Annotated in this window: 52 protein-coding genes and 1 pseudogene (1 of these 53 only partly in view); 33 read left to right on the forward strand and 20 right to left on the reverse strand. The window is 66.6% G+C overall.

Annotation, left to right across the window (positions count from 1 at the left end):
* The coding region (gene mobF / locus NS1_RS25130) for a MobF family relaxase (RefSeq protein ID WP_157125375.1) at window positions 1-1,490 on the reverse strand (1,490 nt) is incomplete at its 3' end.
* A gap of 432 nt (window positions 1,491-1,922) precedes the next feature.
* Between mobF and NS1_RS25135 the strand changes: the two genes are divergently transcribed.
* Entirely contained in the window at window positions 1,923-2,189 is a 267-nt protein-coding gene (locus tag NS1_RS25135; RefSeq protein WP_062988325.1) for a hypothetical protein, read from the forward strand.
* 682 nt (window positions 2,190-2,871) lie between these two features.
* On the forward strand, window positions 2,872-3,342 hold the full coding sequence (locus tag NS1_RS25140) for a hypothetical protein (RefSeq protein ID WP_062988327.1): 471 nt from the start codon (window positions 2,872-2,874) through the stop codon (window positions 3,340-3,342).
* A 484-nt stretch (window positions 3,343-3,826) separates the two neighbouring features.
* Here the strand turns inward: NS1_RS25140 and NS1_RS40235 are convergent, their stop codons facing one another.
* Window positions 3,827-5,296, reverse strand: a complete 1,470-nt coding sequence (locus tag NS1_RS40235; protein ID WP_062988329.1) for a recombinase family protein — start codon at window positions 5,294-5,296, stop codon at window positions 3,827-3,829.
* A gap of 279 nt (window positions 5,297-5,575) precedes the next feature.
* Here NS1_RS40235 and NS1_RS25150 point away from each other — a divergent pair, with 279 nt between their 5' ends.
* On the forward strand, window positions 5,576-6,328 hold the full coding sequence (locus NS1_RS25150; RefSeq protein WP_062988536.1) for an SDR family oxidoreductase: 753 nt from the start codon (window positions 5,576-5,578) through the stop codon (window positions 6,326-6,328).
* Window positions 6,329-6,350: 22 nt separating this feature from the next.
* Here NS1_RS25150 and NS1_RS25155 read toward each other — a convergent pair whose 3' ends face one another.
* Entirely contained in the window at window positions 6,351-7,472 is a 1,122-nt protein-coding gene (locus NS1_RS25155) for an ACT domain-containing protein (protein ID WP_062988331.1), read from the reverse strand.
* 201 nt (window positions 7,473-7,673) lie between these two features.
* Between NS1_RS25155 and NS1_RS25160 the strand changes: the two genes are divergently transcribed.
* Together NS1_RS25160 and NS1_RS25165 are read left to right on the forward strand one after the other, a co-directional pair.
* Window positions 7,674-8,930: an aspartate kinase gene (locus NS1_RS25160; RefSeq protein WP_056822945.1), complete on the forward strand. Its 1,257-nt coding sequence runs from the start codon at window positions 7,674-7,676 to the stop codon at window positions 8,928-8,930.
* A gap of 69 nt (window positions 8,931-8,999) precedes the next feature.
* A complete protein-coding gene (locus NS1_RS25165; protein WP_218019972.1) occupies window positions 9,000-9,845 on the forward strand; it encodes an alpha/beta fold hydrolase in 846 nt (281 codons plus the stop codon).
* A 4-nt stretch (window positions 9,846-9,849) separates the two neighbouring features.
* Here NS1_RS25165 and NS1_RS25170 read toward each other — a convergent pair whose 3' ends face one another.
* Window positions 9,850-10,572, reverse strand: a complete 723-nt coding sequence (locus NS1_RS25170; protein ID WP_056822950.1) for a GNAT family N-acetyltransferase — start codon at window positions 10,570-10,572, stop codon at window positions 9,850-9,852.
* 791 nt (window positions 10,573-11,363) lie between these two features.
* On the opposite strand from NS1_RS25170, the gene NS1_RS25175 reads away from it, so the two are divergent.
* From NS1_RS25175 to NS1_RS25190, 4 genes are all read left to right on the forward strand, one after another.
* Entirely contained in the window at window positions 11,364-11,654 is a 291-nt protein-coding gene (locus NS1_RS25175; protein WP_062988335.1) for a hypothetical protein, read from the forward strand.
* A 317-nt stretch (window positions 11,655-11,971) separates the two neighbouring features.
* Entirely contained in the window at window positions 11,972-13,456 is a 1,485-nt protein-coding gene (locus NS1_RS25180) for a sugar porter family MFS transporter (protein WP_062988538.1), read from the forward strand.
* A gap of 36 nt (window positions 13,457-13,492) precedes the next feature.
* Window positions 13,493-14,635: a N(5)-(carboxyethyl)ornithine synthase gene (locus tag NS1_RS25185; RefSeq protein WP_062988337.1), complete on the forward strand. Its 1,143-nt coding sequence runs from the start codon at window positions 13,493-13,495 to the stop codon at window positions 14,633-14,635.
* Window positions 14,636-14,773: 138 nt separating this feature from the next.
* On the forward strand, window positions 14,774-15,253 hold the full coding sequence (locus tag NS1_RS25190; protein ID WP_062988339.1) for a DUF6328 family protein: 480 nt from the start codon (window positions 14,774-14,776) through the stop codon (window positions 15,251-15,253).
* Here the strand turns inward: NS1_RS25190 and NS1_RS25195 are convergent.
* Window positions 15,180-16,112: a TetR-type transcription factor C-terminal domain-containing protein gene (locus tag NS1_RS25195; protein WP_084504385.1), complete on the reverse strand. Its 933-nt coding sequence runs from the start codon at window positions 16,110-16,112 to the stop codon at window positions 15,180-15,182. The genes NS1_RS25190 and NS1_RS25195 overlap by 74 nt on opposite strands.
* 128 nt (window positions 16,113-16,240) lie before the next feature.
* Here NS1_RS25195 and NS1_RS25200 point away from each other — a divergent pair, with 128 nt between their 5' ends.
* Window positions 16,241-17,449: an acyl-CoA dehydrogenase family protein gene (locus NS1_RS25200; protein ID WP_062988341.1), complete on the forward strand. Its 1,209-nt coding sequence runs from the start codon at window positions 16,241-16,243 to the stop codon at window positions 17,447-17,449.
* A complete protein-coding gene (locus NS1_RS25205; RefSeq protein WP_062988343.1) occupies window positions 17,446-18,468 on the forward strand; it encodes a phosphotransferase family protein in 1,023 nt (340 codons plus the stop codon). Before NS1_RS25200 ends, NS1_RS25205 begins: the two co-directional genes overlap by 4 nt.
* A gap of 35 nt (window positions 18,469-18,503) precedes the next feature.
* Here the strand turns inward: NS1_RS25205 and NS1_RS25210 are convergent, their stop codons facing one another.
* Complete coding sequence (locus tag NS1_RS25210) at window positions 18,504-19,163, reverse strand: TetR/AcrR family transcriptional regulator (RefSeq protein ID WP_056822959.1); 660 nt, start codon at window positions 19,161-19,163, stop codon at window positions 18,504-18,506.
* A 101-nt stretch (window positions 19,164-19,264) separates the two neighbouring features.
* On the opposite strand from NS1_RS25210, the gene NS1_RS25215 reads away from it, so the two are divergent.
* From NS1_RS25215 to NS1_RS25230, 4 genes are read left to right on the forward strand one after another with little or no spacing between them, the layout of a single operon-like run.
* Complete coding sequence (locus tag NS1_RS25215; RefSeq protein WP_062988345.1) at window positions 19,265-20,101, forward strand: SDR family NAD(P)-dependent oxidoreductase; 837 nt, start codon at window positions 19,265-19,267, stop codon at window positions 20,099-20,101.
* Window positions 20,102-20,127: 26 nt separating this feature from the next.
* Window positions 20,128-21,054, forward strand: a complete 927-nt coding sequence (locus NS1_RS25220) for a hypothetical protein (protein WP_056822964.1) — start codon at window positions 20,128-20,130, stop codon at window positions 21,052-21,054.
* On the forward strand, window positions 21,051-21,611 hold the full coding sequence (locus NS1_RS25225; RefSeq protein ID WP_062988347.1) for an NAD(P)/FAD-dependent oxidoreductase: 561 nt from the start codon (window positions 21,051-21,053) through the stop codon (window positions 21,609-21,611). The genes NS1_RS25220 and NS1_RS25225 overlap by 4 nt, the downstream gene beginning before the upstream one ends.
* Window positions 21,608-23,092, forward strand: a complete 1,485-nt coding sequence (locus tag NS1_RS25230) for a flavin-containing monooxygenase (RefSeq protein ID WP_062988349.1) — start codon at window positions 21,608-21,610, stop codon at window positions 23,090-23,092. The genes NS1_RS25225 and NS1_RS25230 overlap by 4 nt, the downstream gene beginning before the upstream one ends.
* A 15-nt stretch (window positions 23,093-23,107) precedes the next feature.
* On the opposite strand, the gene NS1_RS25235 is transcribed toward NS1_RS25230, so the two are convergent.
* Complete coding sequence (locus tag NS1_RS25235; RefSeq protein WP_062988352.1) at window positions 23,108-24,076, reverse strand: helix-turn-helix transcriptional regulator; 969 nt, start codon at window positions 24,074-24,076, stop codon at window positions 23,108-23,110.
* A 62-nt stretch (window positions 24,077-24,138) separates the two neighbouring features.
* On the opposite strand from NS1_RS25235, the gene NS1_RS25240 reads away from it, so the two are divergent.
* Window positions 24,139-25,278 carry an epoxide hydrolase family protein gene (locus NS1_RS25240; protein ID WP_157125376.1) on the forward strand — a complete coding sequence of 380 codons (1,140 nt, stop codon included), beginning with the start codon at window positions 24,139-24,141 and terminating at the stop codon, window positions 25,276-25,278.
* Here NS1_RS25240 and NS1_RS25245 read toward each other — a convergent pair.
* A complete protein-coding gene (locus tag NS1_RS25245; protein WP_255284681.1) occupies window positions 25,275-27,293 on the reverse strand; it encodes an AfsR/SARP family transcriptional regulator in 2,019 nt (672 codons plus the stop codon). The two genes, NS1_RS25240 and NS1_RS25245, sit on opposite strands and share 4 nt — an antisense overlap.
* Window positions 27,294-27,377: 84 nt before the next feature.
* On the opposite strand from NS1_RS25245, the gene NS1_RS25250 reads away from it, so the two are divergent.
* Complete coding sequence (locus tag NS1_RS25250; RefSeq protein WP_062988353.1) at window positions 27,378-28,256, forward strand: alpha/beta fold hydrolase; 879 nt, start codon at window positions 27,378-27,380, stop codon at window positions 28,254-28,256.
* Between the two features lie 17 nt (window positions 28,257-28,273).
* Here NS1_RS25250 and NS1_RS39275 read toward each other — a convergent pair whose 3' ends face one another.
* Entirely contained in the window at window positions 28,274-29,743 is a 1,470-nt protein-coding gene (locus tag NS1_RS39275; RefSeq protein ID WP_084504387.1) for an alpha/beta fold hydrolase, read from the reverse strand.
* Between the two features lie 39 nt (window positions 29,744-29,782).
* On the opposite strand from NS1_RS39275, the gene NS1_RS25260 reads away from it, so the two are divergent.
* Window positions 29,783-30,328: a LysR family transcriptional regulator gene (locus NS1_RS25260; protein ID WP_062988355.1), complete on the forward strand. Its 546-nt coding sequence runs from the start codon at window positions 29,783-29,785 to the stop codon at window positions 30,326-30,328.
* A 34-nt stretch (window positions 30,329-30,362) separates the two neighbouring features.
* Here the strand turns inward: NS1_RS25260 and NS1_RS25265 are convergent, their stop codons facing one another.
* Window positions 30,363-30,917 (reverse strand): TetR/AcrR family transcriptional regulator, encoded by a 555-nt coding sequence (locus tag NS1_RS25265; RefSeq protein WP_062988357.1) that lies wholly within the window; start codon window positions 30,915-30,917, stop codon window positions 30,363-30,365.
* A 74-nt stretch (window positions 30,918-30,991) separates the two neighbouring features.
* On the opposite strand from NS1_RS25265, the gene NS1_RS25270 reads away from it, so the two are divergent.
* On the forward strand, window positions 30,992-32,434 hold the full coding sequence (locus NS1_RS25270) for an MFS transporter (protein WP_062988360.1): 1,443 nt from the start codon (window positions 30,992-30,994) through the stop codon (window positions 32,432-32,434).
* On the opposite strand, the gene NS1_RS25275 is transcribed toward NS1_RS25270, so the two are convergent.
* From NS1_RS25275 to NS1_RS25285, 3 genes are all read right to left on the reverse strand, one after another.
* Window positions 32,386-33,204 (reverse strand): MerR family transcriptional regulator, encoded by an 819-nt coding sequence (locus NS1_RS25275; RefSeq protein ID WP_084504399.1) that lies wholly within the window; start codon window positions 33,202-33,204, stop codon window positions 32,386-32,388. The genes NS1_RS25270 and NS1_RS25275 overlap by 49 nt on opposite strands.
* A 10-nt stretch (window positions 33,205-33,214) precedes the next feature.
* A complete protein-coding gene (locus NS1_RS25280) occupies window positions 33,215-34,117 on the reverse strand; it encodes an alpha/beta fold hydrolase (protein WP_062988362.1) in 903 nt (300 codons plus the stop codon).
* A gap of 64 nt (window positions 34,118-34,181) precedes the next feature.
* The gene (locus NS1_RS25285) at window positions 34,182-35,591 is read right to left on the reverse strand and encodes an aminotransferase-like domain-containing protein (RefSeq protein WP_255284682.1); all 1,410 of its coding nucleotides are present in this window, start codon (window positions 35,589-35,591) and stop codon (window positions 34,182-34,184) included.
* A 79-nt stretch (window positions 35,592-35,670) separates the two neighbouring features.
* Between NS1_RS25285 and NS1_RS25290 the strand changes: the two genes are divergently transcribed.
* Entirely contained in the window at window positions 35,671-36,009 is a 339-nt protein-coding gene (locus NS1_RS25290) for a cupin domain-containing protein (protein ID WP_255284683.1), read from the forward strand.
* A gap of 43 nt (window positions 36,010-36,052) precedes the next feature.
* Here NS1_RS25290 and NS1_RS25295 read toward each other — a convergent pair whose 3' ends face one another.
* The 3 genes from NS1_RS25295 to NS1_RS25305 form a co-directional block, all read right to left on the reverse strand.
* Window positions 36,053-36,898 carry an aldo/keto reductase gene (locus NS1_RS25295; RefSeq protein ID WP_062988367.1) on the reverse strand — a complete coding sequence of 282 codons (846 nt, stop codon included), beginning with the start codon at window positions 36,896-36,898 and terminating at the stop codon, window positions 36,053-36,055.
* Between the two features lie 186 nt (window positions 36,899-37,084).
* Window positions 37,085-37,729, reverse strand: coding sequence for a TRADD-N-associated membrane domain-containing protein (locus NS1_RS25300; RefSeq protein WP_062988369.1), 645 nt, complete (start codon window positions 37,727-37,729; stop codon window positions 37,085-37,087).
* Between the two features lie 104 nt (window positions 37,730-37,833).
* Complete coding sequence (locus tag NS1_RS25305) at window positions 37,834-38,142, reverse strand: nuclear transport factor 2 family protein (protein WP_062988371.1); 309 nt, start codon at window positions 38,140-38,142, stop codon at window positions 37,834-37,836.
* Between the two features lie 182 nt (window positions 38,143-38,324).
* Between NS1_RS25305 and NS1_RS25310 the strand changes: the two genes are divergently transcribed.
* Window positions 38,325-39,626 (forward strand): lipase family protein, encoded by a 1,302-nt coding sequence (locus tag NS1_RS25310; RefSeq protein WP_062988373.1) that lies wholly within the window; start codon window positions 38,325-38,327, stop codon window positions 39,624-39,626.
* 58 nt (window positions 39,627-39,684) lie between these two features.
* On the opposite strand, the gene NS1_RS25315 is transcribed toward NS1_RS25310, so the two are convergent.
* Window positions 39,685-40,035 carry a histone-like nucleoid-structuring protein Lsr2 gene (locus NS1_RS25315; RefSeq protein WP_056822989.1) on the reverse strand — a complete coding sequence of 117 codons (351 nt, stop codon included), beginning with the start codon at window positions 40,033-40,035 and terminating at the stop codon, window positions 39,685-39,687.
* Between the two features lie 124 nt (window positions 40,036-40,159).
* On the reverse strand, window positions 40,160-41,008 hold the full coding sequence (locus NS1_RS25320; protein ID WP_062988375.1) for an SDR family NAD(P)-dependent oxidoreductase: 849 nt from the start codon (window positions 41,006-41,008) through the stop codon (window positions 40,160-40,162).
* Window positions 41,009-41,098: 90 nt separating this feature from the next.
* On the opposite strand from NS1_RS25320, the gene NS1_RS25325 reads away from it, so the two are divergent.
* The 10 genes and pseudogenes from NS1_RS25325 (at window position 41,099) to NS1_RS25360 (ending at window position 49,874) form a co-directional block, all read left to right on the forward strand.
* The gene (locus tag NS1_RS25325) at window positions 41,099-42,040 is read left to right on the forward strand and encodes an alpha/beta fold hydrolase (RefSeq protein WP_062988377.1); all 942 of its coding nucleotides are present in this window, start codon (window positions 41,099-41,101) and stop codon (window positions 42,038-42,040) included.
* 376 nt (window positions 42,041-42,416) lie between these two features.
* Window positions 42,417-44,558: pseudogene (locus NS1_RS25330) on the forward strand (MMPL family transporter); the annotation flags it as partial.
* Window positions 44,559-44,660: 102 nt separating this feature from the next.
* Window positions 44,661-45,122, forward strand: a complete 462-nt coding sequence (locus NS1_RS25335) for a VOC family protein (protein WP_062988545.1) — start codon at window positions 44,661-44,663, stop codon at window positions 45,120-45,122.
* A 15-nt stretch (window positions 45,123-45,137) separates the two neighbouring features.
* Entirely contained in the window at window positions 45,138-45,737 is a 600-nt protein-coding gene (locus NS1_RS25340; protein ID WP_084504401.1) for an anthrone oxygenase family protein, read from the forward strand.
* Complete coding sequence (locus NS1_RS25345) at window positions 45,697-46,527, forward strand: alpha/beta fold hydrolase (RefSeq protein WP_084504403.1); 831 nt, start codon at window positions 45,697-45,699, stop codon at window positions 46,525-46,527. Before NS1_RS25340 ends, NS1_RS25345 begins: the two co-directional genes overlap by 41 nt.
* A 112-nt stretch (window positions 46,528-46,639) precedes the next feature.
* Window positions 46,640-47,302 carry a hypothetical protein gene (locus NS1_RS25350; protein WP_062988385.1) on the forward strand — a complete coding sequence of 221 codons (663 nt, stop codon included), beginning with the start codon at window positions 46,640-46,642 and terminating at the stop codon, window positions 47,300-47,302.
* Between the two features lie 50 nt (window positions 47,303-47,352).
* A complete protein-coding gene (locus tag NS1_RS40950; RefSeq protein ID WP_062988387.1) occupies window positions 47,353-47,796 on the forward strand; it encodes a hypothetical protein in 444 nt (147 codons plus the stop codon).
* Entirely contained in the window at window positions 47,718-48,008 is a 291-nt protein-coding gene (locus NS1_RS42495; protein ID WP_169812831.1) for a GNAT family N-acetyltransferase, read from the forward strand. The genes NS1_RS40950 and NS1_RS42495 overlap by 79 nt, the downstream gene beginning before the upstream one ends.
* 183 nt (window positions 48,009-48,191) lie before the next feature.
* Window positions 48,192-48,359 carry a hypothetical protein gene (locus tag NS1_RS40960; RefSeq protein WP_165610405.1) on the forward strand — a complete coding sequence of 56 codons (168 nt, stop codon included), beginning with the start codon at window positions 48,192-48,194 and terminating at the stop codon, window positions 48,357-48,359.
* A 243-nt stretch (window positions 48,360-48,602) separates the two neighbouring features.
* A complete protein-coding gene (locus tag NS1_RS25360) occupies window positions 48,603-49,874 on the forward strand; it encodes a PucR family transcriptional regulator (protein ID WP_062988389.1) in 1,272 nt (423 codons plus the stop codon).
* Window position 49,875: 1 nt separating this feature from the next.
* Here NS1_RS25360 and NS1_RS25365 read toward each other — a convergent pair whose 3' ends face one another.
* Together NS1_RS25365 and NS1_RS25370 are read right to left on the reverse strand one after the other, a co-directional pair.
* A complete protein-coding gene (locus tag NS1_RS25365) occupies window positions 49,876-51,429 on the reverse strand; it encodes an acyl-CoA carboxylase subunit beta (RefSeq protein ID WP_062988391.1) in 1,554 nt (517 codons plus the stop codon).
* Between the two features lie 139 nt (window positions 51,430-51,568).
* Entirely contained in the window at window positions 51,569-53,314 is a 1,746-nt protein-coding gene (locus NS1_RS25370; protein ID WP_062988547.1) for a GMC oxidoreductase, read from the reverse strand.
* Between the two features lie 226 nt (window positions 53,315-53,540).
* Here NS1_RS25370 and NS1_RS25375 point away from each other — a divergent pair, with 226 nt between their 5' ends.
* Together NS1_RS25375 and NS1_RS25380 are read left to right on the forward strand one after the other, a co-directional pair.
* The gene (locus NS1_RS25375) at window positions 53,541-54,209 is read left to right on the forward strand and encodes a hypothetical protein (RefSeq protein WP_157125377.1); all 669 of its coding nucleotides are present in this window, start codon (window positions 53,541-53,543) and stop codon (window positions 54,207-54,209) included.
* A 358-nt stretch (window positions 54,210-54,567) separates the two neighbouring features.
* Window positions 54,568-57,438, forward strand: the 5' portion of a protein-coding gene (locus NS1_RS25380; protein WP_056823021.1) for an ATP-binding protein. Its footprint extends 2,592 nt past the window's final position; only the first 2,871 of its 5,463 coding nucleotides appear in the window; it begins with the start codon at window positions 54,568-54,570; its stop codon lies beyond the right edge, outside the window.

Here is a 57,438-nt window from a genome sequence, read left to right on the forward strand (position 1 = left end):
GTTTCGGTGGCGTCGGCCCATTCGGTGGGGGCGATGTTCCCGCGGATTTGGCGTTCCACTTCGGCCCGGAGGTTGAACTCGCGCCAGGTCGCGCGCTTGTCCGACACTGCCGCTAACACTTGGTCGGCGAGGTGGGTGATGAACGCGTGATCCGGTGCCGGACGCTGCACGCGCGCAACACCTACGACGCGGGCTTCGATGTTGTCCACCACGTCGATCCCACCGAGCAGTGCGGCGGCCTCGGCGCGCCAGTTGGCGTGTTGTTCGGCGCGGGAGGCGGGGGCGTGTTTGCGTGGGCGGGTTTCCAGGGTCGCGCGTTGGCCGAGGTCGTGGACTTCGCTGGGGGTCGGTTCGCGCCCGAAGGTCGTGTGAAACGCGGCGGTCAGGGTGTCGAGCCGGTCAGTGATCACAGCGGTACGCCGGGACCAATGGTGGATCAACGGCAGTGGGAAGCCGACGATTTCCCGGACTCGGACCTGGTCGGGGGTGCGATCGGTGCGGGTTTCGAACTGCACTTCGAGAGCGGTTTCTAGGTGGTGTTCGAGGCGGGTGTCATAGATTTCTGACACCGTGACCACCGCCTCGTGAATCACGGTGCCGTTGACGGTGCGCCACTTCCCATCCTCGGTTAGCACCCGGTTAGCGACCAGAACATGGGTGTGCAGGTCCGGGTCACCCGCGCGGGATTCGCGGTGATCGAACGTCGCGGCGATCGCGCCTTGCACGTCGACGTGCCGAATTCCGTTGCGACCCAACCGGGTGAATAGCGCGTTGTGCTCCAACCACGACAGTGCGTCGGTGATCGCGGCACGGTGCGCGGTCTCGATCGTGCGCGCCAACTCCGGTGCCGCGATCGCCCACAGTCCCGACACTGACTTGACGGGGCTGAACGTGAAGTCGAAACCGGCGACCGCTGTGCGGTCCGGGCGCGAGTTCTTCGCGACCCACCCGGACAGTTCGCGCGCGTCCAACGGGGCACGCTCGTACTCGGCGGTGAACATTTCGGTCGCGACTTCGGTGCGGATCTGCGCGCGGATCTGGTCGGGAATGTGGGCGGTGACGCACTCGTCCTGGCTGGTGTTGTAGTCGCGGTATGCCTGCGCGGTGGCGGCGGGGAACCCCGATGTAGTCGAATAGACGGCGAACTTGTTGCCGAGTTTGGTTGCTTTGTCGGCCAATCGGGCTGCGTGAGCGGGCCGCACACCCGCGTTGAGGTGGTGGGCGTAGACGCGTTCGCGGACCTGGTCGGCGTTCGGGTGCATCCCCGCACCGAACAAGAACTTCATCTGTTCTTCGGTGACTTCCGCGCCGGGGCTGATCTCGAGGTCGGAAAGTCCGCTGCCGTGCCAGGTTCCGGGGGCTTCGCCGTGCTCGTTGTAGTACTCCGACAGCGAGGCGCGCCCGCGCGCTGTGGTGTCGTTGGCGGCGGTGTTGCGCAGGTAGTACTCGTAGCCGTTGCCTGCGGCGACCTTGTGCATGGTCGCGACCATGCCTCCATGAGACACCCAAAACGCCCGATTTCCGGCGGCCTACCCTGTGAATCTTTGGAGGGGAACACATTTCCCCTGGTCGTTACCAACCCGTTACCCTCAGATGAAAGATGTCTGGATGTGAAGGAGGGAGAAATAGGGGTAGGGGGTATCTGGGAATAGGGGTGAGTTTAGTTGTGGGGGTGAGGCATTGATGGAGTGGGGTGAGATGTTTTGCGGGGGTATGGGTGTGACTGGGATGTGTTGGGTACCGGTGGGATGGGGCCGGTAGGGGCTGAGGTGATGAATCCGGCGCGCCGGTGGGACCGCGCGCCGCGCAGCGGGTCTGTCTCGCGCGCCGGACACGACACGCGGGCCGGGGCACTGTTGATCAACTGGCACACTTGGAATGGGAAGAGCCGCTGATCGGGGCAATCGATAAAGGAAATCGAAATGTCCCACAACAGAAAAGATCGACCGCGCACCGCTGAGTTCGGTGACGCACAGTTACGCCATGACGCGCAGCCACAGCAGGCAAGCGCGCCCGACCAGCCACCGCCGCGCACTGCGTTCGAAGACTGGATTGCCTACTGGCAGCCGATCACTCGGGAGTGGCCGCCATTGGATGCCGAAGGGATCGCGGCCGTTGCTGCGATCGTGGCCCGCATCGACCGACGCCGTGCCGATACCGCTGACGATGACGACAGTCGAAATGGCTAGGGCACGCCGTCTATCGGTTGAATTTGTCATCGGGCGGCGACGGTGAGTTCGCTGGTCTCGGCGAAATCTGACGCCACTTACGGGCGTGTCTCGCGGACTAGGGCGTGTCGACTGAACATCCGCTCATGCCGATGAGCGAGCGTCTGCTCCGGAAGCAGACTCGGGTCGATTTTCGTGGTGTTCGATCGGTCGTGGCCGTCCGGCGACCTCAGCGTTCGGTCTGGCTGTGTCCGCCGATGTTCGGCTCAGTTTGCGGGACTTGTGTAGGTCAGGCAGGCGATCGCGGGGTTGGGGCGGAACTCGTACTGGTAGATGCGGGCTGCGGTGGTAGTCATGATCGGTTCCTCTCCGGTCGGTCTGGTCTGGCGGAGGGTGTCTCGATCACGGGTCCGGCGGGTTCCAGGGTGGATGAATGTCCATCGCTTGTGACGGGCAGCGCCCTGAGTTCCTGCCGGAGTTGTGATAGCCCTCGATTTCGTCAGACCTGGCCGACCAGAGAGGAACCGTGACCGGTGCTGATCTCGCTACTGGTGCGTCAGCTGCCCGGAGGTCTTGGCGGGCACAGCGTTCGGAGTCGAGGGACTGGAGCCGCGGCCAGGCCGGGTTTTGGTTGATGCGGAACTGGGGGATGCCCGAGGCTCGCGACAGTGCTGTGTCACCCCAATCGTCTAGGTTTGCCGCCATGGATGAGCAACACCGTTGGAGCGAACACGCCTTGCTGGCATCGCGCGCGTATGAGGCGGCGGAGCAGGCGCTGCGGACGGCGGAGCACACGTTTGCGGCGGCGATTGGTGCGGCATGGCCAGACCTGGATCCGGATCATGTGATTGCGGTGTGGAAGGAGCTGCGGAGGTCGGCGCAGCACACGAATGTTGGGCAGGCCGCATTCCTCGCAGGGTTGGATCGGCGGGTGACCGCGGACCAGGCGGGGGAGGTGTTGCAGGCGGTGTGGGCAGCGTTTCCGGGCTACACGTTTCATGACGCGCAGCGCGCGCCGGGTGTTGTCGTGGATACGAGGCATCCGGGGACCTGGTTGTTGCACTGGCTGGATGGCCCGGATGGGTGGGCCGCATCGTTTGTTGATCGCGGGCAGCCGGTGCCGGGTGTGACCGTGCGGGCGACGCGAGACGGCCTGCTTATCTCTCCCGAGTAGTGGAGAAAGCCTCTGCACTTGACTGTCCGGGTGGCCGAGGGTGAGCGAAGTGGATGAGTGCGGGGTTCGGCCGTACGGGCCGTTGCCGTCGCGCCGACGCTCCGGTTGGGCGGAGCGCAGCGGAACCCCATTGCCGTGGTGCGTTCGTAGCGCGGCGGCGGCCCGTCGGGCCGGCTACCGCTCTTGATCTGTAGGGTGCAACTCGGCAACAGCCAGCCGCATATCCGGTAATGGCACCCCTTTAGGTCAAGACCCCGCTAGGGGTTTCGGGGTTAGCCTGTTGAGTGGGTCCGGGTTGTGCAGCAGTCCCCACGCAAATGCCGCAAAGCGCGCGGCGCACGGCCTTTGAGGCTCGGCCCGACGCACGCTTCTGCCGAGAGCGCGCATCGCGGCCAGTCGGCTGTCGGAGAATCGGCGCACCGCCGTCGCTGACGACAGCGGCGACGGCCGTGACGGCTTGCCGATCGGCGCGGGTCCTGATTCCTCAGGCGGTGATTGGATCTACCACGATACGGTCTCGGTCGAACTTCGGGCCGCGCTTGGTGGCGGGCATGACGCGAACTCGGCGGCCTCGTAACGCGCGTTTGATCATCACCCGCTTTTCGGTGGTGTTCGCGTCTTCCCACCGCTGGGTCCATTCCTGTACCGACTCCGCGTGTGCACGGCTGCGGGAAGGTTCGTCGAACTGGGGTGCGACGTCCAGTTCTGCCAACTGCTGACGTAGCCCGGCGATACGCCGGTCCAACGGCGCGGTTGCCTTGTCGTAGCGCGCCAAGGTGATTTCCCCGCGCCCCAACCGGCCGGACAGTTCCTCGGCCAGTTCCTCACACTCGGCTAGGTTCTCGGCCACCGGTCGGCGCGCATCCTGGGCTGCTGTCGCAGCAGCGGCCACGGCTTCGCTGTGGGCTGGATCGGACAGGATCGATACCACCAGCGCGCCGATGGCGGTATCGAGTTGGCGCATGTCCACCGAAACCTTGCTGCATCCGCCACCGGTGAGGCGTTTCTGGCACCAGTACCGCCGCCGCGCCGACCCATCGGCATATGGATTGCGGTCTTTTTGCGGGCGACCTGTCAACCCCCGACCACACCCGCCACAAGCGACCGCACCCGAGCACACATAGACCTCGCTGGTGGGCCGTCCTCGCCCCTGGGAGTTGAACAGCCCGGTCAGTTGGTCCCACTCGGCTTCGCTGATCAGCGGTGTTCCCGCCATCCTCGCCACGATTTCGCCGTCATAGACCACGTGACCGGCGTTGCGCGGGTTCGACACAACCCGTTTGAGATTTTCCCCGGACCATGTCGCACCGGCAGAGGTAGTGATTCCACGGTTGTTCAGATCGATCGCGATCGGGCGGCATTTCTCCCCGGCCAACAGACGCGCAGCCACTTCCCGCAACACGGGGGCTTCGGTTTCGTGCGGTGTGATCCCGTCGATGAGGAACCCGAACGGACGATGAGTATGGTTGGACTCTCCGCGCGCAGCTTTCAACCGCTTGCCGCGCTTCACGCGAGTCGACAGGCGGTCTGATTCGTAGGCGGCAGCGGTGAGCTGGTCACGAAAAGACTTACGCCCGTTCGCAGTCGACAAATCGTATTCGCCTTCACTGTCCAACACCGTAAGTCCGCGTTCGGCGGCCAGGATCAACCGTTCGCCCTCGATCGGTCGGCGGGAGAACCGCGCCATATCGAAGACGACCACGCCGCCGGTCGTCCCGGACTCGAGGCGTTCCATCAACCGTTCCCACTCACGACGGCGTACGCGCGGGTTCCACGCCGACCGGCCGGAATCGATGTGGACTTGCCCGACCTGGCCACCGTGGTCGGCAACGCGCGCCGTGCAGTCTTCGACCTGCCCGGTGGTCGACCGTTGGCGCTCGTCGCCGAGTCGAGATACGCGCGCGTAGATGTCGAGAGTTGTGCTACCGGCAGTGACTTGGTTGTTTGGCATCATGCTGCTCCCTTGGCAAAGGGGCCACTAAATCCATGCTAGCCCCGGCCAGCATGGCCACCTCCTCGCGCCGCAGTCCGGCGACTCGGCGCTGACCGCCACCGGCCATCCCGAACTCTTCGGGGCTGACCTGCTGGCGTCGGGCCCGCAGGAACGCACCGAGACGATTGCCGGAATCCATGCTTCGAGGGTATGCCGACCCCGCGGTTGCTGGGTGGCCCTCCCACTACCAGGAAGTTTCCGACCTGGCACGCCCCGGGGACCGAGACGAACGTGGTGGCCATGACAAATAACAACATCGAAGGCCGGGTCGCCGTCGTGACCGGAGCATCCAGTGGCATCGGCGCCGCGACCGCACGGCGGCTGGCGGCCGACGGCGTGAAGGTCGCGCTGCTCGGGCGGCGCAAGGAGCGGCTGGAGGAGCTCGCCCACAGTATCGGCGCGAACACGCTCGCGGTGACCGTCGACGTGAGCGCGCGGCAGTCGGTCCTCGACGCCGCGGCTGAGGTGCGGGCCGCGTTCGGTCCCGTCGATCTGGTCGTCGCGAACGCGGGCGTCATGCTCGGCGCGCCGTTCGAGCACGCCGAGATCGACGAGTGGGACCAGATGGTGGGGACGAATATCAACGGATTGCTCTACACCGGAAGAGCTTTCATCGATGACCTACTCGCCGCCGCGGACGCCGGTCGGCGCGCTGACCTGGTGCTGGTCGGTTCCATCGGCGGCCACGTCGCGTTTCCGAACTACGGCGTCTACTGCGCGACCAAGGCGGCGGTGGCCCATCTGACCCGCACGTTGCGAACCGAGTTCGGCCCACGCGGAGTTCGGGTCAAGAACGTCGAACCCGGATTCGTGAGCACCGAACTCGGTGCCGGAATGCGCGACGACAACCGGCGCGCTGAGCTCGATGCATGGCGGAACGACTTGGAAGTCCTTCTCCCCGAGGACATCGCCGACGCTGTCGCTTTCGCCGTCTCGGCGCCACGACGGGTGAATGTGGCCGAACTCGTCGTCGTCCCCACCGAGCAGGGATGACCTGGACTCCGCTGGTGGAGGTTCACGGCTGATCGGGAGCCCCCTCCACCCGCCACCGCGTCAGCACCGCGCGCACGCAGGATGCGTCGGTGAGCGCGTCGACCGTGTCGGTGAGGGCGGATTCCCTGGCGCGGTGGGTGAGCACGATCAGGTGGGCGGCGTCGTTGTGGTGCTCCTGAAGGACCCGCTCGATGCTCACCCCGTGGTCGGCGAAGATCGAGGCGACCTGGGCCAGGGCGCCGGCATGGTCGGTGACGCGCAGGTTCAGGTAGTAGCGGGTCGGGGTGTCGCCGAGGGGGCTCACGGGGAGTTCGGCGTAGTAGGAGGCGCGGGGTGCTCGGCCGCCGTTGACGCGATTGCGCGCGGCGGTGACCAGGTCGCCGAGCAGAGCTGACGCGGTGGCGGTCGGGGAGTCGCGGCCGGTGAACATCAGCCGTCCGGCGCTGTCGGCTTCGACGGTCACCGCGCTGAACGGTGCGTCCACCTGGGCGAGCGGGTGGGCCTCCGGGAGCAGCGCGGGGTGCACGCGTACCGAAATGCTTTCCTTGCCACCGGCTTCGGGGCCGGGTCGCTCACTGATCCTGGTGCAGACGGTGAGTGCCCGCAGCCGCAGGGACAGCGCTGCCGCGGCGGCGAGGTCGTGCGGGTCGGCCGTGCCGAACTCCTCGAAATGAACGTCGGTGACGTCCACGCGGGTGTGGAAGGCGAGCGTCGCCAGGATCGCCGCCTGCGCCACCGCGTTGGTCCCGTCGGTGGGGAAGACCGCGAGCACCTGCCGCACCCGATCACCCGACAGCGATTGAGTCAGCGGCCGGACCACGGGGACGCCGCCGGTCACCGCCGCCTCGAAGAACAGATCGGCCCTGAATTCCTCAGCGGCCGAGGCCAACCGGGGCCCGTGCTCGGCGACCAGCGCCGTGTTCGCGGTGATCACCGACCGTCCCGCCCGCAGCGCGTCGAGCACGGCAGGCGCCGAGGCGACAGTCTCGGTCGCGTCGATGACGAGCTCGGCATCGGACATCGCACCGAGCACCAGTCGCGTTCCGGCCCGCTCGCTCAGATCGTCGACGGTGTCGCGAATGATCCGCACCGCCTCCGTGGCGAGTGGGCCGGTACCGAGAACAGCGATGTGCTGATGGGTCATAGGAATTCGCCTAACGCCGAGACTGCCGAACCGGGAGCCGACACAGCGCGCGCCACCCCCTGCCCGCCAGTATCGCGGCCGAAACCATTCGGCCGCAGCCATTTTCGTTTCCGAATTGGTACGACCGTGCCCGGATTGCCTGGATACTCGAAGGGTCACCCGCGGATCGCACGCGGGCGAGCAGGGGAGAGGACTTCGTAGATGGCCCTGGTTGTGCAGAAATTCGGCGGTTCGTCGGTAGCCACCGCGGAGCGGATCCGGCGGGTTGCCGAGCGGATCGTGGAGACGAAGAAGCAGGGGCACGATGTCGTGGTGGTCTGCTCGGCGATGGGCGACACCACCGACGAGCTCCTCGAATTGGCGGGGCAGATCGCCTCGGCGCCGGAACCACGTGAGCTGGACATGCTGCTCACCGCCGGGGAGCGGATCTCGAATGCCCTGGTAGCCATGGCTATTCATGCACTGGGGGCGGACGCCAGATCGTTGACCGGCTCCCAAGCCGGCGTGATCACCACCGGCGCGCACGGTCGCGCCAAGATCATCGATGTCGATCCGGGGCGGGTGCGCCGCGCCCTCGACGACGGTGAAGTGGTGTTGGTCGCCGGGTTCCAGGGCGTGAGCCAGGACAACCACGATGTGACCACCCTCGGGCGCGGCGGCTCCGACACCACCGCTGTCGCGCTGGCCGCGGCGCTGCATGCTGATGTGTGCGAGATCTACACCGATGTCGACGGGGTCTTCACCGCCGACCCGCGCATCGTGGCCGACGCCCAGAAACTCGACCAGATCTCCTACGAGGAGATGCTGGAAATGGCGGCCTGCGGTTCGAAGGTTCTCATGCTGCGTTGCGTCGAATACGCGCGCCGCTACCAGGTGCCCGTGCACGTGCGCTCGTCCTACACCGACACGATCGGCACCACCGTCTTCGGTTCGATGGCCGACATCCCCGCCGACCAGGCCGTGCTCACCGGCGTCGCGCACGACCGTAACGAGGCCAAGGTCACCGTCGTCGGCCTGCCCGACGAACCCGGCTACGCGGCGAAGGTGTTCCGCGCGGTCGCCGACGCCGAGATCGGCATCGACATGGTCGTTCAGAACACCGGTACCGGTCGCACCGACATCACCTTCACCCTGCCCGCCGCCGACGGCGCGCGTGCGGTCGCTCTGCTGCGCGAGCGCCGCGCCGAGATCGGCTTCGCAGATGTCCGCTACGACGACCGCGTCGGCAAGGTCTCGCTGATCGGCGCGGGTATGCGCAACAATCCGGGCGTCACCGCCTCCTTCTGCGAGGCGCTGGCCGAGGCGAACATCAATCTCGACCTGATCGCCACCTCGGAGATCCGCATCTCCGTGCTGGTCCGCGACACCGACCTCGACGACGCCGTGCGCATCCTGCACCGGGCCTTCGACCTCGGCGGTGCGGAAGTCGCCGTGGTGCACGGTGGAACGGGCAGATGAGCCTGGTTGACGTCACGCCCGAGCCGGTAGTAATTTACCAATGAGTAAATTACCGAATCGGAGGGTTCGTTGAGTACCCAGTTGACCACCTTCACCAGGGCGGGACTCGAGTTCGACGTCGTCGACTCCGGCCCACCCGACGGCCCCGTCATCGTTGCGCTGCACGGCTTTCCGCAAACCGCCACCTCCCTGCGGCCGCTCACCGACTTGCTCAACACCCGCGGCTACCGCACCATCGCCCCGAACCAGCGCGGCTATTCGCCGGGCGCCCGCCCGGCGGGCCGCATGGCCTACCGTGTGCACGAACTCGTCGACGACGTGGTCGCGTTGATCGACGACATCGACCGTGGTCCGGTGCATCTGGTCGGACACGACTGGGGCGCGATGGTCGCCTGGTCGGTGGCCGCGGCCCGCCCCGAACTCGTCCGCACGCTGGTCACCGTGTCGGTGCCGCATCCTGGCGCCTTCACCCGCTCGATGATCAGCAGCGATCAGCTGCTTCGCTCGTACTACATGGCGCTGTTCCAGCTGCCGGTGCTCCCGGAGCGCTTCATCCGCGCCCGGCCTGCCGTCTTCGACCAGATCTTGGCCAGATCCGGCATGTCCGCCGACGCGATCGCCCGCGTGCATACCGAGATCATCGATTCGGGCGCGCTCACCACCGCGTTGAACTGGTATCGGGCACTGGCGATCACCACGCCGCGCGCCGTGACGGCGCGCGTCAGCGTGCCGGTGACGCATGTGTGGAGCACCGGCGACGTGGGGCTGACCCGCCGCGGCGCCGAGCTGACCGGCGGATTCGTCACCGGTGACTACCGCCTTGCCGTGCTCGACGGCTCGCACTGGCTGCCGGAGGAGCACCCGGACGAACTCGCCGCGCTGGTCATCGACCGGATCGAGTCGCTGCGGGGCTGAGGTCTCAACCGATCGGCGAAGAAGCCAACGGCCGCAACGCTTCCACGGTCGCCGGGATCAACGGCGCGCGCCGCAAGGCCGCGCGGGCGGCCAGTTGCTCGATGATCCGCCCGCGCACCCCCGGCCACTCGTCGTGCAGGATCGAATAGAACGCGGTGTCACGCACTTCGCCGTCGAGCCCACGCGAATGTGCCCGTCGCACACCGTCACTCACCGCACCCAGGCGTTCGATCGCCGCCCGGGAGCGCAGGTTCCGGGCGTCGGCGCGCAGGGTCACCCGCCGCACGCCCCAGCTGTCGAAGGCGTGGGCCAACAGCATCAGCTTGGAGTCGAGATTGACCTGACCGCCCCGCACCGCCGGGGTGAGCCAGGTGTTGCCGATCTCCACCGCGTCGGGGATCGCCCCGCCCGGCAACGCGGTGACCGGTTCGGCCGACAGCGGCCAGGTCAGCGGCCCCTGCCAGTAGTCGATCCGGGTGAATCGGGTCGCCCCGACTACACACTCGTCGGCGACGGTGACGATCGCGAAGGCCAGCGCCGTGCCTGCCAGCTGCGCCGCCTCGGCCTGGAAGACATAGGTGCGTGCCTCCTGTTCGCCGTGCGGGACGACAGTGAACCCGGCCGGTCCGTCGAGCGCGGCGGCCGCGGCGATCAGTCCGGGTACGTGGTGGGGTGCGAGAGGTTCCAGCCGTGCGATGCGGCCGTGGAGGATAACGGGTGCGGGCATGGTGACCGGCGTCCCTTCGTCTGAGAGGGTCGCCGACAGCGCGAGGCGTGGATCTCACGCGGCACGCGATTTCGGCGAAGCGACACGAACGATCCAGCAGCATCGAAAAAACTAGATGCAAGATAGCCGACGCGAAGCGTTCGCCAGTTCGAACCCACGCGGATGTCGCGGCCGGAAAGTTTCGGGTCGCGATGATCGGTCCTACCGCGGGTCGATGCCCCCTTTCGCGGTGCTGAGGGCGCGCCGTGGCCCAGGGGGGAGATGTTCCGTGTCACGGCCCGGTTTCTGCGCGACATAGCGACCGAAGCGGTTCGGGGCGTGCGGGTTCGGGGTGGGTGTCGCACTCGTCGATCGGTCTTCGTCACGGTGCCGTGTCGAAGGGCTCGTGGACGTACCAACTGTATCGCGGTGCGAGTCGGGGCTCGTTTTCCCACGTCAGGGCCGTAACGGTTCGATAAATGACACGCATGTCGGCTTCTTGAGCGAATGTCCAGTTCAATGGGAGTTTCGCCAGTTCCAGCCCGTGTTCTTCAGATATGTAACGCGCGTTATCCCCTTGTGTCGCACAATTGTTCGATGTGATGCAGATCACACCTCCTATTCTCTGACCTGCCCAGCTGGCAAGCTCGTAATTGCTGAACGTTAACCGTTCGTGATCACCAACCGGATCGACGCCGATTCTCGGTCACGAACGGCCCGCAGTCCGCCGCGGCGCGACGGTCATCGAAAGATCCGATACGGATCGTCTGTCGGCCGTATCGGGACGGCTGACCGGAAGGGGCCTAGTTGAAATGAGCAGCTTCTACTTCGACTCGAACAGCAATCTTTCAGTTACCGAACGAAGTCGCCGCCTCGCCGCGACCTCGGCCGTCGAATCGTCCATCGCCCCGCTGGCGACGCCCGGGCTGATCCTCGGCCTGATCCTGCTCGGTCTCGGCGTGGCCGGCCTGCTGCGGCTCGGTGACTGGGTGGGCAATTACGGTTCCGTCCTGGTCGTGTTGGCCTATCTCCTCTATATGACCGCGGCTGTGAGCCTGGCGCTCTGGGGTGCGGTCAGCGTCTGGTCGCTGCATCGGCGATAGTCCAGCGGTCGGCCGTGCGCGAGAGCCGGGCAAAAGCGACACTCGCTGGTTACGGTTCGACCGATGGATGGTGTCGGATGGCTACACGGTGCGTATTGTGGAATCTGGCAAATGTCGAGCATTTCGGTCGCCGGCGATTCCGATAAAAGCGTGTTGATCGGGGAATGTTATCCACCGCAGGGGGTGGGATAACATTCCCCGATCGTCACTTACCTCTCGTCGCCGACGAAATGTGCGTGGATTTCGAGCTGTTGCCGAGCTTCCGAGCTCGATTAAGGTGCAGGAATCGACCTACTCCATCCGGCGGAGGTGTGGACATGCCCGATTCCCCTCGTGGATCCACCGATAAGGAGCCGGAGCGGCTCGGCGCCATCATGAATCGGTCCGAGAAGGTGGTCGTTTCCCCGGTCGCCGTACCGCCGGTCGATTCCACGCCCGACTCGCCCGAACGGGTCGCGATGCGGGCCGAGATCAAGAAGTTCGTGCTCACCGTCGTCGTCATCGCCGCGCTCGGCGGCGCGCTGTTCGGCTACGACACCGGCGTCATCTCCGGCGTGCTGGTCTACCTCACGCCCGACTTCGCGCTCAGTCAGACCCAGGTCGGCGTCATCACGAGTTCGCTGCTCATCGGCGCCGCGATCGGCTCGATCACCGGCGGCTGGATGGCCGACCGGTGGGGCAGACGGATGACGCTGCTGTTCGCAGGCGCCCTGTTCTTCGTCGGTGCGCTCGCCCAGGCGCTCGCACCCGATGCCACGGTCATGATCATCACCCGCCTGGTCCTCGGCGTCGCCGTCGGTACCGCCTCGCTGGTGGTGCCCATGTACGTCTCCGAGATCTCCCCGCCGACCTATCGCGGGCGCCTGGTTTCGATGAACTCGCTGATGATCGCCAGCGGGCAGTTGCTGGCCTACATCGTCAACGCACTGCTCGCCCCGACCGGGAACTGGCGGCTCATGCTCGCGATGGCGGCCATTCCCGCCGCGGCGCTCGTGATCGGCATGTATTTCATGCCGGATTCGCCGCGGTGGTACTTGAAGCAGGGCCGCACCGCTGATGCGAAGAAGGTGCTCGAGCGGTCCTACTACCCCGAGAACGTCGAGCCGACGATCGCCGAGATCGAACAGTCCGAAGCCGCTGACGAGGCGGTCAGGGACAGTTTGAGCGACCAGTTGCGCAAACCGAAGGTGCGCGCGCTGTTCTACACCGGCGTCGGATTGGCCTTGATTCAGCAATTCGTCGGCGTCAATACCGTCATCTACTACGCGCCGTCCACTCTCGCCCAAGCGGGCATGGGTGACAACGCGGCGATCACTTCCTCGATCGGGATCGGTGTCGGCGCGGTGATCGGCGTGATGCTCGGCATGAGCCTGGTCGACAAGATCGGCAGGCGCCCGCCGATGTTCATCGGGCTGGGAATCATGGTCGTCGCGTTGGGCGGAATGGGTCTGATGGAAGGACTCACGCAGAGCACCGCCACCGGCTACGTGTTGGTGACATTGATGATCGTCTACGTCTGCGCGTTCCAGCTCGGCGTCGGTGTCCCTACCTGGTTGCTGATCTCGGAGATCTTCCCCGCCCCGATCCGCGCCACCGCGATGAGTATCTGCACCTTCCTCATCTGGATGGGAAACTTCACCGTCTCCCTGATTTTCCCGCCGCTGGGCGAACTGTGGGGCGCCTCGACGATGTTCTTCCTCTTCGCGGTCGTCTCCGCGATCTCGCTGGTGTTCTGCTATCGCCGGGTGCCCGAGACCATGGGCCAGTCGCTCGACGACATCACCAACGAAGCGGAGAGCTGAAAGAGCCTACGGGTAGGCTGACCAGGTGAAGCAACTGTGAAAAACCTGACGGTCGGCGTCGTCGCGACCTCTCGCAAGGAAAACGAACATCGGCTGGCCATCCACCCGGCCCACTTCGACCGCATCAGTCCCGAACTGCGCGGTCAGATCTACCTGGAACACGGTTACGGTAATCGATTCGGTTACCGCGACGATGTCCTCGCCCCACTGGTAGCGGGCCATCGCACGCGAGAAGAGCTCTTCGCCGAATGTGATGTGCTGCTCCTGGCCAAGCCGTTGGCCGAAGATCTCGCGCAGATGCGCCCCGGCACGATCGTGTGGGGCTGGCCGCACTGTGTGCAGGACGCGAGCATGACCCAATTGGCTGTCGACCGCGACCTGACCCTGATCGCCTGGGAGGCGATGAACCACTGGACCAAGTCGGGTGCGTTCAGCGTCCACGTGTTCCACAAGAACAACGAACTGGCCGGTTACTGCTCGGTCATGCACGCTCTCCAATTACGCGGCGTGAGTGGCGATTACGGTCGCCGGATGCGCGCGGCGGTGATCAGCTTCGGCGCCACCGCGCGTGGCGCGGTGCGGGCGCTGTCGGCGCTGGGGATCAGCGATGTGACGGTGCTGACCCAGCGCAGTGTGTCGGCGGTGGCCTCGCCGTTCGCCTCGGTGCGGATGCAGCATTTCAAGCGTGATCCAGCACTGCCGGGCCGGACACTCGCGCTGAAGGCACCGGAGCCGGGGCCGCTGGCGGAGATGCTGGCCAACTACGACGTGATCGTGAACTGCATGTTCCAGGACACCGAGGACCCGTTGACGTTCGTCATGAACGACGACCTCGAATTGTTCACGCGCGGAACACTTTTCGTCGACGTCTCGTGCGACGAGGGAATGGGCTTCGAGTTCTCGCGCCCCACCTCGTTCGCCGATCCGATGTTCACCGTCGGTGACGGACTGCACTACTACGGTGTCGACCACAGCCCCTCGTTCCTCTGGGACTCGGCGACGTGGGAGAACTCCGAAGCCCTGCTCGAGTACCTGCCCGTCGTGCTCGGCGGCCCCGAAGCGTGGGATGGCAGCGAAACGATTCGCCGGGCGATCGAGATTCGCGGCGGTCGGGTGCAGAACCCGCGGATCCTGTCGTTCCAGGGTCGCTCCGACACCTATCCGTACGCGGTGAACTGACCTTCGACCATCAGCGGCGCACGGGGTATTTCCCGTGCGCCGCTGGTCTGTCTGGTCGAAATCGGTTGGCCGGTTCCTGGCATATGCGCAGTAAGATGGCAGGAAATCGAGAGTTATTCGCAATGGCGAGGAGCGGCGATGGATGGACACGACGCCGCGTGGAACGAGCGAGTGCGCGGTGAGAACACCACCCAGCGCCTCGATCGGAACTGGTCCTCGCTCCTGCAGGAATTGCGCGTCTTGCAGACCGGCGTCCAGGTGCTGACCGGCTTCCTGCTGACCTTGCCGTTCCAATCCAGGTTCGACACCCTGAACACCCCGTTGCGTGTTGTCTACCTCGTGGTGGTTTCCGCCGCCGTCGCGGCGACCGCGCTGCTGGTCGCCCCGGTGGCTATGCACCGGGTGCTGTTCCGCCGACATCGTCTCGATGTGCTCGTGATCGGCGCCCACCGCCTGGCACTCGTCGGAATCGCGCTGCTCGGCGTCGCGTTGAGCGGCATGGCGGTGCTGATCTTCGATATGGTCATCGGCACGGCCGCGGGCGTCATCGCGGGAATTGTCGCGGCTGTGCTGTTTCTCGGTCTCTGGGTGATCCAGCCGTTGCTTTATCGGCGCTAGTCAAGCCGAGCAGGCCGAGGGCGAAATCCGCGTAGGCGGTGGCGATCTGTTCGGGGGAGGACGGGCCGTCGAGTCGGAACCATTGGGGGAGCGCGGTGCACATCGTCGCGATGGCTCGCCCCGCGTCGCGGGCACGGTCGGTCGATCTGTCCGCTTCGGCGAGCGCGGTGTCGATGTCGGCATCGAGAAGGTACTGGATCTCGTTGCGGGAGGCCGTGATTCGATTGCGATCGGCCGGGTTCAGGCTGCGCATCTCGCTGGCGCCGATGAAGGCGAGTTCGCGGTGGTGGGTGTGGAACAGCGCGAGTGCCTCGACGACACGGATCACCCGTTCGCGGCCGTTCGCGCCGTCGAGACGTGCCGCGCGCACCCGCCGGTGCAATTCGTCCATGGTGAGGTCGAGTGCGCGGACCAGCAGGTCCTGTTTGTCGCGGTAGTGGTGGTAGACGCCGGGCACGCTCATGCCGGCGCGCGCCGCGATCGAGCGCATCGTGGCGCCGTGGTAGCCGGTCTCGACGAAGGAGTCGATGGCGGCGGCGAGCACCGGGTCGATATCCAGCGGCGGGAACTCGCGCCAGGAATCCGCTGTGGCGCCGGTGTGCGGGCTGGGTTCGTCGGGGCGGGCATCGTGCGCGCGGCGCGGCTGGTCGCCGATCAGCCAGGCCACCGTCGTGCCCAACTCGACAGCAAGGGATCGCAGACGTGCGACCGATGCGCCGGTCTTGCCGGTCTCGACGGCGCTCAGGGTGGCCGGACTGACGCCGATCCGCTGGGCGACCGCCCGCAGTGACAGCCCCGCCGCTGTCCTCGCCTGGCGCACCCGCGCGCCCACTGCGTGTTCGGTTGCCGTCGACTCCATGTTGTTCAGAATACCTGAACATTGGGGCCCAGCGACCACGCCTGTTGACAGCAGTAATAAGCGCATGTCACTGTCATTGCAGTCTATTGCCGAGCGATCGTTCGGCAACCGAGCCGAGGAGCGGACCCGTGCCGATCGACCTGTCCCATCCGTCCGAGGTGCAGAGCCTGGCCGAGCGCACCCGCGCCTTCATCCGCGACCATGTGCTCTCGGTCGAAGACGCGCACGACGGCGACATCGCCGCGGCAGGCGGCGAGAAGCTGCGCATCGAACTCCAGCAGGCCGCCCGCGACGCGGGTGTCTTCGCCCCGCACGCGCCGATCGAATACGGCGGCCACGGTCTCGACATGTCGAGTCGTGCTCCGGTGTTCGAGGAGGCGGGCTACTCGCTGTTCGGCCCGACGGCCCTCAATATCGCCGCCCCCGACGAGGGCAACGTCCACATGCTCGCCCACATCGCCGACCCGGAGCAGAAACAGCAGTTCCTCGCCCCGCTCGCTCGCGGTGACGTACGCTCGGCCTTCGCCATGACCGAACCGGCCCCCGGCGCGGGCTCTGACCCGTCCGCGCTGAGCACCCGCGCGGTCCGCGCCGACGGCGGCTGGCGCATCACCGGCCACAAATGGTTCATCACCGGCGCCGACGGCGCGGGATTCTTCATCATCATGGCCCGCACCTCGGGCGAGCCGGGCCAGCGCGGCGGCGCCACCATGTTCCTCGCCCCCGCCGACAGTCCTGGCATCCGCGTCGGCCGGCACCTCGACACCCTCGACAAGTCGATGATCGGTGGACATTGCGAGGTCTTCTTCGACGACCTGCTCGTTCCGGAATCGGCGGTACTCGGCGAGGTCGACCGCGGCTTCGAATACGCCCAGGTGCGTCTCGGCCCCGCCCGCATGACCCACGTGATGCGCTGGCTCGGCGCCGCCCGCCGCGGCCATGACGTCGCGGTCGCGCACGTGGCCCAGCGTGAGGGCTTCGGCTCCCGGCTCGGCGACCTCGGCATGGTCCAGAAGATGATCGCCGACAACGAGATCGATATCGCCGCCACGCGCGCGCTGCTGACTCGCGCCTGCTGGGAACTCGACCGTGGTGAACCCGCCGCGAACGCGACCTCCATCGCTAAAACCTATGCCGCCGAGGCGATCTTCCGCATCGTCGATCGCAGTATGCAGATGTGTGGCGGTCTCGGTGTCTCCGCCGACCTTCCGCTCGCGCGGCTCTCGCGCGAAGTGCGTCCGTTCCGTATCTACGACGGCCCGTCCGAGGTGCACCGCTGGGCCATCGCCAAACGCGCGGTGAGCGCGGCCAAGCGCGCGAAGCGAGAATCCGAATGACACTGCCGGGCATGGACATCGCCGCGCTGGAGCAGTTCCTGCGCGGGCAGGGCGTCGAGGTGCGCGGCGAGCTGCGCGTCGAACTGATCAGTGGCGGCCGGTCCAATCTGACGTTCGCCGCCGCCGATGACGTCTCGCGCTGGGTGGTGCGCCGCCCGCCGGTCGCCGGACTCACCCCGTCCGCGCACGACATGGCCCGCGAATACACCGTCACCAGCGCGCTGCAGAAATCCGCGGTGCCCGTGGCGAAGACGACCGCCTTCGACGCGACCGGATCCGCGCTCGGTGCGCCGATGACCGTCGTCGAGTTCGTGGACGGGACGGTGTTCCGCGACCAGGACGAGCTGGCGACGCTCACCGACGAGCAGGTGAATTCCAGTGCGCGCGAACTGGTCCGCGTCCTGGCCGAGCTGCACGCGGTCGACCCGGCAGCGGTCGGGCTCGAATCATTCGGTCGGCCGAACGGTTTCGTCACCCGGCAGGTCAAGCTCTGGGCATCCCAGTGGGAGCGCGTCAAAACCCGAGAGCTCCCCGACGTGGCAACCCTGCACGCGGCGCTGTCCGCCGCGATCCCGCGGGAGTCGGCGTCCTCGATCGTGCACGGGGATTTCCGGATCGACAACACGATCCTCGACAGCGCGGACCCGAATATCGTGCGTGCCGTGGTCGATTGGGAGCTCTCCACCCTGGGCGACCCGCTCACCGACGTTGCCCTGATGTGCGTGTACCGGGCTCCGATTTTCGACCTGATCCTCGGCACCCGCGCCGCGTGGACCAGCTCTCGCCTGCCGTCTCCCGACGATCTCGCCCAGACCTACGCCGCCGCGTCCGGGCGCGAGCTGGACAACTGGGGCTTCTATCTCGCCCTGGCCAACTTCAAACTCGGCATCATCGGCGAGGGCATCACCCACCGCGCCCACCAGGGCTCCGATACCGGTTCTGCCGCCGACCGGGCCGCCGATGCCACGCCGGAATTCATGGCCGCCGGTTTGCGCGCGCTGAAGGGGTCCGCGCAGTAATCAGCGGAGCGCTGTGGGTCAACCCCTCACTGCCGTCAGGAATCCTGGTCGCCGATGATCTCCGTCGGCAGGAACGTCGCGCCGAGCTGCATCGCGATCGCACTGCTGTGTTCGACGATGCGCTCGGCGTCCACGTCGAGCACGCCCGTGCGCCAGGCCGACACCAGTTCCATGAAACCGCCGATACCGGCCAGCGTGCTCATGCGCATGGCGGTTTCGTCGATATCGGGGCGTAGATAGGGCCAGGCGATAGCGATCAGCCCATCGGTCGCATCGGTGAGCATGGCTTTGCGTCGCTGTTCGAGCACAGCACTGCCCGCGTGATCGGCCAGCAGGATCCTGGCCCGCCCGCGTAGATCGGTCTGTAGCGCGACGGCGCGGGCGATGGTCGCGCGGGTGATCTCGAGTGGTGTCCGGTCGGCCTGTTCGACCACGACGTTCACCAGCTCGGCGAACACCTCGGTGCGCACCTCGTCCCAGACCGCAGCGAGCAGTTCGTCGCGATCGGCGAAGTGCTCGTAGAAGTAGCGGTCGTTGAGCGAGGCCCGTTGACAGACCCCGCGCATGGTGACCGCGGCCCATCCGTTGTCGAGCCAGATATCGAGGGCGGCCTCGACCAGGCCGACCCGTCGCTGCGCCCTGCGCTCCTCGGCGGTCCGCCCGCCCCACGTCCGTGCCGGTGCGCGCACATCCATGGTTGACAAAGTACACCTCCGCGCGCCTAATTGGTGTCAGGTGCGGCCATTGGTGGCAGATGCCACCAATTAGAGTCTCGCCGGTAGAACCGGGAGTTGCCATGCGATTGTTCCCCTTCGGCGGTCACCGCCGGACCACGAACGCCGATGCGGTGGTGACCGGCGCGGGCAGTGGGATCGGACGCGCGTTCGCCGTCGAATTGGGTCGCCGTGGCGGTCGCGTCCTGTGCTCCGACATCGATCGAGACCGCGCGAACGAGACCGCCGAACTCGTCGAAGCGGCGGGCGGCAAGGCGATCGGAACCCGCTGCGATGTCACCGTGATCGATGAGGTGACGCAATTGGCCGCCACCGCGCAGGACTGGTTCGGCGGCCCGCCCACCGTGGTGGTCAACAACGCGGGCATCGGCGCGGGCGGGCCGGTGGTCGGCGAGTTCGCCCTCGACGATTGGCAGCGCACGCTCGGCGTCAATCTCTGGGGCGTCATCCACGGTTGTCACGTCTTCGCGCCGATCCTGCGCGCGGCCGGGCGCGGATCGCTGGTGAACGTCGCCTCGGCGGCCGCGTTCGGCGCGGCACCGAGGATGGCCGCCTACAACGTCAGCAAGGCCGGCGTGCTCGCGCTGTCGGAGACTATGTCGGCCGAGCTGTCAGGCACCGGTGTCGGCGTCACGGTGCTGTGCCCGACCGGCGTGAAAACCAATATCATGCAGGCGGATTCACCCATGGACGACACCGCCGAACGGCTGGGCGGACTGCTCCTGCGCTGGACCGGACGCGCACCGGCGGCCATCGTCCGCACCACCCTCGACGCGGTCGACCACGGCGACCTCTATGTGGTGCCGCAGCTCGAGGCCAAGATGCTCTGGCAGGCCAAACGATGGCTGCCCACCACCTACACCCGTTCGGCAGGCCTGCTGGAGCGGGTCGTGCGCTGATCCACCCCACCGAAGGAGATCGAACAATGACGTTCGCCTATCCCGAGATGCTCGCCACCATTCGCGCCAAGCAGTGGGCGCTGGCCGATATCGATTGGGACGCACCGGGTGCCGACACCATCACCGACGAACAGCGCCCACGGCTTGCCACCTTCATGGCCGATCTGGTGTGGATCGAACACGTCGGCGCCCGGGGCTTCGCCGCGCTGACCCACCAGGCGCCGCCCGGCCCGCTGCGCGAGATCTACCGGTACTTCCACGCCGAGGAACAGAAGCACGCCAACGCCGAACTCGCGCTGATGCGCCGCTGGGGAATGCTCCCCGACGGTGACGCGATGCCGTTGCCCAACAAGAACATTCGCCTGGTCATCAGCTGGCTCGACCGCTATGCCGACCAGCTGACCCTGCCCGTGCTCGGCACCGTGATCCCCTCGCTGGAGACCGCGCTCGACGGCGCGCTGGTGAAATTCCTGCTCGACGAGGTCGAGGACCCGGTGTGCCACGAGGTGTTCCGGCACATCAACAGCGACGAGTCCCGGCACCTGGCAGTCGGATTCCAGGTTCTCGAACAGCTCGGCGCGGGCCCGCTGCGCCGGATCGCCATCGAGACGGCCGGTTTCGCGGTGCGCCCGTCGTTCGTGCTCGGCGCGTTGCTGTACGCGCCACTGCTGTCGCGGATGTCGACCAACATCATCGCGCTCGGCCTCGACGAGGAGAAGCTGTGGCAGGCAGTGCGCCGCTACGAGAACGTGGGGGAGCGCAGCCCGGCCATCCGCCGGGTCCCGCTCTACCACGTGGTGAAGATGCACGGAAAAGCCACCATTCACCGTCGCCAGCCGTTCCAGCTGCTGGCCGATGTGTCCAACGCCTGCATCGACCGCTTCCCGATTCGTGTCCTCGGCCGTCGGCCGTCCTGGTCGGACGAGCTCACCTACGAACCGGTGGCGAAATGACGACGCCGCGTTACGCCGATACCTTCACCGGTCCGCAGGTTCACCGCACGGCCTTCGCGCCCCGGCACGAATTCACCGGTCAGCGCGTCGCGATCATCGGCAGCGGGGCGGCGGCCGCGCGACTGCTGCCCGGCATCGCCGCCGAGGCCGCGCGGGTGACGGTGTTCCAGACCGAGGCGGTGTGGGTCCTCCCGCGCCTACCGCTGCCCGCGGCGACGACGCTGCGCGGCGCACCGCAAGGACTGCTTCGGCTCGCCGCTCGCGTCAATCTCCGGGTCCAGGTGCGCGATTCGTGGCTGCGCCACCGCCTGACCCCGGACGACACCGCGGGCGTCGCGGTGCACAACAGCTACTACCGTGCCCTGCGGCAACCGCACTGCACCCTGGTGACCTGGCCGATCGCACGACTGGTGCCGCTGGGCGTGCGTACCGTCGACGGCATAGAGCACCGGGTGGACGCCATTGTCTACGCCGACGACGCGGGCCATGTAGTGCGCACGGTCGCACGGCCCGGCCGCCTGCATCCGTCGGCGGAACTGATGAAGGAGATCGCATGACCACCACCGGAATCGAGCACGAGATCGTCATCGTGGGAGCCGGGTTCTCCGGGATCGGCGTGGCGATCGAGTTGCGCAAGGCCGGGTTCGACGACTTCGTGATCATCGACGAGGCCGACGGTGTCGGTGGCACCTGGCACTGGAACACCTATCCCGGTGTCGCCGTGGATATTCCGTCGTTCAGCTACCAGTTCTCCTTCGAGCAGCGCACCGACTGGTCGCGGGTCTACGCGCCCGGCCGCGAGCTCAAGGCCTACGCGGAGTCGTGCGTGGACAAATACGAGCTGCGCTCGCGCATTCGCTTCGGCACCACCGTGACCGGCGCGGACTTCGACGAGGACGCCGACCGGTGGGTCTTGCACACCGCCGACGGCAGCGATTTGACCGCGCGTTTCGTGATCAGCGCGACCGGCGTGCTCACCAGACCCAAACTCCCTGATATCCCCGGCATCGAGTCTTTCGCGGGGACCGTCATGCACACCTCACGCTGGGATCACCGCCAGGACCTGCGGGGAAAGCGTGTGGCGATCATCGGCACCGGCGCCTCCGCGGTCCAGGTGATCCCGGAGATCGCCTCGCAGGTCGAGCACCTGACGGTGTTCCAGCGCACGCCGATCTGGTGCCTGCCCCGCCCCGACCTGCCGTTGCCCCTCGCCGCCCGGCTGGCGCTGAAGGTCCCCGGCGGACGAACGCTGACCCGACTGGTGAGCCAGACCTACGTCGAGTTCACCTTCCCGCTGGCCGCCCACTATCACAACTCGCTGCCCACCGCCGCGATCGGCGAACGTGCGGGCCTTGCCCATCTGCGGCGCCAGGTGAAGGACCCCGCCGTGCGGGCCGCGCTGACCCCGAAATACGCCCTCGGGTGCAAACGGCCCAGCTTCTCCAACGACTATCTGTCGACGTTCAATCGTTCGAACGTGACGCTGGAAACCGACCCGATCAGCGAGATCACCGCCACCGGCGTCCGCACCGCCGAAGGCGCCGAACACCCCGCCGACGTGCTGATCCTCGCCACCGGCTTCAAGGTCATGGAATCGGGCAATATGCCGACCTATGACCTGCGCGGCGTCGACGGCCGCGATCTGGAGACCTGGTGGGACAAGAACCGGCTGCAAGCCTACGAGGGCGTCAGCGTCCCCGGCTTCCCGAACTTCTTCTCCATCATCGGCCCCTACGGCTACAACGGCGCGTCCTACTTCACCCTGATCGAGAACCAGACCCGCCACATCCTGCGCTGCCTGCGCCACGCCCAAACGCACGACGCGGACCGCATCGAGGTCAGCGAGGAAGCCAACGATCGCTTCTTCCGTGAGATGCTCGCCCGCCGCGGCGGCCAGGTGTTCTGGGACGAAAGCTGCGCCACCGCCAACAGCTACTACTTCGACAAACACGGTGACGTGCCCCTGCGCCCCAGCTCCACCGTCGAAGCTGCTTGGCGCAGTACGCATTTCCCACTCACCGACTATGTCTTCACGTAGCCGTGTGCTTCGGGGCTACTCGGTGTCGGTACCCGAGGCCACCGCTTCGGTGACGCGAGCCGCCAGTGCGCGCAGATGATCGATGAGTTCCGGTGGTTCGTGGACCCGGAAGCCGAAGCCGAAAAGGCCGACGTAGACGGCGATCTCGTCGAGCGAGTTCGACCCTGTGTGCAGCAGGCAGGAGCCGGCGTCGATGGCTTCGATGACACCGACTGTCGCCGGGATCCGGTCGGCGGCTTCGACAGCCGACACCAGCAGGGTGATGCGAGCCTGGTACCGATAGGGGGCAGTGCTCACGCTGCGTGAGACGAATCCGGCGAGATCGATGTCGGGCGCTGGACGTGGGTCGTAGCGCGGTCCGGTCGGGATGCGGGGTTGTAATCGGTCGACACGGTAGGTGCGCCAGTCGGCGCGGTCGACGTCCCAGCCGACCAGATACCAGCGTCGTCCGGTGTGGACGAGCCGATGTGGTTCGGCGGTGCGGCGGGTGGTGCCGCCGTCATGGGTGCGGTAGTCGAATCGGAGTAGGTGTCGATCGCGAATCGCACCGGCGATGGCGGTGAGAGTCTCGGGGTCGACCGGTGTGGTGCCGCTGGGCACGGTCACCGTCGCGGCCTGCAACGCGGCGATGCGATGGCGCAGCCGCGACGGGAGCACCTGTTCGAGTTTGGCGAGCGCCCGCAGCGACGACTCTTCGATGCCTGCGACGGTGCCTGCGACGGCCGTCCCCAGTCCCACCGCGATCGCGATCGCCTCCTCGTCGTCCAGCAGCAGGGGAGGCAGCGCGGCCCCGGCCCGCAGCCGGTACCCGGCCGAGCCCGCGACGGCGTGTACGGGGTAGCCCAGCGTGCGCAGCTTGTCGACGTCGCGACGCACTGTCCGGATATCGACATTGAGGCGTTCGGCGAGGTCACGACCGGTCCAATCGCGGGGGGTCTGCAGCAGGGAGAGCAATCGGAGCAGTCGCGCTGAGGATTCGAGCATGAATTCATTCTTCCGGAAAGCTAGGGCCGAAGCTGTCCTAGGTGCTGCTTAGCGTAGTTCTCATGAGTACCGAGATCACCCCCTTCCGAATCGACATCCCCCAGGCGAACCTCGACGATTTGCACCGCCGACTGGACGACACCCGCTGGCCCGACGGGGTTACCGGCGTCGGCTGGTCACAGGGCATCCCGCTCGACTACACCAGGGAACTGGCCGGCCACTGGCGCAACACCTACGACTGGCGAGCGCAGGAGGCCCGGCTCAACTCCTTTCCACAGTTCCGCACCGAAATCGACGGACACGACGTGCATTTCGTCCACGTGCGATCGGCGGAACCCGAGGCATTGCCGTTGGTGCTCACCCATGGCTGGCCCGGCTCGATCGTGGAGTTCCTCGATGTGATCGGACCGCTGACCGATCCGGTGGCGCACGGCGGCAGCGCCGACGACGCTTTTCATGTCGTGGTGCCGACCATCCCCGGTTACGGGTTCTCCGGCCCCGCGGTCGGCTGGTCGACCACCCGAGCCGCGCACGCCTGGGCTCAGTTGATGGCCCGGCTCGGCTACGACCGCTACGTCGCGCACGGCGAAGACACCGGTGCGGCCATCTCCCGCGAGCTGGCGGTGATCGACGCCGAACATCTGCTGGCACTCCACGTGACGATGATCGCCTCGGCCACGGTCACTCCCGAGACCGCCGACCTCGACGACCCCGCCGAGAAGCGCGCGCTGGAGCTTGCCCAACGCGCCGACTACGAACTCGGCGCGTACGCGTTGCTGCAAGCCAGTCGCCCGCAAACTCTGTCCTACGCACTCGCCGACTCACCGGTGGGCCAAATGGCGTGGATCGTCGAACGATTCAAGGACTGGACGGATTCCACCGACGCGCCGGAGGACGCCGTCGACCGCGACGCGATGCTCACGAACGTGATGATCTACTGGCTCAACGGCACCGCGGGCTCGTCGGCGCGCTACTACTACGAGGGCGCCGCGACCTGGGGCCGACCCGAACCTGCCACCGATGTTCCGGTCGCCGTGGCCGTCATGCCTTTCGACCTGGGTGTCCCCGTGCGCCGCATGGCCGAACGCAATCACAACATCGTGCGCTGGACCGAGTTCGAACGCGGCGGCCACTTCGCCGCCATGGAAGAACCCGACCTGATCATCGACGACCTGCGCGCCGCCTTCGGTGACTACCGCTAGTCATGCTCGCGGTGTGACGACAACGCCGATTCGATGTCGGCGAGGTAGGTCCGAACCGGGCCCACGCTGAGAAGTCCGCTCTGCGCGGTGGTTTCGGCCGCAGCGGGGGCCAGCTGAGTCCGGGCTCGGCGCATGACCTCGACGTCGTCGACGGTGACGGCCGCATGTGCCACGATCGCCCATAGGGCTTCGAACAACAGGTCACGCGGCGGTGAGGTGATGTCGTGCAAGGCATTTCGCGCGTCGTCGAGCTGTCCTCGGGCGACGAGCAGGGTCGGCTCGACCCAGGATCTGTAGGGTCCCCAGTCGGTATCGGGGGCGATCGCCGCGATCCGCGCGGTCTGCTGGTGTCGCAGATACAGGCTCAGCTCGGCCAGCGGCAACAGGCCGTGCTCGAGCCCTGGCATACCGGCACCGGCGAGGGTGGTAGCGGCTGCCGTATACGCCGCCGCTCCGGTCTCGAGATCTGTTGTCGCACTGGTGCGTAGGGCTCGGAACCAGGTGGTGAACACCTCGACCAGCGGCAGTTCGTAGCGCTGCGCGAGTGCGTCGGCGGCATCGGCGTGGCGGTCGGCGCCGGTGTGATCGGCCAGGGCGCAGCGCGTTTGCACGAGGATCAAGTGGCCGAGTACCTCGTAGGTGGCGAGCTTGTTCTTCGCCGCTACCGCGACGATCTCGGCGCCGACGGCTTCGCGCCGCTGCGCGAGTCCGGCCCGCTGGAAGCTCTGCATGAACACTCCGTTGAGCGCGAATGTCAGGAGTGCGGGGTCGTGCAGTCGGCGCGCGATGTCCTCGGCCTGGCGGGCGGCCCGCAACGGGCGCAGACCGGCTTCCGTCGGATCGTTCACCGGCAGGCCACCGCGCGATTCGACGGCGATAGTCGCGAGCAGCCTGGTCCGGTCGGCGTCGTCGTCGGCGGGCAGTTGTAGCAGGGTCTTCTCGGCGATGTCGACGAGTCGTCGGTCCTGCGCCGGGTCGTCCGAGCGGGTCCAGATCGCGGGCACGTCGTAGATGCCGATCACCCGTGCGGTCAATTCGGGGTCGCCGAGTTCGTCGGCCGCGAGGACTGCGGAAATCCGGTGTGCACGTGCCGCTGCCAACCCGCCGCCGCCCGTCACCGCGAGGTCGCGCATCAGTCCGGCGGTCGATTCCAGGCGCGTCCTCGTGCGTGGCGGGACGGCGCTGTCGTAGGCGGCGCGCGCCTGTTCCCAGACCTGCGCGGTGGGGTCGGTCGCGACCGGGTCGAGGTGCGCAGCCTGGCGCCGCAGGTCGTGTTCGAGGCGGCGCAATGCCGGCCCCGGGTCGATGCCCAGATCCTCGGCCAGCAGCCGCCGGGCCCTGGTGAGGACGGCGAGCGCGTCGGCTTGACGGCCCGAGCGATACAGGGCGGTGGCCAGCAGCCCCCACGCGTCTTCGCGCCACGGATGCTCGGTGACGTGCGCGTCGAGGTCGGGAACCGCTGCCGCGGCGGCACCGAGCGCCACTTGGGCTTCGGCACGGCGTTCGACCGCCAACAGTCGCTGCTCGGTGAGCCGCGATCGTTCGGCCTGTGCCCACCCCGCATCGGCGAAGTCGGTGTAGGCAGGTCCGCGCCACCAGCCCAGTGCCTCGGTGAGTACCGAGAAGGCTTGTCCCGCAGGCAGAGTCGATGCCATCCGGACCGCATCGTCGAACCGCCAGGCGTCGACGGCATCGGGTTCGGCCCGCAGCGCGTAACCGAGCCCTTCGGTGACCAGCAGGCGCGCCGGTGCGCGAGGCGGGCGGTCGGGCTCGAGCGCGCGCCGCAGTCCGGCCACGAAGGTGCGCACCGCGCCCACCGCGTCCGCGGGCGGCTCGTCCCACAGATCGTCGACCAGTCGACTGACCGGAACCACGCGCCGGTCGGCGAGGATCAGCCGCGCGAGCACCTCGCGATAGCGCGGTCCGCGCAGCGCGACCGGTCTGCCCAGGTCGTCATGCGCGGTGACGGGACCGAGCACCTGAAACCGCATCAGGCCAATGTAGTGCGCGTTCATCGGGTGCTCATCGCGACACCGCACGCTCGAACTCGATCCGCTCAGACCTCCGCGGACCAGCCTTCGAACGAAAGAGTCAACGCGATGACCCGCACCATTCCCGTATTCGACTACCACCGCGTCCCTGTCGCCGACGAGGTCGCGCTCAATGTCGCCGTCGCCGGTTCGGGTGCTCCGATCGTGCTGCTGCACGGCTTCCCGCAGACCCACCTGATGTGGCGTCACGTCGCCGCCGACCTGGCCGCCGACCACACGGTGATAGTGCCGGACCTACGCGGCTACGGAGACAGCGACAAACCCGCCGACACCGCACCCGATACCTACTCCAAGCGGCGCATGGCAGCCGACATCGTCTCCGTAGCAGCGGCTTTCGGTCATGAACGCTTCGCGCTCGCCGGGCACGACCGTGGAGCACTGGTCGCCTTCCGCGCAGGACTCGACCACGCCGCGACGATCACCCACCTCGCCTGCCTGGACGTGCTACCCACCCTCGACATGTGGGAAGTGCTGCACGGTGTCGACGCCGCCGTCGGGTTCCACCTGTACCTGATGGCCCAGCCGCCGGGTCTGCCCGAACAGATGATCGCGGCCGGCGCCGACGCGTTCTTCGCCTACTTCCTCGACCTGTGGACCAAGGATCCCGCCGCGATCCCCGCACCCGTGCGCGCCGCGTATCTGGAGGCCAGTCGCGAAGCCGTCCCTTCGATCGTGGCCGATTATCGCGCCTCGGCGACCATCGATGTCGACCACGATCGTGCCGACCGCGCGGCAGGCGCGCGGCTGTCCATGCCCGTGACGGTCCTGCAGCAGGACTGGGGCGCGGCGCTCGGATTCGAAGCGGCGGCGCTGTGGTCGAGTTGGGCACCCGATCTCGACCACCGCACCGTCGACGTGGGTCACTTCATGGCCGAAGAGGACCCCGAAACTGTGGCCGCGGCCCTTCGTGAGCTGGTCCTGCGCTGAGCCAGGCGTGCGTAGGCTCAGTACGAGACGGTGAAGCGCTGTCCGGCGAAGGAGCCGTCCTGTAGTGCGTCGACGATGGCGCTGGCGTAATCGCCGACGCTGATGCGACTTTCACCGTCGGCATCCGTGATCGGGGTATCGCGAGCCTCGGCCCGGTAGGAGCCGGTCGCCTCGCCGGGGACCAGGTGCACGGGCGGCGGGCTGACGTAGGACCACCGGACCGGCGAGTCGGACGCCCGCAAGATCTCGAGCGCTTCGGTCTGGTCGCGAGCCGTTTCCAGGTACTGGGCCGGGAAATTCGGCGCATCGACGAAGCGCTGTCCCGGTGCGTACTCCAGGCTGCCGCCCCCACCGAGGAACACCAGGCGATCGACCCCGGCGAGAGGAAGGGCTTCGAGCAGGGTCGCGGCGCCGCGCGGCACCAGTCGGTCTTCGCCCTTGATGGCCGCGACGACGGCGTCGTGACCCGCGACGGCATTCTTGACCGAGGCCGCGTCGGTGACATCCATCGTGTCCCGGCCGAGCGCGGTGACCTGCCAGCCGCGCGCGACGGCCTCCCTGGCCACCGCACCGCCGAGGTTGCCGCCGGCACCGATGACCGCGATCTTCATGGGCCCGCGGTGATACAGGCGATCGACGAAATCATCGATGAGCGGCGCGATGTCGGGCAGATTCTCTTCGAGCGCGAAATGTCCGGTGTCGAATAGGTGGACCGCGGCGTCGGGGAGGTCACGGAGGTAGGCGGTAGCGCCCGACTCTGGGAAGAAGGCGTCGTTGCGACCCCACAGCACCAGCGTCGGCGGTCGGTGCTCGCGCAACCACTGCTGCCACACCGGGTAGAGCGCCACATTGGTGTGGTAGTCGAGGGCCAGCTGCACCTGTGCGTCCTTGCGGCCAGGGAGGTCGAGGAAATGCTGATCCAGGGTCCAGCCGTCGGGCGCGATGAGCTCCGGATCGGTGGTGCCGCCCTCGTATTGGCCGCGGGTGACGGGCAGTTCGAGGATCTGTCGAACGTTGTCCTCGGCGCCCGGTAGGCCGGGCTTGTTCGCGGTCATCGCGCGCGCCATCTCGGACAGGCCCTCGTCGTAGGCGTTGGAGTTCTGGACGATCAGCCCGGCGATCTGTGCCGGACGGCGGGTGGCGAGCCGCAACCCGACCGGACCGCCGAAGTCGAAGGCGTACAACACGAATCGTCGCAGTCCGACCGCGTCGACGAACCCTTCGACGATATCGGCGAGACGCTCGAAGGAGTAGACGAAATCGTCGGGGACTTCGGTATGCCCGAAGCCGGGGTAGTCCGGGGCGATCATCCGGTATCGCCCACCCAGTGCGTCCATGAGCCGACGGAACTGGTGCGATGCCGAGGGGAAGCCGTGCAGGAGAAGCAGTGCCGGCGCGTCGGTCGGCCCGGTTTCCCGGTAAAAGACCCGGACGCCGTCGATCTCGACGACCCGATGCCTGATGTGCGGAACGGTCACTACCGCCATGTCGAAACCGACCTCTCTGAATTCTTTGTAGACGGATCTATGATCAACCGTTCGCCGGGCGTGATCACGCTGTTCGAACGGACCAGTCGCAAGGTCGTCCTGACGCCGGTCGGATGTCAGCTGCGCGACGAGCTTCGGCCGGCCTACGAACAGGTTCAGCGCAGCGTACGCAATGCCACACTGGCCGGACGCGGCATCCACGGCACCCTGCGGGTCGGCTATTTCGGGTCGGCCGGTGGACGGTACCTGCTCGAGGTGGGCGAGATCTTCCAGAACCCGCCACAGCTTCCCGCCTACTACGACGAATTCCACCACCCCAAGCAGACCCCGTCCGGCCGCCCCATCGAACCCGGCCCGACCGCCGCCACCTTCCAGGAGATCCTCGCCCTCGTCGACGCAGGCAAAGGCGTCTACCTCACCACCGAACAAGCCCCCCAGTTCTACGTCCGCCCCGACGTCACCTTCATCCCCGTCACCGACGCCCCACCCCTTCAATTCGGCCTCGGCTGGCTCAACACCGGACGCACCGCACGAGTACAGGCCTTTGTCCAGACCGCGTGCGACACCGCCCGAGTCCGACCGTAGGCGGGCATGGCGGCACGGTTTCGTGCCATCTCGGTTACCGGGGTAGGAGCTGAAGGATGCCCCGGGAGGCCCGGCGGAACGGTTCGCCTGACTGTGCGCCACGAGCGAGAACGTAGGCGCCTTGTCGAACAGCGAGGATGGTGGCGGCGAGGTCGTCGATATCCAGGCTCGCCTCGAGTTCCCCGTTGCGGACGCCCTCGGCGAGGACCTGTCGGATCTGATCCTGGATCCAGTCGAACATCGTGGCGATCGGCTCTCGGAGCGAATCGTCGGCCACCACTGCCGCGTCCTGGGCCAGCCGCCCGAGTCTGCAACCGCGCAGGACGTTTTCGTCGAGGGTCAAGAACGCGGCGACCTTCTCGCGGGTTGTCGATCCGCTGTCGAGTCGGGCAGTGATCTGTTCCCTCAGCTCTTCGCCCATCCGAAGCTCGGCGGCAACGGCGAGTCCCGCTTTGCCCCGGAAATGGTGGTACATGCTGCCTTGGCCCGCATCGGCGAGTTCTTGCACCGCGCGTGGGCTCGTTCCTGAGTAACCGCGCTCCCACAGCAGAGTTTGCATGCTTTCGATCAAGCGGTCGGCCGTCGTCATACGGCAACTGTACCTACTGGTATGTACAGTATCGCTCTGTACTCATAGGTACAGGATCGGCGAAGGGGTGGGTCATGGGGTCATCGAGCTCGGAGTGGGCACGCAGGTCGGTCGGCGTATCCGAACAACCGGACAGCAGTCGAAGGCGGACGCCGAATGAGAGCGCGGCTCTGACGGCAATCTGCTTGGGATTCTTCATGATTCTGGTGGACGGCAGCGCGCTGAACATCGCGTTGCCCTCGATTCGAACCGAGGCGGGCGGGTCGATGGCGGCTATGCAGTGGTTGGCGAACGTCTACACGATCGCGCTGGCGGCGTTGCTGCTCAGCGCGGGAACGCTGGCCGATCGTCTCGGTGCCCGACGGGTGTTCGTCTGGGCGCTCGGCGGATTCACTGTCGCCTCGCTGGTCTGTGCCGTGAGCACCAGCCTGCCGATGTTGCTCGTCGCCCGATCTGTTCAGGGGATCTTCGCGGCAGGAGTACTGCCCACCACGCTCGCGATTATCGTCCGGACGTACCCGGATGCGACGAGGCGGGCGCGCGCGATCACGGTGTGGGGCGCGACCGGCGGTATAGCGTTGGTCGCCGGGCCCATCGGGGGTGGGTTGCTCACCGAGTCGCTGGGTTGGCGGGCCATCTTCTTCATCAATGTGCCGATCGGTGTGTCGGCGCTGTGGCTGACGTGGCGCCACATCGCCGAAACCACGCGCCGCGGCGACGAATCCCTCGACTGGGCAGGTCAACTGCTGGCCATCGCGGGGTTGGGTGCGCTCATCGGCGGATTGATCGAAGGTGGCGACCGTGGTTGGTCTTCGCCGTTGACGCTGCTGCTGCTCGTCGCATCCGTGCTCTTCCTGCTGGTATTCGCCTGGGTGGAATCACGAGTGCCGTCTCCGGTCCTGCCGTTGGCGATCTTCCGGAACAAGTCGTTCGCAGCTTCGATAGCGAACGGATTCGCTTTCCAATTCGGTGCCTACGGACTGCAATTCATGCTTGCCGTCTTCTTGCAGAGCCAGTGGGGCTACGACGCCAGGACCACTGGCTTGTTCTTCCTACCGTTCGCGGTGCTGTGGACTTTCGCGACCCTGGTGCTCAATCGCTTGTGGTCGGGTCGCGGGATGCGGTGGCTACTGGTCACCGGGTCGCTGATTGCCGTGGCCGGTGCCGTCGTGTGTTCGGCGGTGGGAGATTCGACGAGTTGGCCCGTACTGTTGGTCGGCTCCGCAGTGGTCGGATTCGGGTGCGGATTGTTCGGGCCCAGCTGCAACGGGGCGGCGATGGCTGCCGCGGACCCACGATATGCAGGCTTGGCATCGGGAGTCCTGAACACCTCCCGTCAAATCGGAATGGCGATCGGGATCGCACTGCTGGGTGCATGCCTGGTGCTTCCGAACCCGATTCTCGGCGCACGCATCGGGATCACCCTGACAGTCGCGTGTTTCCTCGCGATCGCGCTACTGAGCTCGCACTACGTTCCGGGCCGTCCACGAACCTCGGCACGACCCGGTTCGAGCTGATCGAGCACACTCCGCGCCGGGGCATCGACTGTTTCCAGACTGGCAGGGGGCGGGGTCAGCGCTCGCTGTTGGGCTCGGTGGGTGAGGGCGTTGACGATGCGTTGCCAGGCGGGGGAGGACTCCGAGATTCGGGAGGCTACGAGTTCTGTGGATCGGATGGTGGGGCGTTCGTGGCGGATTTGCCAGGTGTCCAGGTCGTCGATGAGTTGGTCTAGGCGTGGATCGTGGGGGTTCCAGTCGACCGATTCGTCTACGGCGAGGTAGAGGCGGGTGGTTTCGGGGTCGTCGAATTCGGCGTTCTTCTCGCGGATTCGCTGGGGGAGGGCGTCGGCGTCCAACGCTTGTAGCAGGATCCAGGAGTCGCGCTCCAGCCGCACTCGTTGTTCGCTGATGCCGAGACCGCGCATCCGGTTCAGGACGGCGACCACTTCGGTGGGGAGGAAGAGGCTTTCGCCGCCTGCCAGTTCGGCGATCCGGTGGCGGTACTCGGCGAGCTGATCGATCTTGCGCTGCAATGCCGCGTCGATATCGCTGATGGCGGAAGCGAATTCGGTCGGTTGCGCGTGCAGCAGCGCGTCGATCCTGGACAGGGGGACGCCGGCGTCGGCGAGGGTTCTGATCCGGATGAGATCCACCGCCGCCTGCGCGGGATAACGGCGGTAGCCGGAGGCGTCGCGCTCTGGCTCGGGCAACAGCCCGACCTGGTGGTAATGGCGCACGGTGCGCACGGTCACGTCGGCAGTCGCCGCGAGTTGGCCGATGGTGAGCACCGCGCCGATTCTAGGGGCCTGCCACCTGGTCGACGACATCGCGGATCGCCTCGACCACGGCATCGGGACGGTCGAAACAGAGTCGGTGGTGCACGGTGTCGGTGATGATGCGCTGCTCTCCTCGCGAAACTCCGTTCACCAAGGCCGCGTCCATTCGTCGCCTGCCGTCGTGGATCTCGGCCAGCGCCTCAGCGGTCTGGCTGGGGTCGGCGCCCATCACGCTGAGCGCTACCAGAGGGACATCAGGAAGGTTCGGCCCGGCGTGCAGTTCGGTCGCCACCTCGGTCAATCCGCTGCGCTCGGCGAAGCCCGCACGAATCCATTCGGCACTCGACTTTGCATCGGTCAGCGGCTGCCGGACGTACTCGGGGTAGTCCGCGAGCAACTCGCCGCGCAGCTCACGCAATGCGGTCCGCATCTGTTCGACCTGTTCGTGATCGGGCGCGGGCGCCGCGGCCGCCGCCAGTCGCATCGCCTGCGGCATGAACTCGTCCCAGTCGCGATGCAGACCGTCCATCCAGACCAGTCCGGCCACGTCCTGTGGGTACAGCTGAGCGAACCGGTGCGCGTAGAGGCAGCCGAGGGAGTGCGCCGCGAGAACATAAGGGCCGGGGATGTTGTGGGCGCGCAGCAGCTGATGCAGTTCCGTGGCGACCGCTTCGGCGGTACGAGGCAAGGGCAGCGGATCGCTGTAGCCGGTGCCGGCGCGGTCGTAGACGACGGCAGTGGTGAACTGAGAAACCTGTTGCTGCACACCGAAATAGTCCAGACCGACCGCGCTCGCACCGGGCAGGAACACCACGGCCGGTCCGCCGCTGCCCGACCGGCGCGCGAAGACGCGCGTGCCGTCGATCTCCTCGAATCCACCGACCGGCGGGGCAAGCCGGGTCGTGGACGTGTTGTTGTTCGTCATGCGACAAGGGTGCAACCCTGACGCGGCGTCAGGGTCAACCCGTGCTGATCACCGAGGTGGGACGTCACATCGCCAGAGGCGGTGTCGTGACAGTGGGTCTGTTCGGTGGGCGGTAGGTGCGCCAGGCTTCGGCGAGACGGTCGACTGCCGTCGTGAGGGTTTCCAGCGGATGGAGGAAATGAAGCCGCAGGTAGCGCTCGCTCCCGCCGGTCGGATCCAGGCCGCTGCCCGCGAGGATCGAAACATGGTGGCGCAGTGCGGCTTGTGCGAAGGAAGCGCCGTCGCCATGTGGCAATCGAATCCAGAGGGTCTGTCCGCCATCGACCGGCGGTACCTCCCATTCGGGGATTCGGCGGGCTAGTTCCGCGCGGAGATGGTTGTGGCGAAGTCGGCGCTCGGTGGCTTGCGCGCGCAGCAGGTCGTCGAGGCGGGGGACCAGCTCGGCCGCGGCCAGCTGGGCGGGCAGGTTGCCGCCGAGGTCGTGTACCGCGCGAAGCCTGGCGAGCTTGGTGACGACAGGGGATGCCGCGCGGATCCAGCCGACTCGCAGTCCACCCCAGACGCTTTTACTCAGCGAACCGATGGTGATCACGGTGTCCGCGAACGCGGCGACTGGTCGCGGAGTCTCGTGGCCGGGGAAGCCGAGCTCGGCCAGGACTTCGTCATCGATGAGCGGAATCCCTTCTGCTGCTGATATTTCCGCGAGCCTGCGCCGTGTGAGCGTGGACAGCACCGAGCCTGTCGGGTTCTGGAAGGTGGGGATCACGTAGGCGAGAGTGGGGCGCTGGTCGCGGATCGCTCCCGCGAAACCGTCCAACCCGGGCGGCAGACCGCACACGACCGCCGCTTCCGCGCGAAAGGCTTCCAGCGCGCCGGGATAGGTCGGAGCCTCCGCGAGAACGCGATCACCAGGCCGGAGGAAGGCGCGTGCGAGAAGTGAAAGCGCTTGTTGCCCACCGGTGGTGACGAGGATCTGCCCGGCCTCGGTCGGTAGACCCCGCCCTCGGTAGTACTCGGCGACGGCCTCCCGAAGCGCCGGATGGCCGGACGGGTAGTAGCCGATGTCGTCGGTCGTGGCGGCCAAGGCGGGCAGCATCGCCGCGTAGGACTCGGCCAATGCATGAGGAGGTCGATCCGGTGCCGCACACGCCAGCGAGATCACGTCGGACCGCGGCTCGAGCAGGTCGAGGAACATCGGCTCACTGGTAGTTTCCGGCGGATCGACCTGCGGCGATCCCGCGACACGGGTGCCACTGCCTTGTCGTCGAACGATCCGCCCTTCGTCGTGCAGCAGGTCATAGGCCGCCACCACGGTGCTCCGCCCGACCGACAATGCGACAGCCAGCTTGCGGTCCGGCGGCAGCAGCGCGCCAGGAGGGAGTTCGCCGTCCTCGATCAGCCCGCGCAGCCCCGCCGCGAGCAGCGCATACAGCGGCCCGCGCCCCGCCGACCAGCGACCGAGCCGATCTGTCACAGTAATTGGATCCATAACCAAACCAATTATGGCCGATTGGCGCTGGATCGTCGCCCCGAGCAGCTCGACGATGATTACCATGACAGCTTCGAGCACTACCGGTTCAGTATCGATCCCCGCGGCCATCGCCGCTCTGCCCGGCCCCTTCTGCCAACAGGAACTGGCCATGGTCAACGACACTGTTGTCCGCGTCGCCCAACTGTCGGGCGAATTCCCTTGGCATCACCACGACGAAGACGAACTCTTCCTCTGCTGGGACGGCGCCTTCCGGATCGAACTGGAAGACCGCGCCCCCATCACCCTGCATCCGGGCGAATTGTTCGTGGTGCCCAAGGGAATCCGGCACCGCCCGGTCGCCGACGAGGTCGCGCACGTGCTCTTGATCGAGCGCCCGGAGACAGCGCAATACGGCAACTGAACTTCCTCGGCGACGACCTCGGTGTTCATGCGAGCGGCGGCGATCAGTCGATGCGGTGGGTGCCGAGGTTGTGGGTCATGGTCGGGTCGCGGTGATCGAAGAACAGCGACTTGCCGGTGTCGAGGGCGGCGATCTGTTGCATCTCGTCAGCGGTCAGGCTGAAATCGAGGCAGTCGAAGTTCTCCGCCATGCGTTGCGCGCGAACAGATTTGGGGATGGCGACGACACCGCGTTCGGTGAGCCAGCGCAATACGACCTGGGCAACCGACTTGTCGTGGGCCTCGGCGATCGACACCAGGGTCGGATTGGTGAACAGGTTGTTCTTGCCCTCGGCGAACGGCCCCCATGACTCGATCTGCACACCCAGCTCGCGCATCAGTGCCTGGTCGTCGCGGCGCTGGAAGAACGGGTTGGTTTCGATCTGATTCACCGCCGGAGTGACCTCGTTGTGGTCGATCAGGTCGATTAGGCGGTCCGGGTAGAAGTTGGCGACGCCGATCGCGCGGATAAGGCCCTGCTTGTGCAGCGCTTCCATGGCACGCCACTCGGCGTAGTAGTCGCCGTAGGGCTGGTGAATCAGGTACAGGTCCAGGTAGTCGAGGCCGAGGCGGCGCAGGGAATTCTCGAAGGCGCGCTTCGTGTTGTCCTCGCCGGAGTCCTGCACCCACAATTTGGTCGTCACGAACAGTTGCTCTCGGGGGATGCCCGCAGCGGCGATCGCGCGTCCGACGCCTTCCTCGTTCTGGTAGGCCGACGCGGTGTCGATCAGTCGATATCCGGTGGCCAGGGCGTCGCTGACGGTCTTCTCGACCTCGTCGGAGGGGATCTGGTAGACGCCGTAGCCCAGGATCGGCATCTCGACACCGTTGTTCAACGTGACGTGCTGCATGCTTGCGGTCCTTTCGCGAGTTCGGTGGGAGCGGTCAGCGTGGCTGTCGCGACGACGGCCACTGCGAGCATGACCGCACCGCCGAGTCGGGTGTCGGCGACACGCGCTGTTCACACCATTCGACACCGTGGGTGTCGCGCGTGGCAGTGACTGTTGTTCCAGGTACTGCCAGTCACCTCCTGCGACTCAGTGTCCGGATTCGACCGGCACGGTCCGTAGGAGTTCAGCGACTTCCGCGGGCGTGGCGGACGGAAAGAGTTGCCGCACCCCGATCATGGCCAGCAGCCTGTCCTGATCGGCGCCGACCCCCATTCGCGACACCACATCGTGCGCGGCGCGGTTGGCTTCCGCGATCTCGTCGGCTTTGCCCAGGCGTGCGAGATTCTCGCCCCCGATTTTATCGAGGTCGGTGGAACGCTTGTAGAACAACGCGGTGATTCCGACCGGCACCGCACCCATGATCGAGGTCGCGGCGGCGGCGTCTCGATTGCCGAACGCCACCATCGACGCCGCGGCGAGAACGACCACGACTCCACAGCAGCCGCTGATCATGTACGCCCAGAAGAACGCCGTGCTCTGCGCCATCGCGCTGCGCACCTGCCGGAGGTATTCCTCGGTTCGAGGTCGCGGCGTCTGGGTGTGGTCGGTGTCCTGATCCGCCGGTTCGGTCGGTATCGAGACGACGGGAGGAACGGCGTCGGCGCTCATGGTGGTTTCGATCGCCCGCTTGTTGATTCGGCGACTGAATGTCGTCGAGAACCACGCCGACACCGCCGCGATCACCGTCGGGATCAGCCCACCCACCCCGATCAAGGCCAAGATTTCGTTCACGGTATCCCCCCGAATCCAGCTACACCCCTGCGAATTACCCCGCGCACTCTACCGCGAGCCGTTATTCCCTCTCCTGTTGTCCACTCGCGCAGGATGATTCGCGTTCATCGTTCGGCCGCCGGCTTGGTCGCAGGGCCGTCGGGTTCGCGGACCAGGGTGTAGGTCTGGGTTTTCGACAGCTCGGCGGGCTTGTTCTTGTCGTATCGGTCGCTGCGGCTGGTGACGATGGCGACGTCGGCGCCGTAGAAGCGGATGTCGAGAAAGGAGTCGGCCAGCTTGCTGCCCTTCAGGAACCCGCTGAACAGTGCGCGATGCGCCTCGGTCACATCCGCACGGCCCTGATAGTGGGTGCCGACCCGCACGATGGTGCGCCGCCGGGACTCGGTGGGACGGGTGGTGTCGGTAGTGGTCATCGCCAGTGTGAATCCCTTGTCAACGGCAAAGGTCGGGCGTTATGAACAAGCACTCTTGTTAGAAACAAGCGCTCGTGCTGTAATCAGCGTCACCTACCAGAGGAGACGCCATGCAGCGCAGCGCGGCAGCCACCATCCACTCGAGTCGCCGGGGTGGACGCGGTCGGCCGAAGCGGGGACGAATGTTCAGAACGAGATGGGCGGCAGTGCCGCTGGCGGCGGTATGTCTGGCGGTGGCGAGCGCGGGCAACGCCACCGGCGACCCGTATCCGAGTTTCCCGTTGGACCAGAACCAGCTCCCGCAGCTGCCCGCCGAACCCCAGCTCTACGACATGCTGCCGATCCCGGTGCCCGCGGAAGATCCCTGGTACGACGACCCGGCGGACCTGAATTCCTATGCGCCCGGACAGATCATCCGCTCCCGAACGGTGCAGACGCGACTGCTCGGCCTGCCCTTCCCGGTGCACACCGAACAACTGCTGTTCCGAAGCAATGACGTGCACGACAACCCGATCGCGACCGCGACCTCGGTGATCGTCCCCGGCATCCCGTGGTCGGGCAGTTCGCGACCGGTGGTGTCGTTCCAGGAGGCCATCGACGCGACCGATTCGTCGTGCAACCCGTCGTACACGTTGCAGACGGGCACGATGAAAGAGGCCGCGTTGGCGATCTATTGGCTCGCGCAGGGATTCGCGATCAACGTCGCCGACTTCGACGGCAAGTTCAATACCTTCAACACCTATGACGAAGGCAAAATGGTGCTCGACAGTCTGCGCGCCATGAAGAACTCGGCGTTGGGCCTGACCGACTCCGGGATCGCGCTCTACGGGTACTCCGGCGGCGGCTCTGGTTCGATCCGCGCGGCCGAACTTCGCGAGAGTTATGCCCCCGATGTGCGGTTGCTCGGCACCGCGGTGGGCGGATTCCCCGCCGACCTCCGCGCCCAGGCCCGTTACGCGATCGCCCAGCAGCCGGGCCTCACCGGCGCCAGTAATTTCACGATGTGGCTCGGCTTCGCCGCGTTGTCGCGGGAATTCCCCGACCAGTTCGACGCGAAGGAATTGCTGACCCCCGAGGGTCAGGCGATCGTGGCGGATATGCGGAGTCGCTGCGTTTATACGATCGCCGCGGCGGGCGCGTACCGGCCGATCAGTGCTTATTTCCAGCCGGGGAAGTCACTGGAAACGGCGCCGGGTGTGATGGAGGTGCTCGCGGATCAGAGTCTGGGGCACCATATTCCGGACAGCCCGATCTTCTGGTGGCACGGAATCTGGGACGAGCTGATCCCGACGTCGGCGGTCCTGCCGACGGTGAACGACTACTGGGCCCGCGGCGCGGACCTGCGGTTCTACACGATGCCGCTGCCCGAACACGTCGTCAACGCCGTCGCGGGCTGGCCGCCCGCGGTGGCCTGGACCAGTGCGGTGCTGCGCGGTCTGGCGCCGGGGGAGCGATTCAAGGCCGATATTCCGCTGCCCAACTAGACGAAAACAGCACGGCGCGCGGAGGGAATGCGCGCCGTGCTGTCGACGAACCGAAGCTTTACGCCGAAGCCTGCTCATAGGCCGAGATGACTTCCGCCGAGATCCTGCCGCGGCTGGACACGGTGTGCCCGTTCTGCGAAGCCCACGCGCGGATCTCGGTCAGATCGTTGCGGCGGGTGGATTCAGCTGCCGGTGCCGAGCCGAGGCGACGTGCGGCGCCTGCTTTGGCCCGACCGGTGCGACGCGCGTACGGAACCCACTGTTCGAACACCTCACGCAACTCTGCCGCGTTGGCATCGGACAGGTCGATTTCGTAGGCTGCCCCATCGATTCCGAATGTGACAGTCGCATCGGCAGCGGACGTGCCATCGAAATCATCGACAAGTGTGACAACGACTTTGCGCGCCATGGGAGTCCTGTTCGTTCGGGTGCCGAGAATTACCGTCGCTGATCTTAGTTGACCGCGGCGCGGGTTATTCGCTCGGTTCGTCGACCAGTGTTCGGACGTCGCCGAAGAATCCGCCGAGGAGTGGTCAGTCGGCGCGGGGGATGCGTCCGTCGACGTCGGTGAACCCGTAGTCCTCGGCGAGATCGGCGACCTTCCAGGATTTCCCGGTGCGCGTCGACCGGCCGGGATCGGCGGCCAGCGCCACCACGGCGCGCCCGGGGAAGCGGGGGGACTCGGCGGTGTCGAGATCGAAGGTGCCCTCGCCGGGCAGGGTGACCTCGCGACGGCCGTGTTCGTCGGCCGGAACCATCTGCAGCAGTTCGGTATTCACGATCCCGGGCCAGATCGAGACCGCGGTCGCGCCGGTGCCGGATAGGTCGTGCGCGAGGTCGGCGGTGAGGCGATCAAGGGCGGTCTTGCCGACGCCGTAGACGGCATTGTGCATGTACCGGCGGGCGCCGGGGGAGGAGACGTTGACGATGAGGCCCGCTGACTCGATGAGCAGCGGTGCGGCGAAAACACTGGCCACATAGTGCGATCGCACGCCGATCTCGAAGGTCTCGTCCCACGCCTTCGGCGGCACGTCCCAGAATTTGCGGCCCAGCCAGCGGGCGGCGGCGGGGGAGTTGTAGACATTGTTGACCAGCACATCGAGGCGCCCCTGCTCCTCGCGGATCCGGGTGAAGAGCTTCTCGACCGCATCGTCGTCGCGATGATCGCAGACTGCCACGACGCCGTGTCCGCCGAGCTCGGTGACCATCGCTGCGGTCTCCCCGACGGTGCCGGGTAGCTTCCCGGGCTCGGTGGTGCGTCCGGTGACGTACACGGTCGCCCCAGCCGCGCCCAACTCGAGGGCGATGCCTTTACCGATGCCACGACTTGCCCCGGTGACGACCGCGACGCGCCCGGCCAGAATCTTGGGTGTTCCGCTCATGACCTCAGGACACTACCGTCAAATCAGAACACGTTCTAGAAATTGGAGGCGGTAGTGGAGCAGAGATTTCTCGACACAGGCGAAATCAGGATGCATGTCACCGAGCAGGGGCAGGGCTACCCGGTGGTGTTCTGTCACGGATTTCCGCACACGGGGTTCATCTGGCACCGGCAGATAGCGGCCGTGGCCGAGGCGGGATTCCGAGCCATCGCGCCCGACCTTCGCGGCTACGGTCGAACCGAGGCGCCCGCTGACGTCGCCGCGTACACCAACGAGGCCGTGATCGGTGACCTCCTGGCCCTGCTCGACGACATCGGCGCCGAGAAGGCTGTGTTCGTCGGCCTCGATTTCGGTGCCCAACTGGTGTGGGAGCTGTCGCTGCGCGCTCCCGAACGCGTCGAAGCGCTGGTGGTGCTGAACAATCCGTACTCGCCGCGCCCGCCGCGTCCACCGTCGGCCTTCTGGACGAAGGCCGCCCAGCGCCACTTCCTGCACCTGTCCTACTTTCAGGAGCCCGGCGTCGCCGATGTCGAACTCGCCGCGCGACCGAGGGAATTCCTGTCCCGCGTCTACTTCTCCCTCTCCGGTGACTACCACTATCTCGACACCTGGAAGAACCCGCCGGGGCTCGGTTATCTGGATGTGCTGCCCCAGGCGCCCGCACTGCCGTGGAGCTGGCTCAGTGACAGTGAATTCGACACCATCGCCACGGATTTCGAGCGGACGGGCTTCACCGGGGGATTGAACTGGTACCGCAATCTGGACCGCAACTGGGAACTCGCCGAGCCGTTCGCCGATGCCCGGATCGAGGTCCCGACCTACTTCCTCTACGGCGAGAACGACCCCGACATGGAGGGCTTCAGCGGCCGCGACCCGCTTGCCACCCTCCGGGCGAATGTCACCGAACTCCGTGCGGTAGTGGAACTTCCGGGTGCGGGCCATCTCGTGCACCTCGAGCGAACCGACGCGGTCAACGACTTCCTGGTCACCGCGCTGCACGAGGTCGGTGTCGATCAGCGCGCGCGGTCGTAGGTCAGGGCCATCTCGCCCAGTTCGCCGACCTCGTGACGGATGAGCGTCCACCGCGAGCCGGGCAGCGCGGGTGAGGTGATCGCGGGCGACATCGGTGGTGGCGTAGCGGACGATCGCCCGCATGTCGGTGGGACCGCCGGGGCCGTTGTAGCGTCCGTCGAGGGTGAGGCCGATATTCGCGGTGACAGTGCGTTCGGCCACGGCTGTTCCTTGTCGCGGGGGAGTGTGTCGGCGGGATCGTCGAAGAAGTATGAATCGCTCGGCGGAAAGTCGCGAAGAGGCGGTACTTTTGGTGGGAGGCACATCGGGCGGACCACCTGAAAGGATGCGGCCTCTTGAAGATTGCACTCGGAGCCGACGAACGGACGACGAGCTAGTGTTCACGCGCTGGGGCGATGTGGTCTATCGGTTCCGGTTCGGTGTGCTCGGCGTCGTGGTGGCCGCACTGCTCGCGCTGGGCGGGTACGGGCTGGGGCTGCACGATGAGCTGAGCTCCGGTGGCATGGACGATCCCGGCTCGGAATCCGCGCTGGCGGGGCGCTTGGCGGACAGTGCGTTCGGTCGCAATCACGACCTCGATGTGGTCGTGCTCTACACCGCACCGCCCGGTAGGACCGTCGACGATCCCGAGTTCAGCCGCAAGATCGTCGACAACCTCAACAGCTTGCCGCGTGCGTACTCCGGGGTGATAGCCGGCGTCAACGGGGCCTACTGGCCGACGGAAACGGGTCGGGCGAGCGGTTCCCTGTTCGCCACCGCGGACCGTACCCGCGCGGTGGCCGCCGTCGCCATCGTCGGCGACAACGACACCGAGATGCTGCGCAACACCAGAAAGGTGAAGGACGCCTTCGCGATTCCCGGTGTCGATGTGCAGGTGGGCGGCCTGCAACCGGTGGCGGGAACACTCAACGACACCCTGGCCGACGACATCCGCCGGATGGAATTCCTCGCGTTCCCGGTGGTCGCGCTGCTGCTGTTCTTCATCTTCGGCGGTGTGGTGGCCGCCGCGCTGCCGTTGATCGTCGGCGGGCTGACGATGCTGGGCGCGAGCGGGATCGTGCGCACCTTCACCTACGTCACCGAGGTGAACTCCTTTGTCGCGCCGGTTGTTTCGATGATCGGTGCCGGATTGGCCATCGACTACGGGCTGTTCATCGTGAGTCGCTTCCGCGAAGAACTCGCCGAGGGCCACGACGCCGCGGCGGCGGTACGGCGCACGATGACGACGGCGGGGCGCACCGTGGTGTTCTCCGCGACGATGATCATCGCCAGTGCGGGCGGCATGCTGCTGTTCCCGCAGGGGTTCCTGAAATCCATCGCCTATGGAGCCATCGCGACCGTGTCGCTGGCCGCGCTCACCGCGATCACCTTGCTGCCCGCGATGCTCGCGATTCTCGGCGCGCGCGTGGACATGTGGGGAAGTAGGCGGCTCCGGAGAACGAAGTCCGCGCATGAGGTGGAGAACGGTTTCTGGGGCCGCAGCACCCAGTGGGTGATGAAGCACCCGGTGAAGATCGCGGGCGTGCTGTGCGTGGTGTTGGTGCTGTTGATCCTGCCTGCGCGTAACCTGGCCTTCGGTGGCTTCAGCGAACGATATCTGCCGCCGGACAACAGCACTCGCGTCGCACAGGAGCAGATCGACGCGACCTTCCCAGGCCGCAGATCCGATCCGATCGACCTGATCTTCGTTTCCGGCGACACCGTCGCGATCGGCACCGCCCTGAAACTGGCCAATCAGGCCCCCGGTCTGGCGACGAAGTTCGAATTGCCGTCGCGGTCGCCGGTGCAATCGGACGTGTACCGCACCACAACGACACTCGCGGACTCCGATTCCGCCGACGCCACGATCGACTATCTCCGCGGCATCGAACTGCCCGACGGAGTGCGGATGCTCGTCGGGGGCGTCCCCGCCATCCAGAAGGACAGCCTCGACGCGCTGCTCGAGCGCATGCCGTGGATGATCGCCCTCGTCCTGCTGGTCACCACACTGCTGATGTTCTTGACCTTCGGTTCGCTGATCCTGCCGATCAAGGCCGCTCTCATGAGCGCTCTCGGCCTCGGCTCGACGCTGGGCATCCTCACCTGGATCTTCATCGACGGCCACGGCGCGGGTCCGCTGAACTTCACCCCGCAACCCATTCAGGCCAACATGCTGGTGATGATCATCGCGATCATCTACGGCTTGTCCACCGACTACGAGGTCTTCCTGCTCTCGCGCATGGTCGAAGCGCGGGCCCAGGGCGCCACCACCACCGAGGCGGTCCGCATCGGCACCGCGCACACCGGTCGCATCATCACCGCCGCCGCCCTGATCCTGCTCGTGGTCACCGGCGCCTTCGCGTTCTCGGACCTGGTCCTGATGCAATACGTCGCCTACGGCATGATCGCCGCGCTCATCATCGACGCCACCGTGCTGCGCATGCTCCTCGTCCCCGCGACGATGAAGTTGCTCGGCGACGACTGCTGGTGGGCTCCGACGTGGATGAAGACTGTCCACGACAGATTCGGACTGGGCGAATCACCGTCCCCGGCAACCACCGCGGCAGATTGTCGGACCCCTGGCATACGGTGACGGAAAGGTCTGCCACCCGTGTGTTCAGCTGCCATGAACGGAGTCATGATGAGCCGCCATATTCAGATCACCTTCGACGCGCACGACCCGGCCGCGCTGTCGACCTTCTGGCGTGACGCGCTGGGTTATGTGCATCCGGGGCCGCCGGGAGTCGAGGTGCCTGCCGGGGTCGACCCGCTGGTCGTGTGGGACCAGTTTCTCGCGCGGATCGGTGTTCCGGCCGAAGAGCGGAACTCGAAGTCGGCCATCGAGGATCCGGAGGGGCATGGCCCTCGGGTGTTCTTCCAGCAGGTGCCGGAGGGCAAGGCCGCGAAGAATCGGGTTCATCTCGATGTTCGGGCGGCGCCCGGATTGCAGGGCGACGAGCGAATGGCGGCGTTGGAAACCGAGTGCGAGCGGCTGGTCGCGCTGGGCGGCAAGCGGGTCGAGCGCTTCGAACCCGAGCCGCCGATGAGTGCGGGGTGGATCGTGATGACCGATCCCGAAGGCAACGAGTTCTGTCTTGATTGATCTGACACCCACCTCATGAACCACGCTCCGATACGCGCGCTCGCCCTGCTCACCACCGGCCTTCTCGCCGGTGCGTTCGGCTACGGCGCCGCGAATCTGGTCCCGACTTTTCATCGGGTCCCGCTGCAGATGCGCCTGGAATTCCACACCGAGCTCATGCAGAACAACAGCATCAGCATGCAGCTCACCATGGCCGCCGCCGCGCTGAGCTGCCTCGCCCTGGCCGTGGTGCAGACCGGCAGGGATCGGGCGCTCGCCGCGGCGGCCACGGTGCTGGTGGTCGGGTCGTTCCTCATCACCCGGCTCGGCAACGTGCCGATCAACCACAAGATCAATGCCTGGGCCGTCGACGGAGCGCCCGCCGACTACGCCGTCATCCTCGAGCGATGGGACTTCTTCCATTTCCTGCGTACCGGGACAGCGCTGGCGGCTTTCGCGCTGATCATCGCGCTGGTGGTGTGGTGTTCGGGCGAGGCGAAGCGGGAGTTTCGCCGTGCGAGCGAGGGTGTCGGCGCTACCGTGGATCGACCACGACGACGTGGTCACGTGGCTGCCACTGGAAGGAAGCCCCGGGATGCGGCATTTCGACTTTCGCGGGACCTTGATCGCCTATGACGAGGCGGGTGCGGGGCCGCCGATCGTCTTCCTGCACAACCTCGGCGGAGACCGTCACATCTGGCGTGCGCAATTCGACGCACTGAAGCACAACCATCGGGTCTTCGCGATCGACCTCATCGGCTACGGCGACTCGGACGCCCCCGACAACGGGTACACGGTCGAGAACTATCTGGCCATGGTCACCGCGTTCCTCGAGGAGCAGGATCTGCGCGATGTGACGCTGGTCGGCCACTGCTTCGGCAGCGCGCTGTCGCTGCTCTATACGCGGCGCAGCCCCGACCGGGTGCGGTCGCTGGTGCTCAGCAGCCCGCTCACCCCGGCCACCTTGCGACCGACCCGCACCGCATGGGCGGCAGCGCTCGGCCGACGGCTGCACATCGACTCGGTGCTGGCGCGAGTCCGCATTCCCGGCCCGGTGGCCGGGCTGCTCGTGGCAGAACAACTCGGTTCGGAGAACGCCCCGGCCGAGATCGTCGCGCATCTGCGCGAGAGCTGGACCGAACCCCGTCGGCTGATGGTTACCGCCGCGATCTCTCGCGAGATTCCGCTGCTCGGCGAACTGGACAGCTTCGTGCCGCCCGCCGGCTTTCCGCCCGTCACCACGATCTGGGGCAGTCGTAATCGAGTGCTGTGCGCGCGAGCCGGCGCCACGCTGAACAGCACGTTGAAACCGTCGCGGTCGATCGTCGTCGACGGTGCGGGTCACCTGGTGATGGTCGAGTCGCCCGAGCAGTTCACCGCCGCGGTGCTCGCCGCGACGACGGGCACGCGCGTCGTGGATTCCTAGTCCGAACCGCCGTCGCGGTCGAGCGTTGATCCCGCCGCCGCGACATGCGGTCACAGCGGGCGCTGAGCGGCGGTGAACCGAACTTGTCGGTGCGCACCTTTATTCTGCTCACATGGACGGACCGGACTCTGCGCTACGCCGCCTGACTCGCGAGGCGGGAAAGTTGTTGCGGCCATATGGCTTTCACGGAACGGAAGCCGCCTGGACGCAGATCACCGCCGACGGTGTCGCAACGATCCGCCGCACCCGCACCCAGCGGACCTGGACAGACGGTCAGCAGGCGATCGGATTCGGCCTGGAACTCGGCGCGACGCCGACTGCCTGGTGGGAATACTGCAACTGGCGCGACACCGTGCGAGGACTCCCACCGACCGCGCTCGAACAAGCGACCGGGCCCGCACTGATCGACGATCGTGGAATGGGCGAGGAGCTGACCGAGTTGTGGTCGCTGCGGGTCGATCCGGCCCATCGGTCGCGCCCCGCGCTACAAGCCGACGTCGACGCCATTCGCGCCGACTTGCCGGTGCGCGTGCATGCCTACGCGCGCCGGGCACTGCGCCTGCTCGAACCCGACGCCTACCTCGATGAACTACTGGCGGAACCGAATCCGCAACCCGCCGCCCTGGAGGCGATCGTGGTTCTGCTCGCCGATCAGGGCCCGGGACCGCGACTCGATGACGCGGTGGACCGGTTCCGATCATCCGTCGCCGACCCCGATGACGCAGGCGCCGACAGCGTCATCGCCTACCTGCGGGGTCGAGCCGTCCCGGTCTGATTGTCCAGCTCGGGCGGCCCGATGGACGACTCGCCATTATCATTCCGCCCGTGGGAGATGCGGTACACGGGAATACTCGGCGGATTCGCCCCGGCAACAGGAAGGATTTCGGCGTCGCCGCCGAACTGTTGGCCGCGGCCTTGGCGGACGACCCGGCGACCCTGTGGCTGCACCCCAAGGAATCCACCCGCAGGATCAGGCTCGCCTGGTCGTTTCGATCCTCGCTCGACGATTCCCGCGATTGCAGCGATGGGGTGGACCTCGCCCTCGACGGCACCGGCGCGATCGTCGGCGTCGCGGTCTGGCTGGCGACCTTTCATATCCTGCCCCGAGCGACGGTAGGTCGACAGCTCAGCGCGCTGCGTACCTACGGTTCACACGCCGCGCAGGCGCGCAGGCGACCTACGCGGCGGGCGTGCAGGAGCAGCATCGGCACCTGTTGGCGGTCGGCGTCTCCGCGAAAGCGCGCGGACGCGGACACGGACAGGACCTGATCGCGGCGGGAATGTATCGAGCGGCCGCCGACGGTGTCCCCGTTCATCTGGAAACAACGAACCCGAACAACCTCTCCTTCTATGAACGTCTCGGATTCGACACGACCGCGGTGATCGACCTCCCCGGCGGCGGCCCGCGCAGATGGCTCATGCGCCAAGTGTCGCAACCGATCTCGAGTCCTGCTCGCGGTAGAAGGTCACGCAGTACCTGACGGCGCTACGAAATGCGAGTAATTCGTGGAGGAAATTGTTGTGGAAATCCATGACGATTCCGCGGAAAGGGAATAGGAACGTCAAAACCTGTGCATGGTGATAGCGATCGGCGTGATGTTCGTGATCTGATCGAGATGTCCCGAAGCTGGGATGTTTCACAGACTGTAAATGAGGATGACCGTATGAACTCCAGAATTTCCCGTCCGCTCGCCGTCGCCGCCATCGTATTGTCCGCCGGTGCGATCGGCGCCGGTACCGCTACGGCGGCGGCTCCGGCGCCCGTCTCGGGTTCGGTGGAAGTGTGTGTCCCGCTTCCGCTTCCGGTGCTCGAGGTCAGCCTTTGTCTGTGACCGGCTAACACGGATACATGCGGCGGTGGCGGCACCGGTCACGGGGTGAAGATGTGCGCGGCTCCGTTCGGAAGCCGCCACCGCCGCACCCGAGTAGACCCGCAGGCCTGCGGGCTTTCTTGTCGGAAAGCATCAATGATCCAGCGTTCTCTTACGCTTTGTCACAAGCGAAGCTTGGACGGCCGATTGTCGTTCACGGTAGTTTGGGGGCTTGCCCAGTGATCTGGGTGGGAAGGATTCATCATGGCTGGCGCAACTTCCATCGAACCGTTCCTGACAGTTTCGGGGCGGCCGGTATCGAACCCTCTGAAGGATGTGCGGACGATATCCCGCCAGATGGTGGTGCATTTCATCGAGAATGTCGTACCGTGTGGCACGCTGCCGGGCGAAGCGCTCGACGGAGACGTCACGACGGTGACTCGCGTCTGTCTGGAGCTGACCAGGAGCATGCTCGACGGCCGCGATATCCCGGGGCGCGTGGAGCGGGTGCAGGCCGCCGCCGCCGACTGGGCGCGCGAAGGAATCCCGATCGACACCATCCACGACGCGGTGCACGAGGGCTTCAAACTCGGCTTCGATCTGGTCATTACCAATGTCACCAACCACGACTACGACACCCTCGTCGGGGTGGCTCGGCGGCTGATGGACGCCCAGAAGATGATCACCTCGGCGGTCTCGGTGGCCTACGTTCGTGAACTGCGATCGGTGGACAGCGAGCACCACACGGCGGTGCATACGCTGACCTCGGCATTGCTCGGCGGCCAGAACACCTCGACGATGGCGCGGGAGTGCGGCATCGAGGTCGCCGATCGCTATCACGTGATGGCACTCGAACTGCCGCCGCACGCAGAGGAATTCGATCCCACCCTCGATGCCAAGGTCGTCGCTCGACGCAAATTGCGCCGCGTGCAGGCAGAACTGGCGGACCGCTGTGACGGGAAGGTGCTGTCGTTGTTGAGCGTGGACGGCGGCACGCTCCTGTTGCCCGCGCACGAATTCACCCAGGTGGAATTGGACGAGTTGATCGTGCACCTGTCCGCCGCGGCCCAGGTGCCGGTGCGTGCGGTGGCGACGCCGGCGACGCCGGCCGAAATCCCGCACGCCGCCGAGCAAGTCCATGAACTCGTCGAAATCGTGCATCGGTTCGGTGGTCCGAGCAAGGTATATCGCCCGCACGAGCTGGCCTTCGAATATCAATTGACCCGACCGGGGCCCGCGCGCGATTATCTGAGCTCCATCGTGGATTCCCTCGAAGCCCATCCTGAACTATTACGCACGCTCGAGGTGTATATGTCCACGAATATGCAACGTGCGCGGACCGCGCGCCTGATGTTCATTCACACGAACACCGTCGACTACCGATTGAAACGGATCGGCCAGATGACCGGGTTCGACCTCAATGACGTTTCCGGTGTGTGCCATCTGCGCGCCGCGCTGTTGATCCGGGCCCATCGTGGGTCCGGATCAACAGAGCTCTATCGAAGCCCGAGCGAAACCAGTTCGCGCGCAGGCTGATTCACATGGGGTAGAGCGGGTGCTTGCGCGGGTTGAACTCCGGCTTGACCTGCGGCTTGTCGCGCAGCAGGCGCAGTGCGTGCCGGATCTCGAGGCGGGTGCGTGAGGGCTCGATCACCGCGTCGATGTAGCCGCGCTCGGCGGCGATCCACGGGGTGGCGATGGTCTCGTTGTACTGGTTGATCATGAAATCGCGCGCCGCGGCGCGGTGTTCCTCGGGGACAGCGGCCAATTGGCGTTTGGCGGCGAGGTCGACCGCGCTTTCGGCGCCGATCACGGCGATCCGGGCGGTCGGCCAGGCGAAGCTGACATCGGCACCGACCTGACGGCACCCCATCATTCCGTAGGCGCCGCCATAGGACTTGCGCACCACCAGGCTGATGATCGGTACCGTCGCCTCGATGATCGCCCGCGGCATCCGGCCGCCCCGGATGATCACACCCGCGTCTTCCTGCTCGAGGCCGGGCAGCACGCCGGGGGTGTCGGTGACGAAGATCAGCGGGATGTTGAAGGCGTTGCACAGCCGGATGAAGTAGGTCCCCTTGTCGGAGCAGGCGGCGTCGACGGACCCGCCGAGGACCAGTGGCTGATTGGCGATCACGCCGACCGGACAGCCGTCGACCCTGGCGAACCCGGTGATCAGGTTCGGGGCGAAAGTCGCTCGGATCTCATGAAATTCACCATCGTCGAACAGGCGCAACAGGATGTCGCGCATGTCGTAGCCCGCACGATCGGAATCCGGGATGATCGTCTCGAGTTCCAGGTCGTAGGCGGTGATGTCGGGTTCGAGGCCCGGATTGACGATCGGCGGCTGTTCGAGGCAGCTCGACGGCATGTAACCGAGGTAACTGCGGGCCCAGGCGAAGGCTTCCTGCTCGTTGTCCGCGACGTGATGCAGGGTGCCACGTTTGGCCTGCACCTCCGCGCCACCGAGCGCCTCGGCGCTGATGTCCTCACCGTTGACGGCCTTGATCACGTCAGGCCCTGTGACGAACATGTAGGTGTCCTTCGTGCCCACGAGCACGTCGGTATTGATCGGCCCGTAGACCGAGCCCGCCGCGCATTTGCCGAGCATGATCGACACCTGCGGCACATAGCCCGACAACTTCTCCAGAACCCGGGTCATATCGCCGAACGAGGCGAGCGAACCGGCCGCATCCTGAACCCGCGCGCCCGGGGATTCGTTGATCGTCACCACCGGGCAGCCGTTGTCGAACGCGAGTTTCAGCGCCTGCATGAACTTGCGCGCCGCCGTGATACCGACCGACCCGCCGTACACGGTCGGATCGTGAGCGATCACGACCACTGTCCGGCCATGGATCAACCCACGACCGGTCACCAGTCCGTCACCGTAGAGGGCATCAGGCTGTCCGGGCTGACGGGCCAGTGCTCCGATTTCGATGAATGTTCCAGGGTCGAGCAGCATGTTCATCCGCTCGCGAACGCTCGGAACGCCCTTCTTCGCTCGCTTGGCTACGGCGGCTTCACCTGCTGGTTCCGCGGCGATCGCCAGAATCTCAGCCAGCCCGTCGAGCTTCGCCTTGGTGCTTACCACGCTTACTGCCACCTTCCAACCAACTCAAGTGCTGTGCGCGACGGTAGTCGAATCACCGTGTGGCAGCGCGAGAAGCAGAGGAGGCGGGAGAGGTCACAAAGTCTCGCCCAGCTATCTCATCGCATTCTCTACAGCGCGTTCAGCGGTCCTTCGGTACGGTCGCGGTGACCGGCCAGATCGGCAGACGCAGTGCGGCGGTCGCGGTGGCGGGGACTACGGGGGCGTTCGGCGCCACCGTGGCGATCCGCTCGTAGGGATCGCCCATCGCCGGGCGCGGATCCGATTCGCCCTTGTTGGGCCACAGGGCGGCGGCGCGTTCGGCCTGGGCCGCGATCGTCAGTGACGGATTGACACCGAGATTGGCCGAGATCGCCGAGCCGTCGACGACGCTGAGACCGGGGTAGCCGTAGACCCGGTGGTAAGGGTCGATGACGCCGTTGCCCGCATCGGTGCCGATGACGCAGCCGCCGATGAAATGCGCTGTCATCGGGACGTTGAACACATCCGGCCACGTGCTGCCGGGGGTGGCGCCGAGTTTCGCGGCGACGTGCCGTGTCGCCTCGTGACCGGGCGGGATCCAGGACGGATTGGGTTCGCCGAACCCCTGCTTGCTGGTGAACCGGCGACCGAACACCCCGCGTTTGGTGTAGGTGGTGATCGAGTTGTCGAGGCTCTGCATCACGAGCAGGACCAGCGTGCGCTCGCTCCACCGATTGGTGCGCAGCAGTCGCACGGTCTGTACCGGGTGGCGCCCGGCGATCAGCAGGACTCGCGACCAGCGCGGCAGTCGGTGATCGCCGTCGACGAGATAGGTGTTGAGCAATCCCATGGCATTGGAACCCTTGCCGTAGCGCACGGGCTCGACATGGGTGTTCGGCGTGGGATGGAACGAGGACGTGATCGCCACGCCCTTGGTGATGTCGACGGCCGGGTCGACCTCGGTGCGTCCGGCGCCGAGGATCGCTTCGGAATTGGTCCGTGTGAGCACGCCCAGCCGCGGCGAGATCTCGGGGAGTATCGCGGCGTCTCGCATGCGGAACAGCAGATGCTGGGTGCCCCAGGTGCCCGCGGCCAGCACGACGCGTCGCGCCGACAGCGTGGCGCGGTTCTTGCGCACCCAGCGCCCGGTGCGTTCGGTGTCGACCAGCCAGCTGCCGTCGGACTGCGGCCGGATCGCGGTCACGGTGGTCATCGGCGAGACCACGGCCCCGGCTTTCTCCGCCAACCCGAGATAGTTCTTGACCAGGGTGTTCTTGGCGCCGTGACGGCAGCCGGTCATGCATTCGCCGCACTCGATACATCCGGTGCGCTCGGGTCCGGCACCGCCGAAGTACGGGTCGGCGACGGTCTCGCCCGGAGTGCCGAAATACACGCCGACCGGGGTCGGCACGAAGGTGTCACCGACTCCCATCTCCTTCGCCACCGACTCGATGATGGTGTCGGCCGGTGTCATGTGCGGATTGCGCACGACGCCGAGCATGCGGCGTGCCTGGTCGTAATGGGGGCTGAGCTCGGCGTCCCAGTCGGTGATGCCCGCCCACTGCCGGTCGCCGAAGAACGATTCGCCGGGCTTGTAGAGGGTGTTGGCGTAGTTGAGCGAACCGCCGCCGACCCCGGCGCCGGCCAGGATGAAGCAGTCGCGCAGGCGGTGGATGCGCTGAATCCCGTAGCAGCCGAAGCGTGGGGCCCACAGGTACCGGCGCAGATCCCAGTTGGTCGCCGCGAAGTCCGCGTCCGCGAACCGGCGACCGGCCTCGAGGACACCGACGGTGTACCCCTTTTCCACCAGGCGCAGGGCGGTGACACTGCCGCCGAACCCCGACCCGACGATCAGGACGTCGTAGTCGTAGGAAGGGGTGGCGCTATGGGAGGAGGCTTCTGACACGGACCCGACGGTAGAAGCCCACGTGCCGAAGTGACCGATTCGACGCGCCCACTGGCAGAACTCACGATCTCGGGCGCGCGCGTATGGCACGGATGACAGTGGATGAATTCGTTGTGGATCGCCATTGCCGTCGCGCTTCGTGACCGCTGTGCGATCATCGAGAACGAGTTCGTTCGCGACACGGGTGTGGTGGCCGTGCTTTTCGCTGATCTCCCGGGGGTTCTTCATGTCTTCACTTCCACCCGAGCCGCTTCCCGCCCCGCCGCCGAGGCCGAGACGGAGGGCCACGTTCGCCGTGCAGGCCGGAGTCGCGGTGGTCTTGCTCGCCGCTGCCGTCCTCGCCCTGCGTCCACCCGCTGCGAATGTCGCCGACACGGTGTCGAATACGACGCTAACGGTCGACGAGAGCGCGAAGGTCGATCTCGCCAGGCCCTTCGTCGATACCCCCGCGGACAGCTGGGCCGAGGGGGAGACCGGAATCGTGCCGCCGGCCGCGGTGGCCATCGGCCGTTACTCCGCCGAACAGGTGGCGACCGCGATGGGCGCCGTGCGCCGACTCATCGCGACGTCGCGGCTGAATCGGTATGTGATCGAGACCCACGACGCGGAGCCGGTGCTGGCGCTGCTCGCGCCGCACCAGGCCGAGGAGATGCGGAGACAGCGGGCGAACAACGAAGCGGGCAACTGGCGGCTCTCGGTCCGGATCGCGCGAGGATACGAGCTGTTGCCGGTGACGCCGCGGGTGAGCGGCACGATGGCGGTTCTGGTCAACGACAAGGGTGAGTTGGTGATCCGGACGAATTACCTGGTCGCGTACGCGTTCGACGCGCCGGACCCGAGGCCCGAGAGCTACTTCGATCCGAACGCGCCGATGCAGACCGTAGGCGGCTGTTGATCGATCGGTGGGGGGAGAGGGATGTCACCTCGAATATGTTGTAGGTCAACATGATTGATAGGATTTCGAAGTGAGTGGATGGTCCGGGACCGCAGACCTTGGCCGTCCACTCGCTTGGGGAATGTGATTGTTCAACTGTGCGGCATCACAATGCCCGCCAGCCGTCATCTCGGCGCCTTCGCCCGCTCGCGTTCGTCGAGTTGTATGGTGCTCGGCGGCCACCCGTGTTCTGGCTACGTGCCGGTAACCCCCGCACGGTGTTTCCTTATGAGACACGGGGGTGCAGACTGCGCACGGACCGGGAGTTGCAAACCTCACCCGCAGGACGATGTCCTGGGTAAATGGAAGGAGTCGGCGAGTGTTCAGCCGTATCGCCATCGTGAATCGGGGCGAGGCCGCAATGCGCCTCATCCATGCCGTCCGTGATCTGGCGGCGGCAACCGGGCTACCTATCGAAACCGTAGCCCTGCACACCGACGTCGACCGGAACGCGACCTTCGTCCGGGAAGCCGATATCGCCTATGACCTCGGTCCGGCGTCGGCACGCCCGTATCTGGACCTCAAGGCACTCGAGAACGCGCTGGTCGCCACCAAGGCCGACGCGGCCTGGGTGGGCTGGGGCTTCGTCGCCGAGGATCCCGCGTTCGCGGAGCTGTGCGACCACATCGGTGTCACCTTCGTCGGGCCGAGTGCCGACGCGATGCGCAAGCTCGGTGACAAGATCGGCGCCAAGCTGATCGCCGAGGAAGTCGGTGTGCCCGTCGCGCCGTGGAGCCGGGGCGCGGTCGACACCGTCGAGGACGCCATCGAAGCGGCCACCGAGATCGGGTACCCGCTGATGCTGAAGGCCACCGCCGGTGGTGGCGGTCGCGGCATCCGCGTGATCACCAACGAGGCCGAGCTCGTCGACGCCTACGAGCGCACCAAGCAGGAAGCCGCCCGCGCCTTCGGCAGCGGTGTCGTCTTCCTGGAGCGCCTGGTCACGGGCGCCCGCCACGTCGAGGTCCAGGTGATCGCCGACGGTCAGGGCACCGCGTGGGCGCTGGGCGTGCGCGACTGCTCGGTGCAGCGGCGCAACCAGAAGGTGATCGAGGAATCCTCCTCGCCCGTGCTGAGTGCCGAGCAGACCGCCGAACTCAAGGCCTCGGCCGAGCGTCTGGCGATCGCGGTCGGGTACTGCGGCGCGGCGACCGTCGAATTCCTGTACCACCCCGGCGACAAGCTGTTCGCGTTCCTCGAGGTCAATACCCGCCTGCAGGTCGAGCACCCGATCACCGAGCTCACCACCGGTTTCGACCTGGTGCACGCGCAGTTGCGGGTGGCCTCGGGCATCAAGCTCGAGGGTGAGCCGCCGGTCGAGCGCGGCCACGCCATCGAAGCCCGCCTCAATGCCGAAGACCCCGACCGCGACTTCGCGCCCGCTCCCGGTCGCATCGTGCGACTCGATCTTCCCGCGGGCCCGGGCATTCGCGTCGACACCGGCGTCAGCCAGGGTGACACGATCCCCGCCGACTTCGACTCGATGATCGCCAAGATCATCGCCTACGGCCGCGACCGCGACGAAGCCCTCGGCCGACTGCGCCGGGCCATGGCCCAGACCCGCGTCGTCATCGCGGGCGGCGCGACGAACAAGAGCTTCGTGCTCGACCTGCTCGATCAGCCCGAGGTCATCGACGCCAGCGCCGACACCGGCTGGATCGACCGGGTGCGCGGCGAAGGCCGCCTGGTGACCCACCGTCACTCCACCGTCGCGCTGGCCGTGGCCGCGATCGACGCCTACGAGGAAGACGAGCGGGTCGAGCGACATCGACTGCTGTCGACCGCGTCCGGCGGGCGTCCGCAGGTGCAGCACGAGAGTGGTCGACCCCTGGATCTGAAACTGCGTGGCGCGGGATATCGCGTGCGCGTGGCCCGGATCGGCGCGCACCGCTTCCGCGTCGGCATCGAGGCCGGTGGCGACTTGCGCACCGCCGATGTCGATCTCGAGCGTTTCGATCACCACACCGGCCAGATCGTCGTCAACGGCACCCGTTACCGCCTGATCACCGGCACCCACGGGCCCACCCACGTGGTGGATGTCGACGGCGTGACCCACCGGATCAGCCGCGACGAAGGCGGTGTCGTCCGCTCGCCCGCTCCCGCGCTGGTCGTGGGCACCCCGCTCGAGGTCGGTGCCGAGGTCGAGGCCGGAGCGCCCGTGCTCGTGCTGGAGAGCATGAAGATGGAAACGGTGCTGCGCGCACCCTTCCGGGCCCGGTTGAAGGAATGCGCGGTCTCCGTCGGCACCCAGGTCGAGGCGGGCGCGCCGCTGCTGCGGCTCGAGCCGCTCGCCGACGACGACGAAGCCGCCGAAGCCGAGACCACCGGCACCGTCGAACTCGACTTGCCCAGCGCGGCAACACCGTTGCGCGCACACGAGCGCGTAGCCCGCGGCCTGCAGGACCTGAGCAGCCTGCTGCTCGGCTTCGACGTCGACCCGCACGACGACCGTCGCGTCCTCGACGACTACCTCACGGCCCGTCGCGAAGCCGTCGCCGACAGCCTGCGCCCGCTCGCCGAAGAACTCGAACTGGTGCAGATGTTCGCCGACCTCGCCGAACTGAGCCACAATCGGTCGGCCGACGACGATCACGGCCACGGGCACGTGCACAGCGCCCGCGAGTACTTCCACACCTACCTGCAGAGCCTCGACGTCGAACGGGCCGGACTCCCGGAGTCGTACCAGGCCAAACTCGGTACGGCGCTGCGCCATTACGGGATCACCGAGCTGGACCGGACGCCCGACCTCGAAGCGGCGGTCTTCCGGATCTTCCTCGCTCAGCAGCGTCCCACCGACACCGTCACCGTCGTCGCCGCGCTGCTGCGCGAATGGCTGACCGAGCCGATGCCCGACCAGGTGCTGCGCGAACCCGTCGGCCTGGCGCTCGAGCGTCTCGTCGCGGCGACGCAGGTGCGTTTCCCGGTGATCGCCGATCTCGCCCGCGGTCTGGTCTACGCCTGGTACGGCCAGCCACTGCTGCGCCGCAACCGTGCTCGCGTGTACACCAATGTCCGTAAGCACCTGAGCTACCTGGACGCGAACCCGCAGGCCGATGATCGCGACGCCAGGATCGCCGAGATGGTGCGCAGCACCGAACCGCTGGTGCGGTTGCTCGGCCAGCGGCTCGAGCGCGACAAGCCCGACCACACCTCGATGCTCGAGGTGCTGACGCGGCGCTACTACGGCAAC

This window comes from Nocardia salmonicida NBRC 13393 (assembly GCF_001613085.1).
Lineage (GTDB): Bacteria > Actinomycetota > Actinomycetes > Mycobacteriales > Mycobacteriaceae > Nocardia > Nocardia salmonicida.

Coding starts and splice junctions, on each gene's coding strand:
- NS1_RS25180 (WP_062988538.1), top strand. CDS start 11,972: ATGCCCGATTCCCCTCGTGGATCCACCGATAAGGAGCCGGAGCGGCTC.
- NS1_RS25240 (WP_157125376.1), top strand. CDS start 24,139: ATGAGTACCGAGATCACCCCCTTCCGAATCGACATCCCCCAGGCGAAC.
- NS1_RS25155 (WP_062988331.1), bottom strand. CDS start 7,472: ATGACCCATCAGCACATCGCTGTTCTCGGTACCGGCCCACTCGCCACG.
- NS1_RS25160 (WP_056822945.1), top strand. CDS start 7,674: ATGGCCCTGGTTGTGCAGAAATTCGGCGGTTCGTCGGTAGCCACCGCG.
- NS1_RS25150 (WP_062988536.1), top strand. CDS start 5,576: ATGACAAATAACAACATCGAAGGCCGGGTCGCCGTCGTGACCGGAGCA.
- NS1_RS25195 (WP_084504385.1), bottom strand. CDS start 16,112: ATGGAGTCGACGGCAACCGAACACGCAGTGGGCGCGCGGGTGCGCCAG.
- NS1_RS25225 (WP_062988347.1), top strand. CDS start 21,051: ATGACGACGCCGCGTTACGCCGATACCTTCACCGGTCCGCAGGTTCAC.
- NS1_RS25325 (WP_062988377.1), top strand. CDS start 41,099: ATGCATGTCACCGAGCAGGGGCAGGGCTACCCGGTGGTGTTCTGTCAC.
- NS1_RS25375 (WP_157125377.1), top strand. CDS start 53,541: ATGTCTTCACTTCCACCCGAGCCGCTTCCCGCCCCGCCGCCGAGGCCG.
- NS1_RS25265 (WP_062988357.1), bottom strand. CDS start 30,917: ATGACGACGGCCGACCGCTTGATCGAAAGCATGCAAACTCTGCTGTGG.
- NS1_RS25140 (WP_062988327.1), top strand. CDS start 2,872: ATGGATGAGCAACACCGTTGGAGCGAACACGCCTTGCTGGCATCGCGC.
- NS1_RS25280 (WP_062988362.1), bottom strand. CDS start 34,117: ATGACGAACAACAACACGTCCACGACCCGGCTTGCCCCGCCGGTCGGT.
- NS1_RS25310 (WP_062988373.1), top strand. CDS start 38,325: ATGTTCAGAACGAGATGGGCGGCAGTGCCGCTGGCGGCGGTATGTCTG.
- NS1_RS25350 (WP_062988385.1), top strand. CDS start 46,640: ATGGACGGACCGGACTCTGCGCTACGCCGCCTGACTCGCGAGGCGGGA.
- NS1_RS25230 (WP_062988349.1), top strand. CDS start 21,608: ATGACCACCACCGGAATCGAGCACGAGATCGTCATCGTGGGAGCCGGG.
- NS1_RS25260 (WP_062988355.1), top strand. CDS start 29,783: ATGATCAACCGTTCGCCGGGCGTGATCACGCTGTTCGAACGGACCAGT.
- NS1_RS25215 (WP_062988345.1), top strand. CDS start 19,265: ATGCGATTGTTCCCCTTCGGCGGTCACCGCCGGACCACGAACGCCGAT.
- NS1_RS25290 (WP_255284683.1), top strand. CDS start 35,671: ATGACAGCTTCGAGCACTACCGGTTCAGTATCGATCCCCGCGGCCATC.
- NS1_RS25235 (WP_062988352.1), bottom strand. CDS start 24,076: ATGCTCGAATCCTCAGCGCGACTGCTCCGATTGCTCTCCCTGCTGCAG.
- NS1_RS25340 (WP_084504401.1), top strand. CDS start 45,138: ATGAACCACGCTCCGATACGCGCGCTCGCCCTGCTCACCACCGGCCTT.
- NS1_RS25190 (WP_062988339.1), top strand. CDS start 14,774: ATGGATGGACACGACGCCGCGTGGAACGAGCGAGTGCGCGGTGAGAAC.
- NS1_RS39275 (WP_084504387.1), bottom strand. CDS start 29,743: ATGGCGGTAGTGACCGTTCCGCACATCAGGCATCGGGTCGTCGAGATC.
- NS1_RS25295 (WP_062988367.1), bottom strand. CDS start 36,898: ATGCAGCACGTCACGTTGAACAACGGTGTCGAGATGCCGATCCTGGGC.
- NS1_RS40960 (WP_165610405.1), top strand. CDS start 48,192: ATGAACTCCAGAATTTCCCGTCCGCTCGCCGTCGCCGCCATCGTATTG.
- NS1_RS25245 (WP_255284681.1), bottom strand. CDS start 27,293: ATGAACGCGCACTACATTGGCCTGATGCGGTTTCAGGTGCTCGGTCCC.
- NS1_RS25210 (WP_056822959.1), bottom strand. CDS start 19,163: ATGGATGTGCGCGCACCGGCACGGACGTGGGGCGGGCGGACCGCCGAG.
- NS1_RS40235 (WP_062988329.1), bottom strand. CDS start 5,296: ATGATGCCAAACAACCAAGTCACTGCCGGTAGCACAACTCTCGACATC.
- NS1_RS25360 (WP_062988389.1), top strand. CDS start 48,603: ATGGCTGGCGCAACTTCCATCGAACCGTTCCTGACAGTTTCGGGGCGG.
- NS1_RS25135 (WP_062988325.1), top strand. CDS start 1,923: ATGTCCCACAACAGAAAAGATCGACCGCGCACCGCTGAGTTCGGTGAC.
- NS1_RS25270 (WP_062988360.1), top strand. CDS start 30,992: ATGGGGTCATCGAGCTCGGAGTGGGCACGCAGGTCGGTCGGCGTATCC.
- NS1_RS25345 (WP_084504403.1), top strand. CDS start 45,697: ATGCGGCATTTCGACTTTCGCGGGACCTTGATCGCCTATGACGAGGCG.
- NS1_RS25305 (WP_062988371.1), bottom strand. CDS start 38,142: ATGACCACTACCGACACCACCCGTCCCACCGAGTCCCGGCGGCGCACC.
- NS1_RS25315 (WP_056822989.1), bottom strand. CDS start 40,035: ATGGCGCGCAAAGTCGTTGTCACACTTGTCGATGATTTCGATGGCACG.
- NS1_RS25335 (WP_062988545.1), top strand. CDS start 44,661: ATGAGCCGCCATATTCAGATCACCTTCGACGCGCACGACCCGGCCGCG.
- NS1_RS25170 (WP_056822950.1), bottom strand. CDS start 10,572: ATGCCCGCACCCGTTATCCTCCACGGCCGCATCGCACGGCTGGAACCT.
- NS1_RS25220 (WP_056822964.1), top strand. CDS start 20,128: ATGACGTTCGCCTATCCCGAGATGCTCGCCACCATTCGCGCCAAGCAG.
- NS1_RS25175 (WP_062988335.1), top strand. CDS start 11,364: ATGAGCAGCTTCTACTTCGACTCGAACAGCAATCTTTCAGTTACCGAA.
- NS1_RS25320 (WP_062988375.1), bottom strand. CDS start 41,008: ATGAGCGGAACACCCAAGATTCTGGCCGGGCGCGTCGCGGTCGTCACC.
- NS1_RS25250 (WP_062988353.1), top strand. CDS start 27,378: ATGACCCGCACCATTCCCGTATTCGACTACCACCGCGTCCCTGTCGCC.
- NS1_RS25205 (WP_062988343.1), top strand. CDS start 17,446: ATGACACTGCCGGGCATGGACATCGCCGCGCTGGAGCAGTTCCTGCGC.